The sequence below is a fragment of the Saccharopolyspora montiporae genome, assembly GCF_015209505.1.
In the GTDB taxonomy this organism is placed as follows: Bacteria; Actinomycetota; Actinomycetes; order Mycobacteriales; family Pseudonocardiaceae; genus Saccharopolyspora; species Saccharopolyspora montiporae.
In genome coordinates this window covers 112,915-170,585 of record NZ_JADEYC010000018.1, presented here as the reverse complement: position 1 = coordinate 170,585, position 57,671 = coordinate 112,915, and the positions used below count along the sequence as shown (strand labels likewise).

At 72.5% G+C, this 57,671-nt stretch carries 48 protein-coding genes (2 of these 48 only partly in view); 17 read left to right on the top strand and 31 right to left on the bottom strand.

What is annotated here, in order from left to right; translation table 11 throughout:
* The 7 genes from phnC to IQ251_RS11670 all read right to left on the bottom strand — a co-directional run.
* Positions 1-724, bottom strand: the 5' portion of a protein-coding gene (gene phnC, locus IQ251_RS11700) for a phosphonate ABC transporter ATP-binding protein (protein ID WP_370591340.1). It extends 47 nt beyond the left edge of the window; the window shows 724 of its 771 coding nt (coding positions 1-724); its start codon is at positions 722-724; its stop codon lies off the left edge, out of view.
* Positions 725-737: 13 nt separating this feature from the next.
* A complete protein-coding gene (locus IQ251_RS11695; RefSeq protein ID WP_193928540.1) occupies positions 738-1,457 on the bottom strand; it encodes a phosphonatase-like hydrolase in 720 nt (239 codons plus the stop codon).
* Entirely contained in the window at positions 1,454-2,563 is a 1,110-nt protein-coding gene (locus IQ251_RS11690) for a TIGR03364 family FAD-dependent oxidoreductase (protein WP_193928539.1), read from the bottom strand. The genes IQ251_RS11695 and IQ251_RS11690 overlap by 4 nt, the downstream gene beginning before the upstream one ends.
* Positions 2,564-2,688: 125 nt before the next feature.
* Positions 2,689-2,982, bottom strand: coding sequence for a DUF3017 domain-containing protein (locus tag IQ251_RS11685; RefSeq protein ID WP_193928538.1), 294 nt, complete (start codon positions 2,980-2,982; stop codon positions 2,689-2,691).
* A 30-nt stretch (positions 2,983-3,012) separates the two neighbouring features.
* Positions 3,013-3,867: a bifunctional methylenetetrahydrofolate dehydrogenase/methenyltetrahydrofolate cyclohydrolase gene (locus tag IQ251_RS11680; RefSeq protein WP_193928537.1), complete on the bottom strand. Its 855-nt coding sequence runs from the start codon at positions 3,865-3,867 to the stop codon at positions 3,013-3,015.
* Positions 3,868-3,872: 5 nt separating this feature from the next.
* Positions 3,873-4,859: a DMT family transporter gene (locus tag IQ251_RS11675; RefSeq protein ID WP_193928536.1), complete on the bottom strand. Its 987-nt coding sequence runs from the start codon at positions 4,857-4,859 to the stop codon at positions 3,873-3,875.
* On the bottom strand, positions 4,856-6,085 hold the full coding sequence (locus IQ251_RS11670; RefSeq protein WP_193928535.1) for an MFS transporter: 1,230 nt from the start codon (positions 6,083-6,085) through the stop codon (positions 4,856-4,858). Before IQ251_RS11670 ends, IQ251_RS11675 begins: the two co-directional genes overlap by 4 nt.
* A 331-nt stretch (positions 6,086-6,416) precedes the next feature.
* Between IQ251_RS11670 and IQ251_RS20110 the strand changes: the two genes are divergently transcribed.
* The gene (locus IQ251_RS20110) at positions 6,417-9,149 is read left to right on the top strand and encodes a glycohydrolase toxin TNT-related protein (protein WP_193928534.1); all 2,733 of its coding nucleotides are present in this window, start codon (positions 6,417-6,419) and stop codon (positions 9,147-9,149) included.
* Between the two features lie 148 nt (positions 9,150-9,297).
* Positions 9,298-10,002: an SAM-dependent methyltransferase gene (locus IQ251_RS11660; RefSeq protein ID WP_193928532.1), complete on the top strand. Its 705-nt coding sequence runs from the start codon at positions 9,298-9,300 to the stop codon at positions 10,000-10,002.
* A 64-nt stretch (positions 10,003-10,066) separates the two neighbouring features.
* On the opposite strand, the gene IQ251_RS11655 is transcribed toward IQ251_RS11660, so the two are convergent.
* Positions 10,067-10,528 carry a universal stress protein gene (locus IQ251_RS11655; protein ID WP_370591339.1) on the bottom strand — a complete coding sequence of 154 codons (462 nt, stop codon included), beginning with the start codon at positions 10,526-10,528 and terminating at the stop codon, positions 10,067-10,069.
* A 57-nt stretch (positions 10,529-10,585) separates the two neighbouring features.
* Between IQ251_RS11655 and IQ251_RS11650 the strand changes: the two genes are divergently transcribed.
* Both IQ251_RS11650 and IQ251_RS20280 read left to right on the top strand, forming a co-directional pair.
* Positions 10,586-11,863: an ArgE/DapE family deacylase gene (locus IQ251_RS11650; RefSeq protein ID WP_370591338.1), complete on the top strand. Its 1,278-nt coding sequence runs from the start codon at positions 10,586-10,588 to the stop codon at positions 11,861-11,863.
* Between the two features lie 150 nt (positions 11,864-12,013).
* Positions 12,014-12,820, top strand: coding sequence for a MerR family transcriptional regulator (locus IQ251_RS20280; RefSeq protein WP_370591337.1), 807 nt, complete (start codon positions 12,014-12,016; stop codon positions 12,818-12,820).
* A 455-nt stretch (positions 12,821-13,275) separates the two neighbouring features.
* Here IQ251_RS20280 and IQ251_RS11640 read toward each other — a convergent pair whose 3' ends face one another.
* From IQ251_RS11640 to IQ251_RS11615, 6 genes are all read right to left on the bottom strand, one after another.
* Positions 13,276-16,530, bottom strand: a complete 3,255-nt coding sequence (locus IQ251_RS11640) for an error-prone DNA polymerase (protein WP_193928528.1) — start codon at positions 16,528-16,530, stop codon at positions 13,276-13,278.
* A 75-nt stretch (positions 16,531-16,605) separates the two neighbouring features.
* Positions 16,606-18,213, bottom strand: coding sequence for a DNA polymerase Y family protein (locus tag IQ251_RS11635; RefSeq protein WP_193928527.1), 1,608 nt, complete (start codon positions 18,211-18,213; stop codon positions 16,606-16,608).
* Positions 18,210-18,974, bottom strand: a complete 765-nt coding sequence (gene imuA', locus IQ251_RS11630) for a DnaE2-dependent mutagenesis accessory factor ImuA' (protein ID WP_193928526.1) — start codon at positions 18,972-18,974, stop codon at positions 18,210-18,212. Before imuA' ends, IQ251_RS11635 begins: the two co-directional genes overlap by 4 nt.
* Before the next feature lie 299 nt (positions 18,975-19,273).
* Positions 19,274-20,839, bottom strand: coding sequence for a bifunctional phosphoribosylaminoimidazolecarboxamide formyltransferase/IMP cyclohydrolase (purH, locus tag IQ251_RS11625; RefSeq protein WP_193928525.1), 1,566 nt, complete (start codon positions 20,837-20,839; stop codon positions 19,274-19,276).
* Positions 20,836-21,417, bottom strand: a complete 582-nt coding sequence (gene purN / locus IQ251_RS11620) for a phosphoribosylglycinamide formyltransferase (RefSeq protein ID WP_370591336.1) — start codon at positions 21,415-21,417, stop codon at positions 20,836-20,838. Before purN ends, purH begins: the two co-directional genes overlap by 4 nt.
* Positions 21,418-21,633: 216 nt before the next feature.
* Positions 21,634-23,103 (bottom strand): cell division protein PerM, encoded by a 1,470-nt coding sequence (locus IQ251_RS11615; RefSeq protein ID WP_193928523.1) that lies wholly within the window; start codon positions 23,101-23,103, stop codon positions 21,634-21,636.
* A gap of 272 nt (positions 23,104-23,375) precedes the next feature.
* Here IQ251_RS11615 and IQ251_RS11610 point away from each other — a divergent pair, with 272 nt between their 5' ends.
* A complete protein-coding gene (locus IQ251_RS11610) occupies positions 23,376-24,122 on the top strand; it encodes an SAM-dependent methyltransferase (protein ID WP_193928522.1) in 747 nt (248 codons plus the stop codon).
* Positions 24,123-24,177: 55 nt separating this feature from the next.
* Here IQ251_RS11610 and IQ251_RS11605 read toward each other — a convergent pair whose 3' ends face one another.
* From IQ251_RS11605 to IQ251_RS11590, 4 genes are all read right to left on the bottom strand, one after another.
* On the bottom strand, positions 24,178-24,906 hold the full coding sequence (locus IQ251_RS11605) for a DUF5336 domain-containing protein (protein ID WP_193928521.1): 729 nt from the start codon (positions 24,904-24,906) through the stop codon (positions 24,178-24,180).
* Positions 24,907-25,192: 286 nt separating this feature from the next.
* Complete coding sequence (gene sucD / locus IQ251_RS11600; protein ID WP_193928520.1) at positions 25,193-26,077, bottom strand: succinate--CoA ligase subunit alpha; 885 nt, start codon at positions 26,075-26,077, stop codon at positions 25,193-25,195.
* A gap of 4 nt (positions 26,078-26,081) precedes the next feature.
* A complete protein-coding gene (gene sucC / locus IQ251_RS11595) occupies positions 26,082-27,248 on the bottom strand; it encodes an ADP-forming succinate--CoA ligase subunit beta (protein ID WP_193928519.1) in 1,167 nt (388 codons plus the stop codon).
* A gap of 253 nt (positions 27,249-27,501) precedes the next feature.
* Positions 27,502-29,211 (bottom strand): hypothetical protein, encoded by a 1,710-nt coding sequence (locus IQ251_RS11590; RefSeq protein ID WP_193928518.1) that lies wholly within the window; start codon positions 29,209-29,211, stop codon positions 27,502-27,504.
* Between the two features lie 588 nt (positions 29,212-29,799).
* On the opposite strand from IQ251_RS11590, the gene IQ251_RS11585 reads away from it, so the two are divergent.
* Positions 29,800-30,498, top strand: a complete 699-nt coding sequence (locus IQ251_RS11585) for a M23 family metallopeptidase (protein ID WP_370591335.1) — start codon at positions 29,800-29,802, stop codon at positions 30,496-30,498.
* Positions 30,499-30,549: 51 nt separating this feature from the next.
* On the opposite strand, the gene IQ251_RS11580 is transcribed toward IQ251_RS11585, so the two are convergent.
* Complete coding sequence (locus tag IQ251_RS11580; RefSeq protein ID WP_193928516.1) at positions 30,550-33,012, bottom strand: UvrD-helicase domain-containing protein; 2,463 nt, start codon at positions 33,010-33,012, stop codon at positions 30,550-30,552.
* 272 nt (positions 33,013-33,284) lie between these two features.
* On the opposite strand from IQ251_RS11580, the gene IQ251_RS11575 reads away from it, so the two are divergent.
* Positions 33,285-33,599: a chorismate mutase gene (locus IQ251_RS11575; protein ID WP_193928515.1), complete on the top strand. Its 315-nt coding sequence runs from the start codon at positions 33,285-33,287 to the stop codon at positions 33,597-33,599.
* A 17-nt stretch (positions 33,600-33,616) separates the two neighbouring features.
* On the opposite strand, the gene IQ251_RS11570 is transcribed toward IQ251_RS11575, so the two are convergent.
* Both IQ251_RS11570 and IQ251_RS11565 read right to left on the bottom strand, forming a co-directional pair.
* Positions 33,617-34,945, bottom strand: a complete 1,329-nt coding sequence (locus tag IQ251_RS11570; RefSeq protein ID WP_193928514.1) for an MFS transporter — start codon at positions 34,943-34,945, stop codon at positions 33,617-33,619.
* A gap of 38 nt (positions 34,946-34,983) precedes the next feature.
* Positions 34,984-35,772, bottom strand: a complete 789-nt coding sequence (locus IQ251_RS11565; RefSeq protein ID WP_193928513.1) for a 3-hydroxybutyrate dehydrogenase — start codon at positions 35,770-35,772, stop codon at positions 34,984-34,986.
* A 137-nt stretch (positions 35,773-35,909) separates the two neighbouring features.
* Here IQ251_RS11565 and IQ251_RS11560 point away from each other — a divergent pair, with 137 nt between their 5' ends.
* The 6 genes from IQ251_RS11560 to IQ251_RS11535 all read left to right on the top strand — a co-directional run bounded on the left by IQ251_RS11560 (position 35,910) and on the right by IQ251_RS11535 (position 42,602).
* The gene (locus tag IQ251_RS11560; protein ID WP_193928512.1) at positions 35,910-36,233 is read left to right on the top strand and encodes a hypothetical protein; all 324 of its coding nucleotides are present in this window, start codon (positions 35,910-35,912) and stop codon (positions 36,231-36,233) included.
* A 99-nt stretch (positions 36,234-36,332) separates the two neighbouring features.
* Positions 36,333-37,052 carry a PIG-L deacetylase family protein gene (locus tag IQ251_RS11555; RefSeq protein ID WP_193928511.1) on the top strand — a complete coding sequence of 240 codons (720 nt, stop codon included), beginning with the start codon at positions 36,333-36,335 and terminating at the stop codon, positions 37,050-37,052.
* Positions 37,053-37,111: 59 nt separating this feature from the next.
* The gene (locus tag IQ251_RS11550; RefSeq protein WP_193928510.1) at positions 37,112-37,945 is read left to right on the top strand and encodes a hypothetical protein; all 834 of its coding nucleotides are present in this window, start codon (positions 37,112-37,114) and stop codon (positions 37,943-37,945) included.
* A gap of 136 nt (positions 37,946-38,081) precedes the next feature.
* Positions 38,082-38,912 carry a hypothetical protein gene (locus tag IQ251_RS11545; protein ID WP_193928509.1) on the top strand — a complete coding sequence of 277 codons (831 nt, stop codon included), beginning with the start codon at positions 38,082-38,084 and terminating at the stop codon, positions 38,910-38,912.
* 490 nt (positions 38,913-39,402) lie between these two features.
* The gene (locus tag IQ251_RS11540) at positions 39,403-40,848 is read left to right on the top strand and encodes a serine/threonine-protein kinase (RefSeq protein WP_193928508.1); all 1,446 of its coding nucleotides are present in this window, start codon (positions 39,403-39,405) and stop codon (positions 40,846-40,848) included.
* A gap of 209 nt (positions 40,849-41,057) precedes the next feature.
* Positions 41,058-42,602 carry a serine/threonine-protein kinase gene (locus IQ251_RS11535; protein WP_193928507.1) on the top strand — a complete coding sequence of 515 codons (1,545 nt, stop codon included), beginning with the start codon at positions 41,058-41,060 and terminating at the stop codon, positions 42,600-42,602.
* On the opposite strand, the gene IQ251_RS11530 is transcribed toward IQ251_RS11535, so the two are convergent.
* On the bottom strand, positions 42,603-43,535 hold the full coding sequence (locus IQ251_RS11530; RefSeq protein WP_370591334.1) for a LysR family transcriptional regulator: 933 nt from the start codon (positions 43,533-43,535) through the stop codon (positions 42,603-42,605).
* Between the two features lie 112 nt (positions 43,536-43,647).
* On the opposite strand from IQ251_RS11530, the gene IQ251_RS11525 reads away from it, so the two are divergent.
* Positions 43,648-44,619 carry a DMT family transporter gene (locus IQ251_RS11525; RefSeq protein ID WP_193928506.1) on the top strand — a complete coding sequence of 324 codons (972 nt, stop codon included), beginning with the start codon at positions 43,648-43,650 and terminating at the stop codon, positions 44,617-44,619.
* 12 nt (positions 44,620-44,631) lie between these two features.
* On the opposite strand, the gene IQ251_RS11520 is transcribed toward IQ251_RS11525, so the two are convergent.
* Together IQ251_RS11520 and IQ251_RS11515 are read right to left on the bottom strand one after the other, a co-directional pair.
* Positions 44,632-45,339 (bottom strand): response regulator, encoded by a 708-nt coding sequence (locus tag IQ251_RS11520; protein WP_370591333.1) that lies wholly within the window; start codon positions 45,337-45,339, stop codon positions 44,632-44,634.
* A 25-nt stretch (positions 45,340-45,364) separates the two neighbouring features.
* Entirely contained in the window at positions 45,365-46,642 is a 1,278-nt protein-coding gene (locus IQ251_RS11515) for an ATP-binding protein (protein ID WP_370591332.1), read from the bottom strand.
* A 120-nt stretch (positions 46,643-46,762) separates the two neighbouring features.
* Here IQ251_RS11515 and IQ251_RS11510 point away from each other — a divergent pair, with 120 nt between their 5' ends.
* Together IQ251_RS11510 and IQ251_RS11505 are read left to right on the top strand one after the other, a co-directional pair.
* On the top strand, positions 46,763-47,959 hold the full coding sequence (locus IQ251_RS11510; protein ID WP_193928505.1) for a PspC domain-containing protein: 1,197 nt from the start codon (positions 46,763-46,765) through the stop codon (positions 47,957-47,959).
* Positions 47,952-48,146, top strand: a complete 195-nt coding sequence (locus IQ251_RS11505; protein WP_228046651.1) for a hypothetical protein — start codon at positions 47,952-47,954, stop codon at positions 48,144-48,146. Before IQ251_RS11510 ends, IQ251_RS11505 begins: the two co-directional genes overlap by 8 nt.
* Here the strand turns inward: IQ251_RS11505 and IQ251_RS11500 are convergent, their stop codons facing one another.
* The 5 genes from IQ251_RS11500 to guaB form a co-directional block, all read right to left on the bottom strand.
* Entirely contained in the window at positions 48,147-48,938 is a 792-nt protein-coding gene (locus IQ251_RS11500; RefSeq protein ID WP_193928503.1) for an E3 ubiquitin ligase family protein, read from the bottom strand.
* Positions 48,939-49,029: 91 nt separating this feature from the next.
* The gene (gene guaA, locus IQ251_RS11495; protein WP_193928502.1) at positions 49,030-50,607 is read right to left on the bottom strand and encodes a glutamine-hydrolyzing GMP synthase; all 1,578 of its coding nucleotides are present in this window, start codon (positions 50,605-50,607) and stop codon (positions 49,030-49,032) included.
* A 108-nt stretch (positions 50,608-50,715) separates the two neighbouring features.
* Positions 50,716-52,443, bottom strand: a complete 1,728-nt coding sequence (locus IQ251_RS11490) for a GMC family oxidoreductase N-terminal domain-containing protein (RefSeq protein ID WP_193928501.1) — start codon at positions 52,441-52,443, stop codon at positions 50,716-50,718.
* A 79-nt stretch (positions 52,444-52,522) separates the two neighbouring features.
* Positions 52,523-53,653 carry a GuaB3 family IMP dehydrogenase-related protein gene (locus tag IQ251_RS11485; protein ID WP_193928622.1) on the bottom strand — a complete coding sequence of 377 codons (1,131 nt, stop codon included), beginning with the start codon at positions 53,651-53,653 and terminating at the stop codon, positions 52,523-52,525.
* Positions 53,654-53,746: 93 nt separating this feature from the next.
* Positions 53,747-55,258, bottom strand: coding sequence for an IMP dehydrogenase (gene guaB, locus IQ251_RS11480; protein ID WP_193928500.1), 1,512 nt, complete (start codon positions 55,256-55,258; stop codon positions 53,747-53,749).
* Between the two features lie 276 nt (positions 55,259-55,534).
* Here guaB and IQ251_RS11475 point away from each other — a divergent pair, with 276 nt between their 5' ends.
* Complete coding sequence (locus tag IQ251_RS11475) at positions 55,535-55,906, top strand: DUF5319 domain-containing protein (RefSeq protein ID WP_193928621.1); 372 nt, start codon at positions 55,535-55,537, stop codon at positions 55,904-55,906.
* An 87-nt stretch (positions 55,907-55,993) separates the two neighbouring features.
* Here IQ251_RS11475 and IQ251_RS11470 read toward each other — a convergent pair whose 3' ends face one another.
* Both IQ251_RS11470 and IQ251_RS11465 read right to left on the bottom strand, forming a co-directional pair.
* Positions 55,994-57,115 carry an anti-sigma-D factor RsdA gene (locus IQ251_RS11470; protein ID WP_193928499.1) on the bottom strand — a complete coding sequence of 374 codons (1,122 nt, stop codon included), beginning with the start codon at positions 57,113-57,115 and terminating at the stop codon, positions 55,994-55,996.
* Positions 57,116-57,671: the 3' portion of a sigma-70 family RNA polymerase sigma factor gene (locus IQ251_RS11465; protein ID WP_193928620.1), read on the bottom strand. Its footprint extends 17 nt past the window's final position; the window shows 556 of its 573 coding nt (coding positions 18-573); its start codon lies beyond the right edge, outside the window; the stop codon is at positions 57,116-57,118.

Below are 57,671 nucleotides of genomic sequence, written 5' to 3'. Positions count from 1 at the left end.
CCATGGCCGATTCCCGGTTCAACGACTCCACCGGTTCGTCCAGCACCACGCCGCCCGAGCGCAGACCGACCACGCGGTGGCTCCAGTGCAACGCGACCTCGACCTGGTGCAGGCTGCACAGCACGGTCAGCCCGTCCTGCGCGCCGATCTCGGCGAGCAGATCCATCACCTGCGCGGCCGAATCCGGGTCCAGCGAGGCCACCGGCTCATCGGCCAGCAGCACCTCGGGACGTTGCAGCAGCGCCCGCGCCACCGCGACCCGCTGCTGCTGACCGCCGGACAACGTGTCCGCGCGCTGCAGCGCGCAGTCCGCGAGCCCGACCCGCTCCAGCTGGTCCAGCGCCGCGTGCCGCACCCGCTTGGGATAGCTGAGCAACCCCAGCCGCGCCCCCCGCAGACCGCCGAGCGCACCGGTGCACACGTTCTCCAGCGCGGTCAGCGAGCCGACCAGGTGGAACTGCTGGAACACGAACCCGATCCGGCGGCGCAACGCGCGCAGCGACCTGCCGCGGAGGCTGCCGACGTCCTGGCCGAGCACCTCGACCGTGCCGGAACTCGCCTGCTGCAGGCCGTCCACGTGCCGCAGCAGCGTCGACTTGCCGGAGCCGGAAAGGCCCAGCAGCGCGACGAACTCGCCCGCGGCCACCTCGAACCCGACATCGTCCAGGGCCCGCACATCACCGAAATCCTTGTGCACCGCGTCGAAGCGGATCGTGCTGGACACAGCTGGCCTCCCCTCACCGCGCCGCGCGCGGACCGGTTCCCGAAAAGTCCTGCCGGAGCTCGGTCGTGCCCAGCACGTGGGCCGGGAGCTCGCGGACGGAGCCGAGCACGTGCGTGGCGCCGGCTTCGCGCAACTGCTGCCTACCGTGCGCACCGGTGAGCACCCCGGCCGCGATGCCCGCGCCGGCGCGCACCGCGGAACGGATGTCTCCGGCGGTGTCCCCGGCCACCGCCACCTCCCGGACGTCGTCGACGCCCAACCGCAACAGGCTGGTCAGCACCAGGTCCGGGTACGGGCGCCCGCGCCCGGCCTGCGCGGGGGTCAGCGCGAGGTCCACCAGGTCCTGCCACCCGAGCCCGGTCAGCAGCTGCTGCTGGGTGGCCGCGGAGAAACCGGTGGTCAACGCGACCAGCACTCCCGCGTCGCGCAGCTGCTCGATGACCTCCCGAGCACCGTCGACCGGCCGGCAGCCGCCGTCGGCGATGCTGTCGCCGTAAGCGGTCTCGAACGCGGAATTGGCCCGCCGCGCGGCAGCTTCGTCGCCGAGCAGCTCCCGGAACACCGAGATCTTGGACTCGCCCATGGTGCGGCGCACCAGCGCCAGCATCCCGGGGAACCGCTCGTCGCTGCGGGCGACGCCGACCTCGCCGATCGCGCGGGTGAACGCCTGCTCGACCAGCCCGTCGTCGGCGACCGTCGTGCCCGCCATGTCCAGCACCACCAGGCGGATCATCCGTCCACCTCGCGGAAGGTGTCCTCGGCGATGGCCGGCGAGCAGGTCATGCCGCGACCGCCGGGACCGGTCACCAGCCACACGCCGGGCAGCACCTGCTCGCGGTGCACCACGTCCTCGGTGGCCTGCGCGTACACCCCCGCCCAGCGGCGCGCGATGCGCGGCAGCGGTCGGCCGAGCAGCTCGGCGGTGCGCGCGACCAGGTGGTCGTAGGGGTCCTCGTGCACATCGAACGAGAAAGGTTCGGCGTACTCGTGGGTGTCCCCGATGGTCAGGCCGCCGTCGGCCCGCTGGACGAGCAGCAGCTGCATCCCGTTGCGCGCGGCGACCGCGGGCTGCGGTTCGGTGCGGTTCAGCTCGTCGAGCTCGGCGCCGAGGTAGGCCGGGTAGTAGCGCATGCTGTCCCCGTCGGCCAGCGAGGTCGGGACGTGCTCGCCGAGGGGTTCGGTCTGCATCATCTGCAGCCGGACCCGGCGCACCGGCAATTCCGGGCGTAGCTCGCGCACCAGACCGCCCAGCGCAGCCCCCGGGCACAGCACCACCAGATCGGCCTCGTGCTGCTCGACCTCGTCGCGCACCCGGCCTTCGCCGAGGTCGCGGACCTCGCGTCCGGGCAGCCAGGTGTAGCGCCCGGACGCCGCCAGGTGTTCGCGCAGCGCGGGCTGGGCCGTGCGCGGTTCCACCGCCGCGTCCCGCGGGCACCACAGCGCGCCGAGCAGGTCGCCGCGCAGCGCCGGGTTCACCTCGCGGGCACCGGCGGCGCTGAGCAGCCGCACCCCGCGCTTCGAGGCGTCGGCGCGTTCCGCGAAGCCGCCGGCCGCCGCGAGCTCGGCATCGGTGCGCAGCGCGGTGAGCGACCCGTTGGCCCGGAAGCCGAGGCCCGGCACGTCAGCCGCGATCCGCTCCCAGTCGTCCCGGGCCCGCTGGGCCAGTTCCAGTTCGGTGCCCGGACGTCGGCCGCTGACCCACACCAGCCCGAAGTTGCGCACCGAAGCACCGCGCGCTTCGGGTTCCCGTTCCAGGTGCACCACCCGGTGCCCGCGTTCCAGGGCGCGCAGCGCATGCATGGTTCCCAGCACACCGCCGCCGACGATCAGCACTCGCACGGGATCCATCGTGCGCCGCGCCGCGGAACGCGCCGTGCAAGCCGAGCCAATCCCGGGTTAACGAGCGCCGAATCCCCGGACCACCGGTACGCACGCGTCCACCGTGGACGAACGCCCGCGCGGAGTCAGCCGAACGGACCGCCGCGGATGGTCATCGCGATGGCGATGATGACCAGGCCGAGCGCCCCGTACAGCAGCACGTCGACGACCCGGCTGCGGATCACCAGCAACCCGAGCCGCTCCTGCTGGACCAGGCCGCGCAACCCGGCGGCCAGCAGCAGCGCGCACCCCAGCAGCACCGATCCCTCGCGCCAGTGCTGACCGGCGATCCGCAGGAAGCCGACCAGCACCACCAGCAGGACCAGGGCGAACGGGGCGTGCACTGACAACCGCGCCCTGAGGTCGGGCCGTTCGCTCATCGCAGTCCCCTCCACCGGTGACCTCGCCGCTCAGGCAGCGGCGTCGCGCTCCGCGGCCTCCACCACGTTCTTGACCAGCATCGCCCGGGTCATCGGGCCGACCCCGCCCGGATTCGGCGAGCGGAACCCGGCCACCTCCGCGACGTCCGGGTGGATGTCCCCGGCGACACCGCCGTCGGTGCGCGTGACACCCACGTCCAGTACGGCAGCGCCCGGCTTGACCATGTCCGGCGTGATCAGGTTCGGCTTGCCCGCGGCGGCGATCACGATGTCCGCGCGGCCGACCTCCGCGGCCAGGTCCTTCGTCCCGGTGTGGCACAGGGTCACCGTCGCGTTCTCCGAGCGCCGGGTGAGCAGCAGGCCGATCGGGCGGCCGACCGTGATGCCACGGCCGACGACCGCGACGCGCGCCCCGTCGATCGGCACGTCGTAGCGGCGCAGCAGCTCCACGATGCCGCGCGGGGTGCACGGCAGCGGCGCCTGTTCGCCGAGCACCAGGCGTCCCAGGCTCGTCGGGTGCAGGCCGTCCGCGTCCTTGTCCGGGTCGATGCGTTCCAGCAGCGAACCCGCGTCGAGCTGCTGCGGCAGCGGGAGCTGGACGATGTAACCGGTGCAGGCGGGGTCCGCGTTGAGCTCGTCCAGGACCGCCTCGACCTCGGCCTGGCCGACGTCGGCGGGCAGGTCCCGGCGGATCGAGTTGATGCCGACCTTGGCGGAGTCGTTGTGCTTACCGCGCACGTAGGAGTGCGATCCCGGATCGTCGCCGACCAGCACCGTAGCCAGACCCGGCACCCGCCCCTGCTCGGCGAGCCGGGCGACCCGGGGCCGCAGCTCCTCGAAGATCGCGTCCTTGGTCGCCTTGCCGTCCAGAATCGTCGCGCTCACGGCGTTCATCGTGGCAGACCGGTCACCGGCCGACCGCGCCGGTCCGGCAGCGCGGCGATGGCGACCGCGATCAATGTCAGCAGCACGCCCAGCAGCGTGGAGCCCGCGATCCCGGCGCCGGTCGGCAGGAACACGTCCAGCAGTACGGCACCGATCAACTGGCCCGCGATCATGCCCAGGCTCAGCAGCAGCACCCCGGTCAACCGCACCAGAGCGACCGAACCGCCGATGACGAAGATGCCCAGGAAGCCGCCCAGGTACAGCCAGGGTTCCGCGGGCAGCGGGCCGGGCAGGCCGCGCACCAGCAGTTCCACCGCGAAGGCCAACGCCAGCGCCACCGTGCCGACCGCGAAGTTCAACGCGGCCGCGGTGATCGCGGATCCGGCCGTCTGCTTGACCCGCCCGTTGACCGCCGCCTGCCAGCCCAGGCCCACGCCGGCCAGGGCGGGCAGCAGCACGAGCCAACTGGCCCGCGAGCCGCCGAGCTGCGCCGACACCGCCACCAGCACGGCGAGCACCGCCAGCACGGCGCCGACCAGCCGGGTCGGGGTCACCCGCTGCGGGCCGGCCGGGCCCAGGCCGAACCTGTCCACCACCAGCCCGGTGCTGACCTGCCCGGCCACCACCGCCACGGTGAACATCGCAACGCCCAGCGCACCGGCCGCCATGCCCTGGGTGAACACCAGGTATCCGCCGCACACGCCGCCGAGGCACTGCCACGGGCGCAGTGCACCGGACCCGCGCACCCCGTGCACCAGCGCCCCGACGCCGCGCCGAGCGGTGGGCAGCGCGACCGTGGCCAGCAGCAGCACGACGAGTCCGAGGCCGAACGAGATCACCCCGGCCGCCAACGCGTCGTCCAGCCGGGCCCCGAGCGTGCCGTTGATCCTGGACTGGACGGCCAGCACCACTCCGGTCGAGCAGGCTCCCACCAGCCCGAAGGCGCGCTGCGCCGCCGCACTCCCGCCGACGCTCCCCGATGAAGCACTCACGTAACGGCAGTCTGGTCCGCCGCGGGTGCCGAGCGCGAGGACCGGGCGTTGTGATGTGCGACAAGACCGACCCCGATGAGCAACGCTCCGGCGGCCACCGCTGCCGCGCCCGCCGGTCCGGAGGTGTCCAGCAGCGCACCCGCCACCGGCGCGGCAAGGCCGCTGCCCAGCGTCGTCGCCGCCGCGAACCAGCCGAACGCCTCGCTGCGGGCGTGTTCCGGCGCCAGCTCGGCCACCCGGCCGTTGGCCGCGGCCAGTGTCGGGGCGATCGCCGCTCCGCCGGCGAACAGCACCGCGCCCGCCAGCGACACCGGCGCGTCCGCCACCGGTGGCAGCACCGGCACCAGCGCGCAGACCCCGAGCGCGGCCAGCACCGCACGGCGCAGCAGCCGCGGCCGCCCCGGGAGACCGCCCGCGAGCAGCCCGCCCACGAGCGAGCCCATGGCCCACACCGCGGCGAGCAGGCCCGCCAGCGCCGGCGCGCCCCGGTCGCGCGCCCAGCCGACGATCAGCAGGTCGACGACCGTCAACCCGCCCACCAGCAGCGCGGCGAATCCGAGCAATGCGGGGAATCCGCCCGCGCGCAGCAGTCCGGAACCGGTCCCCACCACCGGGCGTTCGGGGCCCGCGCCGACATCGGCCCGGTGCAGCGCCCAGGCGAACGCCGCCGGCCCGGCGGCGCTGAACACCGCGCAACCGAGCATCGCCACGACCGGGCCGAACAGCGCGATCGCCGACGCGGCCAGCAACGGCGCCAGCACGAAGAGCAGTTCCTGCAGCGTGGCTTCGACCGCGTAAGCCGCCTCCACCGCCCGGCCGCGGGCGATGCGCGGCCACACCGCCCGCCCGAGCTGGGCCACCGGTGGTGTGCACAACCCGGTGATCAGCCCGAGCGGCACCAACACCCACCACCAGGACGGATCGGCGGCCACGACGAGACCGACCAGCGCCAGCGAACCCAACGCGTAGGCCGCGCCGGTGACCAGCAGCAGCACGGGTGCGGAACCGCGGTCCGCTGCGCGCCCACGCAGCGGACCGGCCACGGCGTGCGCCAGCGTCGTGGCGGCGACAGCGAGCCCGCTGATCGCGTAGGACCCGGTCCAGTCCGCGACCAGGAAGGTCACCACCAGCGGAACCGCGGGCGTGTGCAACCTCCCGAGGAGAGCGAACGACATCAGGGCCGGGGCGTGCGGGACGCGGATCAGGACGCGGTACGGCTGCAGCACGCCGCCACGATGACCGTCGGCGCGCGTGCGTGGCGACCGGTTTTCCTGGGCGGCACTCCTGGCGCTGCGGGACAGGTGCGCGCTGCTGGAACGCACCCCGCCGAATCCCACCTGGTGGTGTGATGTTGTTCCGACTCCGCGGGAGGCAGGCTTTCGCAGCAGATCAGCGCACCGGAGCGCTTTCGGGTCCGATTCGATCATGGAACTACCCGGGTGCACTGGAGGAACGGCCCTGAACTCGCACACAGCGCACATGCCCGCAACCTCGTCGAGTAGCGTTTGGTGCGGGGTGGAGTCGGGATGCCTCGTCGAGAGGGGGAGGATGTCACCCATGTCGCGTCCTACTGCGATCAGTCCGGAAGAGCAGGAACAGATAGCGCGCCAGATCGGTGTCCTGCTGTTACAGGCCGCACCTGAGGACTGGCAGGAGATCACCGTGGAGTTCCGCGCCACCGGTGAGTACCACGACCTGCTCGGCGAGGTCGGCGCGCAGGACGGCAGCAGCCGCGCGTGGGAGCCGCCCGCCGAGCTGGAGGGCATCTTCGAACGGCTCCGGGACGGCATGTACCGGCCGGACGTCGGCACGTGGCTCAGCGCCCTCTACGTGGTGGAACGCCCGTCGAGCTACCGGATCGACATCAACTTCGATTCGGAGCCGCAGTGGCAGAACCCGCTGCCGCGCGCGGCCTACGCGGACGAGCTGCGGCGCTACCCACGCTCCGAGGAGAACGTCCCCGACTGGCTGCGCGAGCGGCTGGAGGGCACCTCCCCCGCGCAGCAGGACGAGACCCCGGCCGCCGCCGATCCGGAACCGGTCCTCCCCCCGGTCGCCGCCGGGGCGCAGCAGGAGTCGGCCGAGCAGGCGGACTTCCGCACTGCCGAGGTCTTCGACGACTACGACGAGCAGGGCCGACCGGTGGTCGCCGGGCGCCAGCCGGTCCCGGCCGACGAGGTCGACCCGCTGCGCCAGTACCTGGAGAACGCGCCGATCGTGCTCGCCTCCCGCGACGACGAGGAGGACCAACTCGATCCGGAGCGCGCGGTGGCCGTGCCGGGCACGTGGCACACCGACGGGACCTGGCTGTGGCAGGGCGCCGTGGCCTACTACCTGGCGCAGTACGGGGTTCCGCCGCAGGGCGAATTCCTGGACCACGCGCGCGAGCGCGGTTTCGCGCTGCACGAGGTCGACGACGCCACCCGGGACGCCGCGGTCAGCGCACTGCTGGACCACCCCGCCGGGGGTGCGGCTCCGGGCGGAGCGCAAGATTCCGCCGTCCCCGGTCCGGACGCGGACGACACCCCTGGGCTGGAGGACGCCGAACTGCCGCTCGGTGCCGCGGCACCCGGTCTCGGCGCTCCCGCGGCGGGTCCGGCGCCGGAGCGGGACGAGCCGGTCCCGGGCGGAAGTCCGCAGGAACCCGTCGAAACCGCTGCTGTCGCGCCGCCCCCGGGGACCGGTATCGCCGAAGCCGAACAGCGGGAAGTCGGCGCAGCCGCGGAGCCCGGTACGGCTTCGGCTCCCGGTGCTGCTGCGGAGCCCGACGCGGAGCCGGAACCGGAAGACGTGCTCGGACGGCTGCACGACCGGTTCGCCGAGTACGGGGTGGACAGCGCGGCCTACCGGGTCGGCAGCCACAGCCCGGATGCGCACTGCCTGCTGCAGGAAGGCCCGGACTGGGTGGTGACCGGCGAGCCCGCTGAAGGCGGCGACGTGCGGTTCTCCCGGATCGACCAGGCCGCGGCATACCTGCTGGGGCGCCTGCTGCTGCAGGGGTCTGCAGCTGCCGCACCGCAGTCCCGCGAACCGGAATCCGCGGTGGCCGCACCGGCGCCCGGACTCGATCCGCAGGACGGCCCGGCGGCCGGGCTTCCCGCCGAACCCGAGGCTCCCGCGGAATCGGTGGTCCCGGTCGATCGCACCGCCGACCCCGGTCCGATCGCCGAGCCCGACCCCATCGTCGACCCCGGTCCGATCGCCGAGCCCGGGCGCACCGCCGAGCCGGGTCCGGTCGGCGACCCCGGACTCATCGCCGAGTCGGGACTGCCCGAGCCGGGACTGCCCGGCGGACCGAGTCCCGTGGAGGCGGCGCTCGACGCTCCGGACGCGGATCCGGCGCGGTCGGCGCAGGTTCCGGGCCAGTCGGACCCGGCGCAGCCCGGCCCGGCGGAGCGGGCCGAACCCGCGGCCGAATCGGCGCCGGGCGGCGGGAATCCGCTGTTCATGGCCAACCAGGATTCATCCCAGTCGGTCGGGGCCCCGCCTGAGCCACCGGTTCAGCCGGAACCACCGGTCCAGCCGGAGGCGGCCCAGGGGCAGGACGAGGCGACCCGGTTCCACCAGGCGCCGCAGCCGGACCGGTCGGGGCCGCCGCCGTCGGCACCGCCGTCACCGCCGATGGGACAGCCCGCGCAGGCCCCGGCACCGGGACCGGCCCCCAACGGGAGCCCGGCCCCGCCTCCGCTGCCCAAGCGCCAGCCGCGCGCGAACAACGGGGAAAGCGGGCCCGGGGTTCCGCCGCCTCCCGGCGGTCCCGGGCAACAGCAGCGACCCGCGCCCGGAGCTCCGGGCGCGGCCGGACCGCCCAGGCAGGGTCCACCGCCCGGCGGACCACCGCGCAGGCCGGGGCCGGAGCAGGCCGGTCGTCCTGCGCAGCAGTCCGCACCGGGACAGCAGCCGGCTCCGGGGCAGCAGCCCGCGCAGCCGGGTGGTCAGCAGATCCAGCCGCTGAACGGCGAGCCGCCGCTCACGCTGTACCGCGACCGGCGGGTGGTGGTGCTGCAGCCGGGCACCGAGGTGGACCGGTTCGGCGAGCCCGCCGGGAACGTGACGTACTCCGCGCGCACGCCCTACACACAGCGGTCGTTGCCGCCGCAGTGGTCGAATCGCACCTACACCGTTTACCGGGTGCAGCGCCCGCTGCAGGCGCTGCGCGGTACCGCGGTCCCGTGGTTCGAGCAGCCGGGCGGCGGCACCGCGTTCGTGCTACCGGCAGCGATCAGCGATCTGCTGATGGACGGCACACTCGTCGAGTTGCCGGCGAACGAACGTCCGCCCATGGAGTGAGGCAATTCCGCATGCGGGGGCATCTGCGCTGCAGGTGCCCCCGCTGTCGTCTTTCCGGGGACGCCGCCCACCGGCCGACTCGGGACGTACGCGCCGCCGGGGCGAAATGCGGTGGCGTGCGGCCCGACCGCCTGCCACGCTGCGCGCCGTGGACCCCGCTGCACTCGCGCACCGCGAGCTGGATTTCAACGCCCCGCTCGCCGACCAGCGCGTGGACGACCTGATCACCGCACTGGAAGTCCCGCCGAACGGGCATGTCCTGGACCTCGGCTGCGGATGGGGCGAGTTCCTGCTGCGGCTGCTGCAGGCCGTTCCCTCTGCCACCGGGACGGGTGTGGACCTCGTCGAGGAGGAACTGCGCCGGGGGGAGCACAACGCTGCCGAGCGCGGGCTGCGGGACCGCGTTCGGTTCGTGCGGCAGAACGCGGCGGAATGCACCGACAGCGCCGACATCGCGATCTGCATCGCCTCCGACCACGCCTTCGGTGGCGTCGAGCAGACCGTGTCCTCGATCGGGCGCCTGCTGCGCCCGGGCGGGCGCCTGCTGCTCGGCACCGGGGTGCGCAACGCACCCGGCCCGGAAGTGCTGGGCGTGCACCGCACGGTGGCCGAACTGGTCGACCTGACCGAGCAGCACGGGATGCGTTCGCTGCGGTTGGCGACCGCGTCGACCGACGAGTGGGACAGCTTCGAATCCCGCTGGTGCGGCGCGTTGGAGAGATGGCTGCTGGAGCACCCGACCGCACCGGAGCACGCCGCGGTGCGCAGGAAGGTGGACGAGCACCGGCGCGCCTGGCTGCGCGAGTACCGGGACGCGATCGGCTTCGCCTACCTCGTGCTCACTCCGGGGTGATCGGGTCGCCGCGTCGACCGGCCGGTCGCGGTTCGGGGACGCGGTCGTTCGGAGATGCGGTGGTTCACGGCACGACGACGACGGGGCGGACCGCGTCGACGACCAGCGTCGCCGGCACCGTGCCGAGCAGCCCACCGCGGCGCCGGGACCGGCCGACCACGATGAGGTCGGCGCGGTATTGCTCGGCCACCTGTTCCAGCCCCACGGCGGGATCTCCGCGCTGGTGCACGAAATCCCAGCTGATGTCGACCCATTCCAGGTGGGCGACCACTTCCTTCTTCAGCTCCTCGACGAGGCTCTGGGCGGCTTCGCTCGCCACGGCCACGCCCATCGGCGACCAGTAGGCGACGCCGCCGACCGCCTCGATGTAGACCAGCACCAGACGAGCGCGTTCCCGCCGCGCGAGACCGGCCGCCCATGCCGCGGCGTGGAAGCTCGCGGGGCTGCCGTCCATGCCGACGACGATGCCGCCCAGCCCGTCCTTGCCGATTTCGAAACCCTGCTCGGTGCTGTCACCTCCGGCCACGCGGAGATGGTATTGGGCGCGCATCCGGGTCCGGCACACATGCGGCACACTCGGGCCGTGAGCGACCGACGAACACTGTCCGACCTCGAACGCCGCGTGGTGGACGCCATCGACCTGGACGGCATCGTGCGCGATCTCCGCGAGCTCGTGGCGATCCCCAGCGTCGGCGGCACCGACGGGGAACTGCGGTCCCAACAGTGGTGCGCCGACCGGCTGCGCTCCCTCGGCCACGAGGTGGACCACTGGCGCATCGACTTGGACGAGCTGACCGGACTGGACGGCTTTCCCGGGCAGGAGGCCGAACGCACCGCGGCGCACGGGTGCGTGGGGGTGAGCCGCGGTGGGGAGGAGCCCGCGCTGGTGTTCTGCGGGCACACCGACGTGGTCCCGCCGGGCGACCTCGACCGCTGGCCGGACCGGGACCCGTATGCGCTGCGCATCGCGGACGGGATCGCCGCGGGGCGCGGCACCTGCGATATGAAGGGCGGCCTCGCGGCGGTCTTCGGTGCACTGCAGGCCGTGCGGGCCTGTGGTGTGCGGCTGCGCGATCCGGTCGCGGTGCACGCCGTGGTCGGTGAGGAGGACGGCGGGCTGGGCGCGTTCGCCACGCTGCGGCGGGGACACCGAGGGAAGGCCTGCGTACTGGCCGAGCCCAGTTCGGACACGATCGTCGCCGCCAACGGCGGTTCGCTGACTTTCCGGCTGGAGGTGCCGGGCCGGGCCACGCACGGCTCCACCAGCTATCGGGGCGTGAGCGCGCTGGACAAGCTCGCCGAGTTGCTCCCGGCGCTGCGCGAGCTCGAAACGCGGCGCAACGCCGACCCCGATCCGCTGGTCGCGCACCTGGACGTCCCGTACCCGCTCTCGGTCGGTATGGCCCGGGCCGGTGACTGGGCGAGCAGCGTGCCGGACCTTGCGGTGGCCGAGGGCCGGTACGGGGTGCTGCTGGACGAACCGGTCGCGCGGGCCAAGGCCGAGTTCGAGGCCGCGGTGCAGCAGGCATGCGTGGCGGATCCCTGGCTGGCCGAACACCCGGTCCGGGTCAGCTGGCCCGGCGGGGTGTTCACCAGCGGACGGTTGCCGGACGGGCATCCACTGCTGGAGCAGACGCGGGATGCGGTCGCCGCCACCGGCGGAGCGGCACCGGCGGCGGTAGGCGCCCCGTACGGCACCGACCTGCGCCAGTACGCGGCCGCGGGTATTCCGACGCTGCAGTACGGGCCGGGAGACGTCAGCTATGCGCACGCGCACGACGAGCACGTCGGACTGGCGGACCTGCGCCGGGCCGCGGCGGCCTACGCCGTGCTGGTCCTGCGCCGCTGCGCGGCGGGCTGAGCCGGCGGGATCGCACCCGGGACACCGTCCCGACATTCGGTGACCTGGTATTTCCGGCGCACGCTTGAACCTGACGCGGCGTCGGGAAGCAGGATCGCGGGTGCCGCCCGACGAGCGGGTGGTTCCGACGAGAACGCGGAGGTGATCCCGGTGTGGAAGGTCGGTGAGATCGCCGAGCGGGCGGGGCTCACGGTGCGCGCGTTGCACCACTGGGACCGGATCGGCCTGGTACGCCCCTCGGCGCGGACCGGCTCCGGGCACCGGCTCTACGGCGACGCCGATGTGCGGCGGCTGTACGAGGTGGTGGCGTTGCGCGATCTCGGGCTGTCGCTGGACGCGATCGCCGACGTGCTGGGGTCCCGCGAACAGGACCCCGGCAAACAGGATCCCGGCAAACAGGGCTCCACCGAGCAGGGCTCCACCGAACCGGCTGCGGCGCACGGCAACCGGATGCTGGCAGGAGTGCTGTCCCGGCACCTGGCGCACGTCGACGCCCAGATCGCCGCGCAGCGGCGGTTGCGGGATCGGCTGGCGGCACTGCTGGGCGGACTGCGCACCGCTGCTCCGCTCCCGTCGGACCTGCTGGAGTTGGTCGAAGAGGTGACCAGGATGAACGAGAAGATCAACGCGTACTACACCGCGGAGCAGCTCGCCACGCTGCAGACCCGCCGGGAGCGCCTGGGCGAGGAAGCCATCGCGGCGGTGGAAGCCGAATGGCCGCAGCTGATCGCGCAGGTGCAGGCCGAGATGGACGCGGGCACGGACCCCACCGAGCCCCGAGTCCGCGCGCTGGCGGCCCGGTGGATGGAGCTGCTGGAGCAGTTCGACGGCGGTGACCCCGAAATCCGGGAGGCGAACCGCCGGATCGTCGTGGACAACCCGGCGGAGGTGCAGCAGCAAGGCGGCCCGCCCGAGAAGATGATCGAGTACATCACCCGGGCGGCCCAGGGTTCGTGATGCTGTTCCTGCCCGGCGTGCTCGGCCTGGCGGGGTCCGTCCGGCGGGTCCGCTCGGCGAGGTCTGTCCAGCGAGGTCTGTCCAGCGGGGTCTGCCCCGATGGGCGGCTCAAGCGGTCCAGCGGCGGTTCGGCTGGGACCGCCGCTGGGGAGGCCGGCCGGGTGCGCCGGACGCGGCGGATTCCTCCACCGCGTCCGGCGCGCGGCGCCCACGCGCGTGGCGATCGGCCCCGGGAGGGGTGGAGCCGTTCGCCACCGCGAACGCCGAGCTCAGGTCGCGTGGTTCGGTTATCAAGATTGCGCACCGCCGCGTGCCGTCCGCGACGGCGGGACCGCACCCGCACCGGGAGCCGAGGGCACGCGCACTCGGTGGACGTGGAGTTCCCAGTGGACCTGACGAGCCCGTTGTGCGTGACGAGCCCGGTGTGCGTGGGGAGCCCGGTGTGCGTGGGGAGCTCAGTGGAAGTCCCGAGACTCGGTCGGGATCCGCACGTCCAGGTGCTGCAGTCGGTCGGCCCTGATGTTGATCACCCCCTCCGCGGATTCCAGGACTCCACGGATGAGCAGGGCCGGGCTGCTCCGGGCGACCTTCCGGTAACGGGACCACAGGCCGGGTGAGCACATGACGTTCACCATCCCCGTTTCGTCCTCCAGGTTCAGGAACGTGATCCCGCCGGCCGTAGCGGGCCGTTGCCGGTGCGTGACGGCACCGCCGATCAGCACGCGAACACCGTCGTCCACAGTGGATAGATCGGCGAGCCGGACGGCCCCCACGCGATCGAGCTCGGGCCGGGCGAACTGGATCGGATAGCTGGTCGGCGAAACACCGGTAGCCCATACGTCCGCTGCGGCCAGCTCCACCTCGTCCATACCCGGTAGCGCCGGGGCCTCGGTCGAGACGGTGGTTCCCGGCAGCCGGTCGGGACGATCGCCGGCGGCCGCCGCCGCGTGCCAGAGCGCTTCGCGCCGGGACAGGCCGAAGCAGTCCAGTGCGCCTGCCGTGGCCAGCGCCTCCAGCTGGGCGGTCGTCAGCCGCACCCTTCGCGCCGCATCGCTCATGTCCGCATACGGCCCGTTCGCCCGGCGTTCCGCCACCAGCTCCTCGGTCACCTCCGCGCCGAGGTTGCGCACCTCGCTCAGCCCCAACCGGACGGCGTGGCCCTCCGTGCTGCCCTGGTCGGGTTCCAGGTCCGCGTGCACCCGGCTGGCGTTGATGTCCGGGCCGCGCACCAGGACCCCGTGCCGCCGCGCATCGGCCACCAGGGATTGCGGCGAGTAGAAGCCCATCGGTTGCGCTTTGAGCAGTGCGGCGCAGAACGACGCCGGGTAGTAGTACTTGAACCAGGCGCTGGCGAACACCAGCAGCGCGAAGCTCAAGGCGTGGCTCTCCGGGAAACCGTAGTTGGCGAAAGCGAGCAACCGAGTGTAGATGCTCTCGGCCAGCTCACCGGTGATGCCGTTGGCCGCCATCCCGTCGAACAACCTGTCCCGGAGCCGCGCCATGCGCTCCTCCGAGCGCTTGGCGCCCATCGCACGCCGCAGCTGGTCGGCCTCGGCCGCGGTGAACCCGGCGACATCGACGGCCAGCTGCATCAGCTGCTCTTGGAAGAGCGGCACCCCCAGAGTCCTGCCCAGGGCACCGGCCATCTGCGGATGCTCGAAATCCCACTCCTCCAAGCCGTTCCGCCTGCGGATGTAGGGATGCACCGAGCCTCCCTGGATCGGGCCGGGCCGGATCAGCGCCACTTCCACCACCAGGTCGTAGAACTCCCGGGGCTTGAGCCGGGGCAAGGTGGCCAGCTGGGCGCGGCTCTCCACCTGGAAGACCCCGACGGCATCCGCACGGCACAGCATCGCGTACACCTCGTCGTCGGCCAGGTCCAGCTCGCCGAGGTCCACCTCGACCCCGTGGTGCTCCTGCACCAGGTCGATCGCGTAACGCAGCACCGAGAGCATCCCCAGACCGAGCAGGTCGAACTTGACCAGACCGGTGGTGGCGCAGTCGTCCTTGTCCCACTGCAGGACGCTGCGTCCCGGCATGCGTGCCCATTCCACCGGGCAGACCTCGGTCACCGGGCGGTGGCAGATCACCATCCCCCCGGAGTGGATGCCGAGATGCCGCGGGAAGCCCATGAGCTCATCGGCCAGCTCCCGGACGGGCCCGGGGATCGCGGAATCCGCCGGGAGCGGGCCCCAGTGCTCGATCTCCTTGCTCCAAGCGTCCTGCCGGCCCGGCGAGTGACCGAGGGCGCGGGCGACGTCGCGGACCGCGGAACGCGGGCGGTAGCCGATCACATTGGCCACCTGGGCTGCGTGCAGTCGCCCGTACTTGTCGTAGACATGCTGGATGGCCTCCTCGCGGCGGTCCGATTCGATGTCCAGGTCGATGTCCGGCGGCCCGTCCCGCTCCGGGGCCAGGAAGCGCTCGAACAGCAACTGGTAGCGGACCGGATCCGCATTGGTGATCCGCAGGGCGAAGCAGACGGCGGAATTGGCCGCGGAACCGCGGCCCTGGCACAGGATCCGGTTCTGCGCACAGAACTCGACGATGTCGTGCACCACCAGGAAGTACCCCGGGAACCCCAGCTGCTCGATCAGGGACAGCTCGCGCTCGATCTGCCGGTACTCCGCCCGGTTCTGCTCCGGCGGCCCGTAACGCTCCAGCGCCCCGCGGTAGGTCAGCTCGCGCAGCCAGCTGGCTTCGGTGTGCCCGGCCGGCACGTCGAACGGCGGCAGTTGCGGAGCGACCAGTCGAAGATCGAAAGCGAGTTCCCGACCGAGATCGGCGGCCCGGCGCACCGCCGCGGGATGCCGGGAGAACAGCTCCGCCATCTCGTCGCCGGAACGCAGGTAACTGCCCGCCCACCCGGGTAACCAGCCGTCCATCTCGTCCAAGCTGCGTCGGGCGCGCACCGCCGCCAGCACCGAGGCCATGCGCGCTCGCTCCGGGGAAGCCAGGTGCGCGCCAGTGGTGGCCACAGTGGACACTCCAGCCCGGTGCGCCAGCTCGGCCAGGGCGTCGTTGCGGTCGGAATCCTCCGGCATCCCGTGCTCGGTGAGCTCCACCGCCACCCGGTCCCGCCCGAAGAGGCCGACCAGCCGGTCCAGTTCCCGCGCAGCACCGGAAGCACCCTCCCGGGCGAGCGCCGAGCGCACCGCACCCTTGCGGCAGCCGGTGAGCACCTGCCAGTGCCCGTCCGCGACCGCGGCCAACCGCTCCAGCTCGTACACCGGCCGCCCCTTCTCACCTCCCGCCAACTGGGCCTCGCTGATGGCCGAGGCGAGCTTCGCGTACCCGGTCGGCTCCCCGGCCAGCACCAGCAGGTGCCCGCCCTCCGGGTCCGGGACGCCGTTCTGCGGACCGGTCAGCCCCAGGCTCAGCTCCGCACCGAACACCGTGCGCACCCCGTGCTCGGCGGCGGCCTCGGCGAACCGGACCACCCCGTACAGACCGTCGTGGTCGGTGAGCGCCACTGCCTCCAACCCGAGCCTGGCGGCCTCCGCGGCGAGCTCCTCCGGATGACTGGCCCCATCCAGGAAGCTGAAGTTGGAGTGCGCGTGCAGTTCCGCGTACCCGGTCGCCGGAACAATCGGCTCTGGCGGCGAAACCGGCCGCACCGAAGCGCTTTCCGGAACATCCGCGCTCACAGCCCTTCCGGACAGCGCCTTTTCGAGGTTCGACCAGGTCTGCGGGGGGTTGAATCCACTCATGACCACATTGAACTCCAGTTCGAATCGACGAAGCCAGCGCATCAACCGGATACAACTCGAACGAGTGTTCCCCGATCACCGGTAGGTGCCCTGCACCCACCAGCTGCCGCACTCCGCGACCAGCAACAACGCCACTTCTCCCGCCGGGGAACCGGGAACGTCGGCCAGCACCACCTGCATCCGCACCGAACGCCGGGCATCCCCGGCACCGCCCCCGACTCCCAGCCACCAGCGCTCGACGTTCGGCCACGGCCCCGCCCAGCGGGAAACCGCGCGCGACCTGCCCCCTCCAAGCACCACCCGGCACGGCGCCCCGGTCAACAGGTTCCGGGGCGAGACCTCCACCGGGCGTTCGTCCGCATCCAGCACCGCCACCGACCACGGCTCGTCCGGCACCACCGACGGCGACGGCGGCGGCACCCGCCCGGGCCACGGCAGATCCGGCTGCAGCGCGGGAACCCGCTCATCGCCCCACGGGACCAACCGGATCCGGTCGCGCGGATCCCGCCCGCCGCCGAGCACCGCGGTGAGCACGCCATCCGGGCCGAGCATCCCCTGCACGCGGGTGAGCGCCCGGCCGGCGCGGGCATCGGCCGCACCGGTGGTGGCCTCCAGCAGGTCCAGCTGCAGGCTGCCGCTCGGCACTACCTCCTCCGGGGCGAGGACCAGGCGGTGCACGCCCGCCGTGGGACGCTGCGCAGCGCTGCGCCCGGTCAGCCAGCCGTCCAGCTGCCACCGCACCCGGTCGGCGGTGCCCGCCGGGGTCAGCGGTTCCGCGCAGCGCCACACCCGGTGCAACTCCTCGCCGTTGCCGGTATGCGCCGAGATGCCCAGCCGGGTGCAGGCGATCCCCTTCTCGCGCAGCTGCGCGTGCAACCGGTCGGCCATCGCCTTGGCGGCGAAAGCCGCCGCGTCCACCCGCTCGACCGGCGGGTCGAACTGCTCGGTGACCGCCAGATCCGGGGAGGGGCTGCGCCGCTGCACCGGGCGCTCTTCCACACCGCCGGCCGCGCGGTGCGCGGCGAGAGCAGCCGCGCCGAACCGGGTCGCCACATCCCCCGCGGGCAGGCCCGCGAACCGGCCCAACGTGGTGATGCCCAGCCTGCGCAGCAGAGCCACCAGGTCGCGCGCGGCGGACGGTTCCAGCAGTCGGTCCAGTTCCTCGACATCCCGCTCCGCCAGGAACCCGCCGCTGCCCCCGGGCTCGACCTGAACACCGCTGCGGGCCGCCAGGATCGCCGCGAACAGCCCGTCCGCCGCGCCGACCTGGCACTCCACCCCGGCCTGCGCGGCGACCTGGTCCACCAGCCGCTCGCCCGCGGCCTCCTCGGAACCGAAGTAGCGCGCGGGCCCGCGCGCCGGCACGGCAATCAGCCCGGGGCGCACGACCTCGACACCGGGCACGAGCGATTCCACCGCAGCAGCAACCGGTTCGAAGAACCTGGCTTCCCGGCCGGGATCGTGCTCGTGCACCAGCAGACCGGGGCAGCGGCCCTGGGCTTCCCGCCGACGCATCCCGCGGCCCACTCCGCTGCGCCGGGCGACCGCCGAGCACGCCACGACGCGGTTGGCGGTGAAGACCGCCGCCGGGGTGAGCGGATCGGCGCCGACCGCCCGCCCCGCGGCCACCACCGGCCAGTCCGGGCACCACACGACGAGGCGGCGGGGCTGCGCCGGACTCATCCCGCCACCGGCCGCAGCCGCGGGACGGGCCCGGGCATCCCGGCCGGTTCACCGGAGGAGTTCTCGCCGACATCGGCCTGTTCGTCGAAACCACCCGGGGCGCCGCCGCTGCCGGGCAGCAGCACCCGGCACGTGCGCGGCCGGGACGCGGCCCCGCGCCCGGTGGAGCGCAGCGCGACCGACCTCTCCCGCAGATGGCCGTGCCCGCTGCCGATGCCCCGCCACCGCGCATCGGTGCAGTCGAGCCGAACCTCCGCTCCCGGCCACTCCCCGAACGGCAGCAGCACCGAGCCCCGGTTCCGCGCCCGAGCGGACAGCCGTCGGGCGTCCTGCTCGGCCAGCCCCGCGGTGCCGCCCACCGCGACCAGGTCGAGCCCGTCCAGCAGTGCGGCGATCACCCCGGGCGGATCGGAGCCAGGGTCCGGCACCACGGCCAGCCGGGCGAGCTCCACCCCGGTTTCGGCAGCGGCGACCAGGCTGATCCCGGACAGGCCCACCACCGCGGCCCAGGAACCGCCCGCTGTCGCCTCCGCCAGCAGCGCGAACAGCAGGGACACCGAACCGTGCACCGCAACCGTGCTGCCGCGGCGCAGTCCCGGCCACGGCAGCACGGCCGCCAGTTCCGTCCGCGTGGGCAGCACCCGGCCCGCACCGGGCCCACCCGATCCGGCGGCCGGCACTCCCACGGACACCCCGTTGCCCGGTGGCATGCCGTCCAGCACCGCCGTCGACGTCACCGCGGACATCAGCTGCCTTCCCACATCGCGACCGCACCGAGCACCCGCCCCTCCGGCGAGCACCCTGCAAACCGCTGCGGGGAAGACAGCGATGAGCGCCGGCGGAGGTGCCTGCACCCGAGCACCCCGCCGACCGTTCCGGCAGCCGCCCCCGACCGCGGCCATCGGATTGATCGAACTTCAGTTCGAACATGTTCAGTAAACCGCGCCACCGGAGCGACGTCAAGGCAAAAGACGAACTCCAGTTCGAAAAACCTCGAACGGGTGAACGCAAGCGGGGCTCCCCACCCGGCAGACCGGACGAGGAGCCCCGACGAGCGCGATCAGTGCGCGAAGTGCCGCGTACCCGTGAGGTAGAGCGGAACCCCCGCCGCCTCGGCCGCCGCCGTGACCTCCGGATCCCGCACCGAACCACCCGGCTGCACCACCGCGCGCACCCCGGCGTCCAGCAGCACCTGCAGACCATCGGCGAACGGGAAGAACGCGTCCGACGCCGCGACCGCGCCCTTCGCCCGGTCCTCGGCGCGGGACACCGCCAGCCGGGCCGAATCGACCCGGTTCACCTGACCCATGCCGACACCGACGGTGGCTCCCGCATCGGCCAGCAGGATCGCGTTGGACTTGACCGCCCGGCAGGTCCGCCAGGCGAACACCAGGTCCGCCAACGTCTGCTCGTCCACCGGATCCCCGGTCGCCAAGGTCCAGTTCGCCGGGTCGTCGCCCTCGGCGTCGATCGCGTCCGCGCCCTGGGCGAGCATCCCGCCGGAGATCGCGCGCATCTCCACGCGCCCGCGCTCCGGCGGCTGCGCGGTCAGGATCCGGATGTTCTTCTTGCGCGACAGCACGTCCACCGCGCCCTCGGCGTAGCCCGGAGCCACCAGCACCTCGGTGAACACCTCGGCGACCTGCTCGGCCATCGCCACCGTGACCTCGCGGTTGGTGGCGATCACGCCGCCGAACGCGCTGACCGGATCGCACGCGTGCGCCTTGCGGTGCGCATCGGCGATGTCCTCGGCGACGGCGATCCCGCACGGGTTGGCGTGCTTGATGATCGCCACGCACGGCCGGTCGTGGTCGTGCGCCGAACGCCAGGCCGCGTCGGCGTCGACGTAGTTGTTGTAGGACATCTCCTTGCCGTGCAGCTGGGCCGCGGCGGCCAGCCCGGTCGCGGCACCGCCCGAGACGTACAGCGCGGCGGGCTGGTGCGGGTTCTCGCCGTAGCGCAACGCCGAGCGCCGCTGCCAGGTCTCGCCGAGCCAGCCCGGGAACGCCGCATCATCACCGGCAGGCACCTCGGTCATCCAGGACGCGACCGCCACGTCGTAGGACGCGGTGTGCCGGAAGGCCTCCGCAGCCAGTTCGGTGCGCTCGGACCTGGTGAACCCGCCGTCGCGCACCCGTTCCAGGGCCCAGTCGTAGCGGCTGGGGTCGACCACGACGGCGACGTTGGCGTGGTTCTTCGCCGACGCGCGCACCATGGCCGGGCCACCGATGTCGATGTTCTCCACCACGTCGTCCTGATCCGCACCGGAGGCCACCGTCTGCACGAACGGGTAGAGGTTGACCACCAGCAGGTCGAACGGCGGGATGTCCAGTTCGTCGAGCTGCTCGACGTGCTCGGGCTTGCGCAGGTCGGCCAGCAGACCGGCGTGCACCCGCGGGTGCAGTGTCTTGACCCGGCCGTCCAACGCCTCCGGGAACCCGGTGAGCTCCTCGACCGGGGTGACCGGAACACCGGCGGCGGCGATCGTGCGCGCGGTCCCGCCCGTGGACACGACCTCCACCCCGGCCGCGTGCAGACCGGTGGCCAGCTCCAACAGCCCGGACTTGTCCGAAACACCGATCAGCGCGCGGCGCACGGCACGCTGCTCCTGCGAGTTCGCGGTCACGGGATACTCACCTTCCGTCCCTGCACGGTCCAGCCGTGCAACGCCAGCTGTTCCAGGGTGCCGACCAGCAACCGCCGCTCGACCGCCTTGATGCGCTCGTGCAGGCTCGTCTCGTCGTCCGACGGCCGCACGTCGACCGCTTCCTGCGCGAGGATCGGTCCGGTGTCCACGCCCTCGTCCACCACGAACAGCGTGCACCCGGTGATCCGGACCCCGTAGTCCAGCGCGTCGCGCACCCCGTGCATACCGGGGAAGGACGGGAGCAGCGCGGGATGGCTGTTCAGGTAGCGCCCGGCGAAGCGTGCCAGGAACCGGGGACCGACCAGCTTCATGAATCCGGCCGACACGACCAGGTCCGGTTCGAACCGCGCGCAGGACTCGGCCAGCGCGCGGTCCCAGTCGTCCCGGTGCTCGTGATCGCGCAGCCGGTGCGCGAAGGTGGGCAGCCCAGCGTGTTCGGCGCGCGCCAGCCCCTGGGCATCGGGCCGGTCAGCGCCGACCGCCACGATCCGGACCGGGTAGTCGGCGGATGCGGTGGCGTCCAGCAGGGCCTGCAGCAGGCTGCCGGAACCGGACACCAGCACCACCACTCGCGCGGGGGTTTCGGTCGATCGCCGGTCAGCCGGTTCGGGAGCGGGCACCTCGGGCGTACTCGGATTCAGCGTGGGCTCCTGACATGCCTCGGCACGATCTCTGCGAGCAGCGTAAACGCCCGCAGCTCCGCGTTCGGCAGCAGGTCCCGGGCGAGTGGTGCAGCGCTCAGTCCGCTGCGGACCGGACCGGGCGAGAACCGGTCACCAGGAGTCGAACTCGGCGGGATCCGCCCCGGTCCGCTTACCGCGACCGCCGGGCTCCTCCGCGTCGGAACCGCCGTCGTCCGCGGCAAGTTCACCGCCGCGTTCCGAGTCGGTGTCCGCAGCGCCCGCGTCTGCAGCATCGTCGTCCGGAAAGTCTGCATCGGCCGCGACTTCGGTTCCGCCGGGACCGTCCGGGACGTCTTCGGGGGCACCCGGGTCCTGCCCGGCCGGGTCTTCCGACACCGGGTCTGCCGGCACCGGGTCCGCCGGCGCGGCACCCTCGGGCACGACGGACTCCGCCTCGGCGAGCGCGCTGTCGGCCTGCTCGGTGAACCAGACGACCGCGGCCGCGGGGACCGCCACCCAGCACAGCGTGGCCACGCCCAACGCACCGGGATGCAGGCTCACCGCACCGCTGCCCAGCGCGCCCCCGGACAGCGCCGCCACCAGCAGCGCGCCCAGCGCGGTGACCACGGCCGCCACCACCACGGCCAGCAGCCGGGCGGTCAACCCGCGCACCACCCGGCAGCCATTGCCCACCAGCAGTCCCACCACCGGCGGCAGCAGCAGCGCCGCGAACGACCACAACGCGGGTCCCTCGGCGGGCACGACCGCCAGCAGCGGCAGATCGGGCAGCAGACCGGGGGCGCCCGCCAGCGGGCCGATTTCGGCGCCGCCGACGGTGAACCCGGTGCCCGCGGCGAAGGTCCAGCCCGCGGCCACGGCGTTCGGCAGGTACAGCACCGTGAGCAGCACGGTGCCGAACGCATCCCCGGCACCGCCCGCCCGGTGCATCGAGTCGACCATCCCGCCCGCACCGGCGGCGATCGACACGAGCAGCACCGCGGCACCGGCGCCCACCAGCGCAGTGAACCCGATCAGACCCGCGCGCAGCCCGGACCAGACCTGGGCGTCCACCCTGCTCCACAGCAGGTAGACCAGCCCGCAGCGGTTCGCCAGACCCGCCGCGGCGGCCAGCCCGGCCGTCAGCCCGCAGCTGAGGAACGCGTCCACCGGCAACGCGGTGACCGGGCCGCGCAGCAGCAGGGCGATCGCGGTCCCCGCCGCGGCGTGCACCAGGGCCAGCGCGGCGATCACCGGCCACGCCTGGTCCGGCCTGCGCAGCCGGGACCGCCGGGCGAGCACGCCCGCGGCTTCCGCCGTGACGAGCACCGTGACGGCGGTGGGGAGCAGCGGCAGCACGCTCAGCGGGGCACCGAGAACGCTGATCGCGGTCTGGTGCACCACCAGCCAGCCGGGCAGGGCGGCCACGAGCAACTGCACCGGGTCGAACGGGGCGCCCGTGGCGGTGGCCGCCACGATGACGATGAGCAGGGCGGACAGCGAGTAGCTCAACGCCAGGGACGCGGTGATCAACCCGGCGCACAACCGCCACCGGACCCGCCTTCCGCTGCGCCCCGCAGCGGAGCGGTCGGCGTGCTGTTCAGCCGGGTCCAGCGTCGTCACGCCGCCGAATGTCGCACCGGCCGAACTCGCGAACGATCAGCACACGCCCCAGTATCCGCCCATCGAGCGATGGCTCCCCCGGTCGGCGATGAGCTGCGGCCCGGAGAAATCCGGTGGAGGCGTCCGCCCGGAACGTCTATATTCGCCACCGTCCACGCCCCGCGCGTTCCCGATGAGGTGCTTTTCGATGACGGTCCGAGCAGCAGCGGCCGACTCCGGTCGACCGTCCGCCACGCATGCCATGACGTCATCGGAACCGAGGAGCACCTCTCGTGGATCTCCCACGCATCTTCACCATTCGGGAAAGTAGCCACCGGCTGCACAACCCGTTCACCCCCGGCAAGCTCGCCGCCCTGGGCGAGGCGCTGCACCTGGCGCCCGGCACCCGCGTGCTCGATCTCGCCAGCGGTTCGGGCGAACTGCTGTGCACCTGGGCCCGGGACCACCGCGTCACCGGAACCGGGGTGGACATCAGCACGGTGTTCACCGAGCAGGCCCGCGCTCGCGCCGCCGAACTCGGTGTCGCCGAGCAGGTCGCCTTCGTGCACGGTGACGCCGCGGGTTACGTCGCCGACGAGCCGGTCGATCTCGCCGCGTGCGTCGGTGCGACCTGGATCGGGAACGGCGTGGCCGGCACCGTGGAGCTGCTGAGCCGCAGTCTGCGCCCCGGTGGCGTGCTGCTGATCGGCGAACCGTACTGGCGCCGGGACGTGCCCGATCAGAAGACCGCCGAGGGCTGCCTCGCCACCGCCAAGGACGACTTCCTGCTGCTGCCGGAGCTGATCGAGCGGTTCGGCGGGCTCGGCTACGACGTCGTGGAGATGGTGCTGGCCGATCAGGACAGCTGGGACCGGTACCAGGCGGCGCAGTGGCTCAACCTCCGCCGCTGGCTCGACGCGCATCCCGACGACGAGCTGGCGGCCGATGTGCGGGTCGAGCTCAGCACCGAGCCCGTCCGGTACGCGCGGTACCAGCGCGACTACCTCGGCTGGGGAGTCTTCGCGCTGATGGGCCGCTGACGGAGCGGGTCCGGGTGGCGCGCCGCCCGGACCCGCGGCGTTAGCCGGGCGTCGGCTACTTCTGCTCCGAGCCGGGGTGCGGCATCTGCTGCGTGCCCTGGGGTCCGCCCGACTGGGGTCCGCCCGGCTGCGGCGGGCCGGGCTGCGGTGCCGGAGCGGGTTGCCCACCGGGAGCGGGCGCCGGGGGAACGGCATTCCCGCCCGAGGACGGGTTCCAACCGCCGGGCTGCTGCCCACCGGTGGCCGGCACCCAACCGCCCTTGGGCGGACCGCCGGGCTGACCGAACGGCGGCTGCTGGCCGCCCCAGCCACCGGGCGGCCCCTGCTGCTGGAACTGGGCCGGTGGTGCGAACGGCGGTGCGGGCGGTTTCGGGCCGGACTTCCCACCCCCGATGATCCCGCCGTCCAGGAGCAGCACGCCGACCAGCGCGCCGGTCTGCACCAGCGCGAGGACCAGCAGCGCGATCACCGCGCCGTCGGCGGCGGACACGACGGTCTGCACCAGGGCCAGCAGCGCGTAGGCCGCGAGCGGGGCCGCGGCGAACAGGCAGTCCGGGGTGCGGGGCGCGAAGCGGAGTCCGGCGAGCGCCGCCGCGACGATCAGCGCGAACCCGACCGGGCTGCCGGTGAGCGAACCGGCCGCCTCGCCGAAGAAGCCGACCAGGTAGCCGACCAGACCGGCTCCTGCCGCGACCAGGGCCAGGACGTCCTTGTGACCGAGTCCGCTGCCGGAACCGCCCGGCGCGGCAGCCGGGCGCGCCGGCGGTGGATGAGGGGCGGACATGTTCAGACGAACTCCTAGAGCTTGCGCGCGTTTCGTGACCATCGCGTGATGATCGGGCGACCTCCACGGTACCGGAACGCGCCGCCGGGCCCGCCGCTGCTCGGCGACGAAATCCGCAGCGGCACAACGGGATCAGTGCCGGTAGCGTTCAACACCTGGGAAAATCCACATTCGCCGACCGCGGTGCGGTTCCGGAGGCGAATGCCACGACCACCCGGGAAACACCGCGGGGCTGGACACCGATCCGGCGTCCAGCCCCGCGAAAAAGCGTGCCGTCGGGCCTGGTTCAGCCCTTGACGATCCCGCGCATCAGGGTGGCGGTCTCGCTCGGCGTCTTGCCGACCTTCACACCGGCGGCCTCCAGCGCTTCCTTCTTGGCGGAAGCGGTACCGGAGGAACCGGACACGATGGCACCGGCGTGGCCCATCGTCTTGCCCTCCGGTGCGGTGAAGCCCGCCACGTAACCGACGACCGGCTTGGTGATGTTGGCCTTGATGTACTCCGCGGCCCGCTCCTCGGCGTCACCGCCGATCTCGCCGATCATCACGATCGCCTCGGTCTCCGGGTCGTCCTGGAACGCCTGGAGCGCGTCGATGTGCGTGGTGCCGATGATCGGGTCGCCGCCGATGCCGACGCTGGTGGAGAACCCGATGTCCCGCAGCTCGTACATCATCTGGTAGGTCAGCGTGCCCGACTTGGACACCAGGCCGATCTTGCCCGGGCCGGTGATGTCCGCCGGGATGATGCCGGCGTTGGACTTGCCGGGCGAGATGATGCCGGGGCAGTTCGGCCCGATGATCCGGGTCTTGTTGCCCGTCTTGCCCGCGTGCGCCCAGAAGTAAGCGGCGTCGTGCACCGGGATGCCCTCGGTGATGACCACGGCCAGCCCGATCTCGGCGTCGATGGCCTCGATCACGGCGTCCTTGGCGAACTTCGGCGGCACGAAGACGACCGAGACGTCGGCCCCGGTCTCCTTCATGGCCTCCTGCACGCTGCCGAAGACCGGGAGCTCCTGGCCCTCGATCTCGACCTGCTGGCCGGCCTTGCGGGCGTTGACGCCACCGACGATGTTCGTGCCGGAGCGCAGCATCCGCGCGGTGTGCTTGGTTCCTTCAGAGCCGGTGATGCCCTGAACGATGACCTTGCTGTTCTCGTTGAGGAAGATAGCCATCGCTTCATGCCCCCGCAGCCAGCTCGGCGGCCTTGTCGGCCGCACCGTCCATGGTGTCCACCACGGTGACCACCGGGTGGTTGGCCTCGGCGAGGATGCGGCGGCCTTCCTCGACGTTGTTCCCGTCGAGCCGGACGACCAGCGGCTTGGTGGCCTCGTCGCCCAGGATGCCCAGGGCCTGCACGATGCCGTTGGCGACCGCGTCGCACGCGGTGATGCCGCCGAAGACGTTCACGAAGACCGACTTGACGTCCGGGTCGCCGAGGATGACGTCCAGACCGGCTGCCATGACATCGGCGGAGGCGCCGCCGCCGATGTCCAGGAAGTTCGCCGGCTTGACGCCGTTGTGCGCTTCACCGGCGTAGGCCACGACGTCCAGGGTGGACATGACCAGCCCCGCGCCGTTGCCGATGATGCCGACCTCGCCGTCCAGCTTGACGTAGTTGAGGTCCTTGGCCTTGGCCTTGGCCTCCAGCGGGTCTTCGGCCGCGGTGTCGACCAGATCGGCCTGCTTGGCCTGGCGGAACGCGGCGTTCTCGTCCAGCGTGACCTTGCCGTCGAGCGCGAGCACCTTGCCCTGCGGGTCCTTGACCAGTGGGTTGATCTCGACGAGGGTGGCGTCCTCGGCGACGAAGGTGTCCCAGAGCTGGACGATGATGTCCACGACCTGGTCGGCGATCTCGGCCGGAAACTTCGCCGCGTCGACGATCTCGCGAGCCCTGGCCGCGTCGACACCGTCGATCGGGTCGATGGCGACCTTGGCGAGGGCCTCCGGCTTGGTGGCCGCGACCTCCTCGATCTCCATGCCGCCTTCGACCGAGGCCATCGCCAAGAAGTTGCGGTTGGCCCGGTCCAGCAGGATCGAGAAGTAGTACTCGTCGGCGATGTCGGACGCCGTCGTGACCAGCACCCTGCGGGTCACGTGGCCCTTGATGTCCAGTCCGAGGATCGCCTCGGCCTTGGTCTGCGCTTCGTCCGGGTTCTCGGCCAGCTTCACGCCGCCGGCCTTGCCGCGACCCCCGGTTTTGACCTGGGCCTTGACAACAACGGGCCCGCCGAGTTCATCGGCTGCTGCCTTGGCCCCTTGCGGATCGGTGGCCACGGTGCCTGGCAGCGTCGGCACTCCGTGGGAGGCGAAGATCTCCTTCGCCTGGTATTCGTACAGGTCCACTCGACTCTCCTGCGACGTCGGTGTCGGACTCGGGGAACCATATCGACCTGCGAGGACGATCGGTGCAGCGCATCCGGTGAACTGCCTCACGCGCACCGGCCCATCGGCGCTGGCGGACGCGGCGGCGGCGACTTTTCGCAGCGCGACAGCCCGCGGGCGGCGACGCCCCGTGACGAACGGAACAGCAGCTCGTGCGGCCTCCCGGCGCGCAGCGCGAGCGGAAAACCGGTCCTTTCGTCCTTTTCGGGCTCGATCAGTCCTCGCGAGAGGCGGCACCGGCGGCCGAACTGGCCAGCACCACCACGCAGGCGATCGCGAACCACAGGCCGAGGCCGGGCGCGGAATCGGCCACCCTGCCCTCGGTGAGCGGGTACTCCAGCGCGCGGACCGCCGCGACCGCGGCGGCACCCGCCAGCAGCGCACCCGCTCGGACCGGCCGGCACATCGGTGCCAGGACCGCGGCACCGACCACACCGAACAGCGCGATCAGCAGGCCCCACGAGGTGGTGGAGAACTCGCCGAACACCGCGGGCGGCGCGTATTCGGCCGAGGAGACGACGGGCACCGCGTAGGCACCGCCCGCGAGCAGCACGCCGAGCAGCGCCGGCACCAGCACCCGGCCGCGCATGGAGACCTCGGTCAGATCCACGTCATCGCGCTCGACACCTCCGGCGAGGGCGGCGGTCACCCCGGAGGCGCCGGAGAGCAGCACCGCCGCACCGGCGGTCCACATCCCCGGCCCCGCGGAAGCGCCGATGGCCTGCACCGCGGTCAGCACGGAATCGAACATCGCGGCCGCGGCGAACGGGACCACCACCCACACCACGGTCAGCACCGGGCGCACCTGCGACCGCACCGCGGGGAGCAGCACCGCGAGCCCGCTGCCCACCAGCACGACCCCGGCCGGCAGCAGCAGCCGGGACGGGTACGTGGACGGGTCGGTCACCCCCGGCGGCATCTCCAGCACGGGCAGCACCGCGGCGAGCAGGGCGAGCGCACCGCCCGCCGCGGCCAGCGCACCGGCCAGGCGCGCCAGCCGGTCGAACGGCGGCAGCCGCAGATCGCGGTCCTGCTCGGCGGCGGGCGCACCGCGCCCGGCGGGCACCGCCAACCCGGCGAGCACCAGCGCGGCCAGCACACCGAGGACCGGCCCCCACCCGAGGCGCAGCTGCCCGAGCGCGGCGACCGCGGCAAGCGGCGGGACGGCCACGGCGGCCAGGGCTGCGGCGAGCCCGAGCAGCCCCCCGCGAGCGAAGTCGGCGTCGTCCGAACCGGCCAGCACACCGCCGGCCGCGGGCACGCCGACCGCGAGCAGCAGAGCACCGACCAGCACCGCAGCCGGGGCGTCCGCGGCCGCGCGGGCCAGCAGATAGGGGTCGTCGGAGACGAACGGGGCCATCAGCATCCCGACACCGCCGATGATCCCGGTGCACAGCACGACCGCCAGCAGGCCCTGCCGGTGCGCCCCCGACTCGCCCCGCTCGCCGGTGCGCATCCCGCGCACCGCCAGCAGACCGGCCAGCAGACCGGCCAGGTGCCCGGTCAGCAGCAGCCAGCTGCCCGCGCCGGGCGAGGTCGGCGACAGCGTGGCCACGCGCAGCAGTTCGGGGCGGGCGGCGAGCCCGGCGTCCACGATCAGCTGCACGTCCAGCGCCGCACGGCCGGGTGCCAGCACCGCGGGGCCGACGAGCAGTGCGGCCGCAGTGGTGGGCGATCCGGTGCGCAGCAGCGCGGTCGCGGCAGCGGCCGGCAGCAGCGCCAGCACCAGCAGCAGCGGCCAGGCGGTGAATGCCGCGGATGCCCCGGGGCTGACCAGTCCGATGAGCGGGCCGAGGCCGGTGAGCAGCCCGCCAGCGGCGGAGACTCCGATCGCCGCGGGCAGGAGCGCGGGGCGGGCGGGGGCGGGCTGCTGGAGCGCCGCACCCGGGTTCGCACCGGGGGTGAGGTCAGACCGGGCAGTCACCGTGCAGACGCTAGCAACTCGGCCCGCCTCCGCAGCGCCCCCCGAGAGCGGGGCGTCCCGCGCCGGGGCGCTGGGCCGGACGGATCAACGGACCTGGCGACAAGCCGCCCTCCTAGTGTGACGTGACACACTGTTGATTACCCGCCGCACGCTGAATCGAGCCACAGACCGCCCTCGCTTCCCCCGTCCGTGGTTGACACCGGGACGATCAAAGATGCAGGAAGAACGCGGAAAAGCCGCACTCGCAAGCCAAATCCACCGCAGCGCACCCCGACGAACGGACACGCACCGTGTTCGGTCCTGCACAGATCGGGATTTGCCCCTAGGGGATCAGCTTGGTTACGGTCCCCCGGTCCGTTGTCACGGTCTGATCACGAAAAGCGCCATCACCGGTTCCCCGACCGGTGAGCCGGCCCCCGCCCGGCGCGGTGATCGGACTCCCCGGAGACGGAAGGGCAAGCATTGTCTCAGCACCGCTCCCCCGGCGGCGAGCAGTTCTCACCTGCGCGAACGGAGACGGAGGAGTCCCCCGACGACCCCTCAGGCAGCAGACCAGGGAACCGGGTTCCCTCCGCGTGGCGCGGCCGCGTGGTCGTCGCCGCCGTCGCCGCGGGCGCCTTCGCAGCGGCGGGCCAATCCCTGGCCGCGGGCGAGGGCAACGCCTCCCCCGAGCACGACGAGTTCAACCCGGCCGACGGCGCGGCGACGTTCAGCAGCGCGGCGGGCGAATCCGAGCACGACGGCAAGGGCGGCAGCGCTCCGGCACCGGACATCCTGCCGGTGGCCAACACCTCGGACGCCGACCCCAGCGAAGAAGTCGAGAAGCTCACCAAGAGCGCGCGGATCACCGAAGAGCGCGAAGCAGCGCGCATCGCCGCCGAGGAGGAGGCCCGCAAACCGGACTTCACGCCACCGGCGGACGGCTGGTTCACCTCCGGATTCGGCGGCCGCTGGGGCACCACCCACTACGGCATCGACATCGCCAACGCCGAGGGGACCCCGATCAACTCGGTCGCCGACGGCGTCATCATCGAAGCCGGCTCGGCCAGCGGTTTCGGCATGTGGGTCCGGGTGCAGCACGAGGACGGCACGATCACCGTGTACGGCCACGTCAACACCATCACCGTCAACGAGGGCGACTCCGTCGAAGCCGGCGAGCAGATCGCGACCATGGGCAACCGCGGCTTCTCCACCGGAACCCACCTGCACTTCGAGGTGTGGGACACCGACGGCAAGAAGATCAACCCGCTGCCCTGGATGCAGGAGCGCGACATCTCGCCGGTGTGATCCGCCCGCTCGCGTCCGGCCCGTGCACGGGCCGGACGCCGGGGCGGCCGCTCAGAGCTTGGTGAGCGGCACGCTGCCCAGCAGCATCAGCCGCACCGTCCCGTTGGTGCCGAAGTCGATCGTCGCGGTCGCCCGCGGCCCCTCGCCCTCGGTGGACAGCACCGTGCCCAGGCCGTACTTGTCGTGCGTGACCCGGTCGCCCGCGGCGAGCTTGATCGCGACGGTGTCCTTCCACCCCTGCGCACCGGTGCTGCGCAGCCCGCGCTCGGCCACGGCGGCCTGCGCGGAATCGCCGCCGCCGCGATCCGAACCGCCGCGACCGCCCCAGGTGCTGCGCACTTGCGGCGCGGAGCGCTCCGGCTCCACCCGCCGCCACTCGATCAGCTCCTCCGGGATCTCGCCGAGGAACCGCGACGCCGGGTTGCTCGTCGGCTGCCCCCACGCCGACCTGGTCAGCGCGCGGGAGAGGTAGAGCCGCTCGCGGGCGCGGGTGATGCCGACGTAGGCCAGCCGCCGCTCCTCGGCCAGTTCGGCCGGATCGCCGAGCGTGCGCATGTGCGGGAAGATCCCGTCCTCCCAGCCGGTCGCGAACACCACCGGGAACTCCAGTCCCTTGGCGGTGTGCAGCGTCATCAGCGTCACCACTCCGTCGCCGGACTCGGGCAGCGAGTCGGCGTCGGCGACCAGGGAGACCCGTTCCAGGAACGCCGCCAGCGAATCGTCCTGCGGCACACCGAGTTCCTGCTCCTGCTCGTCCTCTGCGGCGGGCTCGGCAGCGGACACCACGGCCTCCGCCGACGCATCGGCGCTCTCGCCCGGGGACTCCTCACCGCCGGATTCCGCTGCGCCGGAACGGGTTTCGATGAACTCACGGGCCACGGTCACCAGCTCGGTGAGGTTGTCCACGCGGGTGGCGTCCTGCGGGTCCTCGCTGGCGTCCAGCTCCGCGCGGTACCCGGTGCGCTCCAGCACCGCCTCCAGCGTCTCGGCCACGTCCGTCTCCGCGGCCACCCGCTGCAGGTCGTCGAGCAGGTCGACGAAACCCGAGACCGCCCGCCGCGCACGGGTGTTCAGTGCCTCGACGTCGCCGTCGGCAGCCCGGCGCAGCGCGGCGCCGAACGAGATCCGCTCCTGCTCGGCGAACGCGGCGACCACGGACTCCGCCCGATCACCGATCCCGCGCTTGGGCACGTTGAGGATCCGGCGCAGGCTCACCGTGTCGTCCGGGTTGTCCAGCACCCGCAGGTAGGCCAGCGCATCGCGCACCTCGCGGCGCTCGTAGAAGCGGACTCCGCCGATCACCCGGTACGGCAGCCCGAGGCGGATGAACACTTCCTCGAACACGCGAGACTGGTTGTTGGTCCGGTAGAAGACCGCGATGTCGTTGAACGTGGCCGCACCCTCGTCGACCAGCCGGTCGATCTCGCTCGCCACGAACGCGGCCTCGTCGTGCTCGTTGTCGCCGACGTAGGCCACGATCGGCTCGCCGTCACCGGATTCGCTCCACAGCCGCTTGTCCCTGCGGTTGGGATTGCGCTGGATGACCGCGTTGGCGGCGGTGAGCACGGTCTGCGTGGAGCGGTAGTTCTGCTCTAGCAGGATCGTGCGCGCCTGCGGGTAGTCGCGCTCGAACTCCTCGATGTTGCGGATCGTGGCGCCGCGGAACGCGTAGATCGACTGGTCGGCGTCGCCCACCACGCACAGCTCGGCCGGTTCGGTCCCGTCCGGGGTCGTCCCGGTGCCGACGAGCTCGCGCACCAGGGCGTACTGCGCGTGGTTGGTGTCCTGGTACTCGTCGACGAGCACGTGCCGGAACCGCCGCCGGTAGTGCTCGGCGACCGCGGGGTGCTCGCGCAGCAGTTGCACGGTGCGCATGATCAGGTCGTCGAAGTCCAGCGCGTTCGAATCGGCAAGGCGCTGCTGGTAGGCGGCGTAGACCTGGGCGACCTTGCGCTCCATGTCGTTGCCCACCTGCTCGGCGGCGAGCTCCGGACCGGTGAGGTCGTTCTTCAGGTTGGAGATGTGCCCGGCCAGGGTGCGGACCGGGTAGCGCTTGGCATCGAGTTCGAGATCGCGGGCCACCATCGTGATCAGCCGCCGCGAGTCGTCCGCGTCGTAGATGGAGAAGTTCGACGACAGCCCGAGGACCTTCGCCTCGCGGCGCAGCACGCGCACGCACATGGAGTGGAAGGTGGACACCCACATCGCGTTCGCGCGCCGCCCGACCAGCTCGGCCACCCGCTCCTTCATCTCGGCGGCGGCCTTGTTGGTGAACGTGATCGCCATGATCTGGCCCGGGTGCACGCCGGTGGCCAGCAGGTGCGCGATGCGGTTGGTGAGCACCCGCGTCTTGCCCGACCCGGCGCCGGCGATGACCAGCAGCGGCGAACCGGTGTGCAGCACGGCGTCCCGCTGCTGCGGGTTGAGACCTTCCAGCAGCGCATCCGGGCCGGTGGTCGCGGAACTGCCGCGCGGGGAACCGCCGTCGGGCGGGAGATCGAAGAGGGCGCTCATCGCCCTTCCACGTTACCGGCAGCCCCCGACACCCCGGACGACGAGGCACCGGTGCGGAGGTGAGCGCCGCCGCAGCCGATGGCCCCGCGGTCCCCGGCTGTGGCAGACTGGCTCCGTGCTCGCGCAGACGTACGCCTTTTTCTACGGGCCCCGGACTCCGGCGCCCGTGGTCGCGTGAGCGACAGAACCACGACGACGCCCCGGAGTCCGCGGACCCGGGGCGTTCTCGCGTCCGGGGCCGGGACCGGGCCGCAGATCCGGAGGAACGGACGATGAACGCCACCGCGGACGGTGACCAGCACCCCGAGACGCCCGCTGCGCAGGAAGCGGCCGGCACTCCCGCCGAACCGGCCATCACCGGCTTCCGCGAGGAGATCGACCAGCTGGACGCGGAGATCCTCCGCCTGGTCAAGCGGCGTGCCGAGGTCTCCCGCCAGGTCGGCGAGGCGCGGATGGCCTCCGGCGGCCCGCGGATCGTCTACAACCGCGAGATGGACGTGCTCGCCCGGTACCGCGAACTCGGCCCGGAAGGCCGCGAGCTGGCCATGATCCTGCTGCGGCTCGGCCGCGGCCAGCTCGGCCGGTGATCCGGCGACCGGACGGGCTAGACACCGTGGTCGGCGGCCAGGTCGCGGTGCCTGGTCTCCGGTGAGCGGAGGACAGCCCAGATGGTGACCACCGAACAGAGCGCGACGTAGATCGCGATCGGGGTGGCCGAGCCGAACCCGCGCAGCAGCGCGGTGGCGATGATCGGCGCCAACGAACCCGCCACGATCGAGGACAGCTGGTAGCCGATCGACGCGCCCGAGTACCGCACCTTGGTGCCGAACAGCTCGGCGAAGTACGCGGCCTGCGGGCCGTACATCGCACCGTGCAGCACGAGCCCGACCGTCGTGGCGGCGGTGATCTCGAAGAACGACCGGGTGTCCAGGAGCACGAAGAACGGGAACGCCCAGATGCCGGTGCCGATCGCGCCGAACAGGTAGACCGGCCGCCGCCCCACCCGGTCGGACAGCGCACCCCACAACGGGATGCTGATGAAGTGCACGGTCGCGGCGATCAGCGAGGCGTTCAGCGCCACCGACCGCGGCAGCTCCAGGTACACGGCCACGTAGGTGAGCACGAACGAGGTCAGCACGTAGTAGACGACGTTCTCCGCGAACCGCGCGCCCATCGCGGTGAGCACCTCGCCGCGGTACCGGCGCAGCACTTCGACCAGCGGACGCCGGGGTTCGGTACCGGCCTGCCGGCTCTGCCGGGTCGCCTCGACGAACAGCGGCGATTCGGCCACCGCCAACCGGACCCACAGCCCGACCAGCACCAGCACCCCGGACAGCAGGAACGCCACCCGCCAGCCCCAGGCCAGGAACGCCTCCTCGGACTGCACCGCGGCCAGCACGGCGAGCACCGCCGTGCCCAGGAGGTTCCCCAGCGGGACGCCCGCTTGCGGCCAGGACGCCCAGAACCCGCGGTGCCCGCCGGAACGGTGCTCGGAGACCATGAGCACCGCGGCGCCCCACTCACCACCGATGGCGAAACCCTGCACGAGCCGCAGCGCGGTCAGCAGCAGCGGCGCGAGCACGCCGACCGCCTGGTAGGTGGGCAGCAGACCGATGGCGAAGGTCGCCCCGCCCATCATGAGCAGACTGACCACCAGCAGCTTCTTCCGGCCGATCCGGTCCCCGTAGTGCCCGAAGACGACACCGCCCAACGGCCGGGCCACGAAGCCGACCGCGTAGGTGATGAACGCCAGCAGGGTGCCCATGAGCGGATCGCCCGCGGGGAAGAACAGCCGGTTGAAGACCAGGGCCGCAGCCGACCCGTAGAGGAAGAAGTCGTACCACTCGACGGTCGTGCCGACGAGGCTCGCACCGACCACGCGGGCCGTCGAACTCCCGTGGGAGGTGCCGGTGGATTCGGATTCGGTCGTCATCGCGCAGTCCTCCTGTCGGTCGGCCCGTGCGGGCCGGATCAGTGAGCCGTCCAACCTCCGTCCATCGGGAACGAGGACCCGGTGACCGACGCCGATCCGGGGCCGCACAACCACAGCGCGAGCCGGGCCACCTCGGCGGGCTCCACGAGCCGCTTGACCGGGGTGCGCTCCAGCAGCACGTCCTCGATGACCTGCGACTCGGCGACCCGGTGCAGTTCGGCCTGCTCGGCGATCTGCCGCTGCACCAACGGGGTGCGGACGAACCCCGGGCAGATGCAGTTGCTGGTCACGCCGTGGGTGGCGCCCTCGACGGCGATCGTCTTGGACAGCCCTTCCAGGCCGTGCTTGGCGGTCACGTAGGCGCTCTTGTACGGCGAGGCGCGCAGACCGTGCACCGAGGAGATGTTGACGATCCGGCCCCACTCGGCCGCGTACATGGCGGGCAGCGCCGCGCGAGCGATGCGGAACGGCGCCTCGACCATCACGCGGAGCATCTCGCCGAACATCTCCGGCGGGAACCGGTGGACGGGTGACACGTGCTGCCAGCCCGCGTTGTTGATGACGATGTCGGCACCCTCGCCGAGCTCGGCGGCCGCGTCGAGATCGGCGAGATCGGTCACCCGCGCCTCGACCCGGCCTCCGAGGTGCCCGGCCGCGGCGAGGTCGTCCGCGGTCGCGCGCACCGACTCGTCCCGGTCGGCCAGCAGCACGTCGGCGTCGGCTCCGGCCAGTTCGCGCGCCACCGCGGCGCCGATCCCGCTGGCGGCTCCGGTGACCACCGCGCGCTTGCCCGCGAGGCCCGGCGCATCACCCGAACGATCATCCATAGCCGGACAACCTACGAGCGACGCGCGTCGCAATCCAGGGTCTGGCCGGAACCTCTTCGGGACCGCTGACCCCGCCGCCACGGACATCAGGGATATCACCCATACCGGGCGCTCGGCCGACAAGGCAGACTGTGGGCATGGTGAGCGCAGTAGTGGGTCTCGTGGCCTTGGTCGTCACACTGGTCGCCCTGGTGGCAGGCGCCGGGCACGCCGGTTATCTCGGGATGCTGATGTCGGCCGCGAAGAAGCGGGCCGGCGGGCAGCCCGCCATCGACTTCGCCCGCAAGCGGTTGCCCGCGGCCGGGGTCGGCGCGGGAGTCGCCCTGCTGGCGCTGCTGATCTCCACCGGCGAGAGCGTTCCCGGGGACATCTTCGCGATCCTGCTCGGCGGCGGCGCGGGCGCGTACTCGGTGAAGGCCCTGCAGTCCACCCAGCAGAAGTTCCGCGGCGGCCAGTACTGACCTCCGCCCGGTGGTGGTCGCCGTCCGCGGCGATCACTACCGGGTGTTGTCCGGCGGACCCGTAGCGGAGCCGCCGGGGGCCCGGCCTAGAGTGTGACCATGGCCACTCCGTCGACCGCCCCGGCACCGCAGCGGGCGCTGGCGGTGGTCGCGCACCCGGACGACGTCGATTTCGGGGCGGCGGGCACCGTCGCCGGCTGGACGGCGGCCGGCACCGCGGTGACCTACTGCATCTGCACCTCCGGCCAGGCGGGCGCCCCCGCCGATGCGGACCGCACCCGTGTCGCCGAGCTGCGCCGCGCCGAGCAGCGCGCCGCTGCCGCCGCGGTCGGCGTCTCCGACGTGCGGTTCCTCGACCACGAGGACGGGCGAGTCGTCGCCGATCTGCAGCTGCGCAGGGACATCACCGAGGTGATCCGCACTGTACGCCCGGAGGTCGTGCTCACCCACTCGCCCGAGATCAACTGGTCGCACATCGCGATCTCGCACCCGGACCACCGGGCCGTCGGCGAGGCGACGCTCGCCGCCGTGTACCCGGACGCGCGCAACGAGTTCGCCCACCCCGAGCTCTCCGGGCTCGCCCCGTGGACGGTCCGCGCGCTGTGGTTGTCCGAATCGACCGAGGAGCGGATCAACCGCGCGGTCGACGTCACCGGGCACTTCGACGCCAAGCTCGCGGCGCTGGCCGCGCACCGCTCGCAGGTCGAGCGGTTCGACGACCTCCGCGAGACGATCCGCCACCACCTCGAACGCAATGCCGCCGAGCACGGCATGCCCGGTGAGCTGGCGGAGGTCTTCCAGGTCGTCGACACGTCGTGACCCGCGCACCAGCTGCGAACCGTCGTGGAACCTTGCCGAACAGCGGAAGAGCGAGACCGATGCACAGCGGCACAGAGCCGGATGAGCGCGCACCGCAGGACCCGCCCGGACACCCCGGTCACCGGCGGCGGATCGTCGCGGGAGACCCGCACAGCAGTGCGTGCGCCCCGCAACCGGATCCGCTCACCGACACCTTCCCGGCGGGCGGGCTGCACAAGTTCGACCTCGGCATGGTCCCCGCTTCGGTGACGCCGCCCCGGACCTGGCGGCACGCGGCCTGGTTCGCGATCACCACCTCGGCGGCGGCGCTGGGCGGGCTGGTGCTGGCCGGCTCGCTGCTGGTGAACTCGCCGGTCCGGCTGGACGGGCAGCAGCTGCCCAGCATGCCGCGCGGCCGGGACTACCCGCCGGTTCCGCAGCCGCTGCTCCCGCCGTCGCAGGACCACGGCGCCGAATCCGCGCCCCCGCAACACCTGTTCAGCGCGGTGCGGCCCACCGCGCCGCCGGTCGACGAGACGCAGCAGGCACCGCTGAGCACCGGGTCCGCACCGCAACCGACCCCGCCTCCCGAGGCCGCGGCCCCCGCACCCGCGGAGCCCCCCGCACCCGCAGCGGAGCCCCCCGCACCCGCGGAGCCACCCGCGGGCTTCCCCGAACAACCCGCGCTGTTCGACGACCCGGCCCCGGCGCTGTCCGCCGAGGAGCAGCACCGCCCGCTGTTCAGCGGAGAGCTGCCCGCCCTATCCATCCCGTCCCCGCAGGCGCCGTTCGCCGAATGCGCGGGGACAGGCGGGGTGCAGGTGCCCGGGTCCGACCTGCCCGCTGCCGGCGGAACCGCGCCGGACGCCGGCATTCCCGATCCCGAAGCGCTGCGGCGCTGCTTCGCGGACTGAACCGCGCCCGTTCTCGCGGTGCTGCTCCATCCGGGCAACGCGCACGGCCCTTTCCGGTGAACCCGGGCGCTGAGGGCTCCCGGTGCCCCCGGTGCGGGCGGTACCGGTATTCCGGGCACACACGCGCGGGAGACGGATGTTGCGGGATTTACCGGACCAGGACGGCGGGAGCGCTCCGCCGGGGATCTCCGGCACCAGTGCCGGAGATCCCGGGCGGGCGCAGCGACCGACCGCTACGCGCGACGCCGCGCACGCGCATCCGAGCGGCGCGCTGTCCGCCTCCGTGGCGCACCGGCTGCTCGCAGGCACCCGGGCCACCGCCGAAGAGCGGTTCCCGCGGCGGCACCGGGTGCTGTTCGCCGGCACCGCCGCGGTGTTCGCCCTGGTGAGCTGCATGGCGCTGGGTTCGGTCACCGGCGGTGGGCCGGATCCGGCGCCACGGGTGACCGCCGCACCGATCAGCGGATCCGCGGCGCTGCTGCCGGACGTGGTCGCGGAGCGGGAGTGGCCGTTCACCGGAGACCGCCCGCCCGGACCCGTGCGGGCCGCCGAGCCCGGTTCCGCCAGCCCCGGCCTGTCCGCCGCGCGGATCATGCCGTTCGAAGGTCCGCCGCCGGAGCCCCCGGACGCCGTGAACCCGGCGGCCGGCAGCGATGCCTCCGCGGTGCGGGTCGCCGAGGAGTTCTGCCGCCGGCTGGCCGAGTCTCCGCACACCGCACCCGAGCTGCTCACGCCCGGGCTGCGCGGCGGGGACGCCGGCGCACTGGTGCGCGCCTGGTCCGCGGTGGACGAGGTCCGGCACCGGGTGCGAGGTGAGCCGGAGCACCGGGCGACGGTGCGACTGGAGGCGGTCTACCCGGACGGTCGGCGGGTGGCGCTGCACCAGCTGCTCACCGTCGAACCGGGCAGCCATCCGCGGATCCGGGAGGCGGTCCTGCTCAACGGACGGCACACCCCCCTTCCGTGATCCACATCACTGTCCTGCACCATCGGGATCGGACAACGATGCGGCAACGACGAGTGGCCCCGGCCACTCGGACCGGGCCGTCGCTGACCGCCCGCCGCAGTCGTGCGGACGATTCCGCAGCGCATCCGGCCGGTGCCGCGATGTGGCGGGCAATTCCGAAAGAAGGGACACCACCTGCGGAAACGGATGTGAGACGCCCCTCGGTGACGGTTCGCGCGGGCATCATCGCGTAGCGTCGAATCCGGTTGCACGGATCTTTTCGACTTCGGGCCTACGCCGATGCCGCGTCGGCTAGGCTTCCGTATCGCGCCTCGGTGCGCCTTGCCCGGTTTCCATCCGGAAGGGGCAACGCGAGGCGCTGGAGCAAGGTGTACATGTCGGGGGCCGCAAACGGCCCGCCAAATCCGCGGATGATCCGCGGGCGCCGCCGACCCGGACCACGGGACGTCGAGCCGTTCGCGGGCATCGATAGCAGTACGGGGAGACGTCGGTGAGCGACGAAGGTCGCCTGGTCGCCGGACGCTACCGAGTGCAGCGACGCATCGGCAGTGGCGCGATGGGCGTGGTGTGGGAGTGCATTGACGAACGCCTGCACCGCACGGTCGCGGTCAAGCAGTTGTTGCTGCAGCCCGGATTGGATCCGGGTGAGGCCGAGGAAGCGCGGCAGCGGGCAATGCGGGAGGGCCGGATCGCGGCCCGCCTCCAGCACCCGAACGCCATCTCGGTCTACGACGTGGCAGAGGACGAGGGCCAACCCGTCCTGGTGATGGAGTACCTGCCCTCGACGAGCCTGTCGTCGATGATGTCGGAGCACGGTCCGCTGCCGCCGCGCGAAGTCGCCCGGATCGGTACGCAAGCGGCCGCCGCGCTGGGCGCAGCGCACTCCGCGGGAGTGGTGCACCGGGACATCAAGCCGGGCAACATCCTGCTCGGCGACGACGGCACGGTGAAGATCACCGACTTCGGGATCTCCCGCGCGCAGGGCGACGTCCAGGTCACCAAGACCGGGATGCTGGCCGGTACGCCCGCGTACCTGTCGCCGGACGTGGCGATGGGCCAGGAGCCGACCGGTGCTTCGGACGTGTTCTCCCTCGGGGCGACGCTCTACGCCGCCATCGAGGGGCGCCCGCCGTTCGGGCTCAACGAGAACACGCTGGCGCTGCTGCACGCGGTGGCCGCGGGGCGCATCGATCCGCCGCAGCAGGCCGGGCCGATGGGCGAGCCGTTGATGGCGATGATGAATGCGCGCGTCGCGGACCGCCCGGACATGGCGCAGGTGCGCGAGATGCTGCAGGCGGTCGCCGACGGCAACCAGGTCACCTCGGTGCCCACCACCGCGGCACCGATCGCGCCCGCGCTGATGCCCGAGGGCGCCACGCGCAGCCAACCGGACATGGCGCCGACCGGCGTCCTCTCCCAGGACGGCACGTCCTACTACGAGGAGGACCCGTACTCCGAGCAGCCCTACGAGGACGCGACCTCGTACATGGGCTCGGACGACCGCAGCGACGCGGCGCTGGACGAGCGTCCCCGCAAGAGCAAGCGACCGGTCGTGCTGTCGGTGCTGGGCCTGGTCGCGGTGGCCGTGGCCGCCGTGCTGGTGACCACGGCGCTGATGTCCGGCCCGGACGGACCGGAGAACGCGGGCAACAACCAGCCGACCGGCGAGAACCAGCCCGCGGTGCCGCCTCCGGAGACCACGTCGTCGACCACCGAGCAGCAGACCACCGAGCAGCAGGTGCCGACGACCACGTACGAGGAGCCGACGACCACCACCGAACAGCCGACGACGACCACGCAGGAACCGACGTCGACGACGCAGCAGGAGCCGACGTCGACGACCGAGGAGCAGACGACGACCTCGGAGGCCGAGCAGCCCACGACCACCACGGACGCGGGAGCCACCGACACCGGCGCTGCGGAGAGCGGGTCGTAATCGGGCGGTTCCGGGCAGTTCGGACACCAGGGCCGGGGCGGGCACCGCAGCGTGCGCGCCCCGGCCCGACGTGTTCGGCAGGCAGCACCGCCCCGGGGTTCGGGGCGGTTCGGCACGCCCAGTAACGTTGCACTCCGTCGAGTGAAAGCTGGCCACGGGGGTCCGGTCAGTACTGTCCAGATAGGCACAGCCAGTACCAGGAGACACCGGTGAGCGCCGAAGGTCGTTTGATCGCGGACCGGTACCGCTTGCAGCAACAGATCGGCAGCGGCGCCATGGGAGTGGTGTGGCGCGCCGTCGACGAGCGCCTGCACCGGACCGTCGCCGTCAAGCAGTTGCTGCTGCAACCCGGCTACACCCCCGAGGAGACCGAAGAGGCCCGCCAGCGGACCCTCCGCGAAGGGCGCATCGCCGCCCGGCTCCAGCACCAGAACGCGATCGTCGTATTCGACACGGCCGAGGACGAGGGCCATCCGGTCCTGGTGATGGAGTACCTGCCCTCGAAGAGCCTGGCCTCGGTGATCAGCGAGCAGGGCCTGCTCAACCCGATGCAGGTCGCGCAGATCGGCGTGCAGGTGGCGGGTGCGCTGGCCACCGCGCACATGGCCGGGATCGTGCACCGCGACCTCAAGCCGGGCAACATCCTGCTCGGCGACGACGGCACCGCCAAGATCACCGACTTCGGGATCTCCCGGGCCATCGGGGACGTCGCGGTCACCAAGAGCGGCATCCTGGCCGGGACACCCGCCTACCTGGCCCCGGAGGTCGCGCTCGGCCGCGACCCAGCCCCGGCCTCGGACGTGTTCTCGCTGGGTTCGACGCTGTACGCGGCGATCGAGGGCGAACCCCCGTTCGGCGTGGACGACAACGCGATCAGCCTGCTGCACCGGGTGGCCCGCGGCGAGGTGGAGCAGCCCCGCCAGGCCGGGCCGATGGCCCCGGCGCTGATGCAGATGCTGCGCGCCGACCCGGTGGAACGCCCGACCATGGCGCAGACGCGCGATCTGCTGCAGGCGGTCGTAGACGGCAGGCCCATCCCGACCGCGAGCCCGAACGCGCGCTGGCAGTACCCGGCCGCGGCGCAGCAGCCGCAGCAGCAGGCGACCCGGGTGGGCGGCCCCGCGGCGACCCCGCCGCCCCACGCCGGCCCACCCACCCGCGTCGGCACCGGCTCCGCGGCGAGCGGTTCCCGGGGCAGCAGCCGCGGCAAGCACATCCTGCTGTGGGCGCTGGCGATCATCGCCGCGGTGCTGGTGGGCGTGCTCGCGGCCAACGCGTTCGGGCAGGACACCTCGCAGAGCCAGCAGAGTCCGCCGCCCGCCCAGCAGCAGGAGCGGCCTGCACCGCCTCCGGCGACCACCGCACCCGCGACGACGAGCTCGGCGGCGACCTCCTCGGCGGCACCCACGACCAGTTCGGCGCCGCCGACCAGCTCCGCGACCCCGGCCCAGCCTTCCGAGCAGGACCTGGTCGCGGTGGTCCAGCAGTATTACCAGCTGGTACCCGGGGATACCGATGACGCGTGGCAGCTGCTCGGACCGGACCTGCAGGCGCAGGGCGAAGACAGCTACGAGCAGTTCTGGGACAGCGTCGACGACGTGCAGATCGTCGACGGCCCGGCGGCCTCCGGCGGCAACGTCGTGGTCACCCTGCAGTTCACCAAGGACGGCCAGCAGAGCAACGAGCGGCACGTGCTGGGCATGGTCGTCGACGAATCCGGTCAGCCGCTGATCAACACCGACCAGATCGGCTGATCACGGCTCCGCTCCCGCCGACTGCGGGGCTACCGGCCCTGGGGCGGCAGCCCCGGTCAGCGCGGCCAGCAGCTGCTCGGTGGCCGGACGGTCGGCCACGGTTTCCCGGACCGCGGCGAAGATCCGCCGCACCGGCTCGATCGAACCGAGCGGCCGCACCACGACGTCCGGGTGCACGGCCTCCAGCCCCAGCTGCGGCACCAGCGCGACGCCGAGCCCGGCGGCGACGAACCCCTGCGCGCTGTGGCTGCCGTCGACCTCCAGCACCGCGCGCGGGCTGATCCCCGCGCAGGCATAGGCGTCCTGCAGCGCCTCGGCGCACGGCCCGGCGGTCGTGGGCACGCTGCTGATCCAGGACTCGGCGGCCAGTTCCGCCAGTTCCACCCGCTGCTGCCCGGCCATGCCGTGCCCTCCGGGCAGCACGATCCGGTACGGGTCGTCGACCAGGTGCACCATCTGGACGCCCTTGGGCTGCGGCACATCGCGCCCGGCGACGATGACGGCGACATCGCACTCCCCGGCGGATACGGCCTCCAGCAGTCCGTCCTCCTGCATGCGCAGGTCCAGCTGCACGTCCGGGTGCCCGGTCCGGAACGCGGCGACCGCGGGCGGGATGAGCCCGACGCTGGCGGTGTGGAAGAACCGCACGCGCAGCAGCCCGGTGCGCCCGGCCCGGATGTCGGCGAGTTCCGCTTCGATCCCGCCGAGCAGTTCGGCCAGCGCGCCCGCGCGTTCGGCCAGCAGCGCGCCCGCCGGGGTCGGGCGCAGGCCGCGGCCGACCTTCTCCAGCAACCGGGTGCCCGCCTCGCGTTCCAGCACGCCGATCTGCTGGCTGATCGCCGAGGGCGTGTACCCGAGCGCCGCCGCGGCACCGCTGACCGAGCCGTTGGCGACCACGGCCCGGAGGACCTGCATCCGTCGTACGTCCAGCACAGCTCAGACAATACAGCTTTGCTTCATGGTTCGTGCAGAACAATTCGCTTGTCCTTATCCGAGAGGGCATCGCACATTCGGAGGCGACACCGGCGCGACCCCGGGAGAGGACATGAACAACCCGGCGAACTACCTCCGGCTCGGCGCGCTCGCCCTGCTGTGGGGATCGAGCTTCCTGCTCATCAAGATCGGCCTGCAGGCGATGGATCCCGCGCAGGTGGCCTTCACCCGCATCGTGCTCGGCGCGCTCGCGCTGCTGGCGCTGTGCGCGGTGCGCGGCCTGCGCCTGGGTACCGGATGGGCGCTGTGGCGCGACATCTCGGTCGCGGCGCTGTTCGCCAGCGCGCTGCCCTGGCTGCTGTTCGGCTTCGCCGAGCAAGACGTCGATTCCGGACTCGCCGGGGCGCTCAACGCGAGCACTCCGCTGTGGACAGTCCTGTTCGGCGTGCTGTTCGCCCGGGAGACCGCGCACCCCTCCCGAATGAGCGGTCTGCTCATCGGGTTCGGCGGCGTGCTGCTGATCTTCGCACCCTGGCAGAGCTCGGGGCTGCTGGAGCCGGGCGTGCTCGCCTGCCTGGCCGCCGCGGCCAGCTACGGGATCGGCTACGTCTACATCGGACGCCGACTCACCGGCCGGTACGCGCTGGCTCCGCAGGCGATGGCCGGGATGCAGCTGGTCGCGGCGTCCGGGATCGCCGCGCTGGCGCTGCCGGTGGGCGGACCGCACCCCGTCGCACTCGATCCGGTCCCGCTGCTGGCCGTGGGCGTGCTCGGCGTGTTCGGCACCGGTGCCGCGTTCGCACTCAACTACCGGATCATCGCCGAGGAAGGCCCGACCACGGCCTCCACCGTCACGTACCTGATGCCGATCGTCTCGGTGCTGCTCGGCGGGCTCGTGCTCGGCGAGGAGTTCGGTGCCCGGGTCGTGCTCGGCGTGCTGGTGGTGCTGCTCGGCGTCGGGCTCACCCGCCGCAGCGCACCGCGGGCGGCGAGCGAGCGGACTCCGGCGGCCCCGGCCGAGGAGCCCGGGCCGGTGATGCGGGCGATGGGCCGCTACGCGCAGCTCGCCGACCCGATGAAGTGACCCGCCCGCACCTCAGACCAGCCTGCGATCCGAGGCCCAGCGGGACAGTTCATAGCGGTTGGACAGCTGGGTCTTGCGCAGCACGCTGGACACGTGCGTCTCCACGGTCTTGACCGAGATGAACAGCTCCCCGGCGATCTCCTTGTAGGCATAACCGCGGGCCAGCAGGCGGAGCACATCGCGTTCCCGCGGGGTGAGCAGGTCGAGCTCGGGATCGCCCACCGGCGCCGAACCCGGCCGGTCGGAGAACGCGTCGAGCACGAAACCCGCCAGCCGCGGGGAGAACACCGCATCCCCGGCCGAGACCCGGCGGATCGCGCCGGCCAGCTCGCGGCCGGAGATCGTCTTGGTGACGTAACCGCGCGCACCGCCCCGGATCACCGCGATGACGTCCTCGGCCGCATCGGAGACGGACAGCGCCAGGAACACCACCGCGGTGTCCTGCGCGCGGACCCGCCGCAGCACTTCGGCACCACCGCCGTCCGGCATGTGCACGTCCAGCAGCACCACTTCCGGCCGGAGGTGGGCGATCCCGGCCACCGCCTCACCCACCGAACCCGCCTCGCCGACCACCTCGACCTCGTCCGGCGCCGCGGCCAGCTCGGCGCGCACGCCGCTGCGGAACAGCGCGTGGTCGTCCACCAGGTACACCCGCACCGGCGCACCCTCCACCGCGGCGCCGCCGGTCACCGCGCCTTCCGTCACCGAATCCTCCGTCACCGCGAACCTCCACCTCTCCTGCTGCTCATCCGCCCGTACCGCCGGACGGCGCCGTCCGCGGTACCTGCATCTGCACCTCGGTCCCCTCGCCCGGCGCGGTGCGCACCCGCACGGTGCCGCCGTGCCGCTCCACCCGGCCGCGGATCGAGTCGGCCAGCCCGTGCCGGTCCGCGGGAACCTGGTCCGGATCGAACCCGGTGCCGCGGTCTCGGACGTAGATCGACACGCGCTCGGGTTCGACCTCCGCGTACACGCTCACCTCGGCGACCCCGGCGTGCTTGGCCGCGTTGACCACCGCTTCCCGCGTGGCGGCCAGCTGCGCGGCGAGCGGATCGCCCATCGCGCAGTCCCCCACCACGACCTGTCCGACCCCGATCGCGAAATCGTCCTCGACCTCGCCGCACACCCTCGCCAGCTCCGTGGACAGCGAGCTGCGCTCGCCTGCCCCCGCGGAACCCCCGTACCCGCCGGGGCCGTACAGCCAGGTCCGCAGCTCGCGCTCCTGACTGCGGGCGAGCCTGCGCACCTCGCGCCCGGACGAGTCCGCCTGCTTCTGGATCAGCGCCAGCGTCTGCAGCACCGAATCGTGCAGGTGCGCTGCGATCTCGGCGCGCTCCTGGGAGCGGATCCGGCTGGCCCGCTCCACGTGCAGGTCGCGCACCATGCGCTGCCACCAGGGCACGGTCAGCACGGCCGCCCCGATCAGCGCCGCCGCTACCGCGAGCAGCACGATGCGCACATCGGCCAGCGGGACGCTGGCACCGAGGAACATCACCAGGCCGGCCACGACGAGCAGCGATCCGGCCCCGATCCGGATGGTGGCGGCCCGGCCGCCGGCACCGCTGAGCGCGCCGGCCACACCGGACCGCGCGCCCTGCCGCCAGCGGCGCCGCTGCGCGTCATCGGCCTCCCGCCACACCAGGACCGCACCGAGCAGGGCCACCAGCAGCGGACCGCTGAACCACGCGGGCAGCGACACCAGATGCGCCAAGCCGACGACCACGCCGGCGGCCAGCAGGATCAGCCCGACGCCCTGCCTGCGCTCCCGCCCGGACACCGGTGGCGCGTCGCCCGGGTGCTGCGGGACGAACATCCAGAACAGCGCGTACGCGGCGATGCCGAATCCGCCGAAGGCCGCCAGCAGTGTGAAACCGACGCGCACCGCCAGCACCGGCAGACCCAGGTGCGCGGCGATCCCGGCGGCGACCCCGCCGACCAGCCGCCCCTCGCGCAACCGCCACAGCCGGGCCGGCGCATCGGCCGCCGGGCCGCGGACCTGGTCACCTGCGTTCTGGGCTGTCACACAACCGATGGTCACACGGTTCCGCGCGGGTAGGCATCGGGGGAACGCGGGCGACGAGTGCGGGCACGGTCAGGGGCAACCCTGATGCCGGGCGCCGCGTCCGGGCGCGATAGTCGGGCCATGAGCGAGCACGCGGGCGGCCTGGCCCGCTTCGAGGCGACGCTGCGCGATTTCTGGGCGACCCGGCCGGTGCGCCCGCGCAGCGGGGGGAAGCTGGCCGGTGTCTCAGCCGGGATCGGCAACCGGTACGGCATCGACCCGATCCTGGTGCGGGTCGGGTTCGCGCTGCTGACGTTCTACGGCGGTTCGGGACTGGTGCTCTACCTGCTGGGCTGGCTGCTGCTGCCCAAGGAAGTCGACCGGGGCGATTCCCCGGCCCGGGAGTCCACCCCGGCTCCGGTGGCCGCAGTGCTGGTGCTGCTCCTGATGCCGGTGATGATCTTCTGGGTCCAGTCGTTCGCCGGGCTGGTCGGACTGCTGGCCGGGTTCGGCGCGCTCTACCTGCTGCACCGGCACTACGCCGACCGCGGGAGCGCGGCGCTCGGGTCGCCCGGAACGGGCACCGCGGCACCGGCCGATACCGCGAACACGTGGGTCTACCCGGGCAGCACCGAACAGCGCCACCCGCCGGAGTGGGATCCGCTGGGCGCGGCGCAGTTCGCGTGGGACTTGCCGGAACCGCCCGCGCAGGAACCCGAACCGGAACCGGAACCGCCCGCGCGGCGGTGGATCGGCTTCGGCACCCTGCTGCTCGCGGTCGCCGCCGCGGGACTGGCCCTGCTGGCCGGGTACGGCCCCGCTGCCACCTGCGCGGCCGCGCTGGCCGTGGTCGGGGCGGGCATGATCACCGGGTCGTTCCTGGGCTCCGGCCGCGGGCTGATCGGCGTGGCGATCCCGCTCGGCGCGGTCGCCCTGCTGCTGTCCGCGCTCGGCCCGCTGCACGTCGACCCGTCCGCCGAGACCCGGCACATCCGGCCGAGCAGCACCGCGGAGCTGGAACCGTCCTACGAATCGGCCGCGGGCGGTGTCGAGCTGGACCTGACCGACCTGCCCGCCGACGAGGGGCGACAGGCCCGGACGAAGGTGTCCTCGGGTGCGGGTGACGTGGTGGTGCGGGTCCCCGACGACGCCGAGGTGACCGCCAGCTGCAGCACCCGGGTGGGCAGCGTGGACTGCCTGGGCCGGGTCGGCGCCTCGGGTGGACCCGGCAGCACCACGCGCACGGCGCAGGACCCCGGCGAGGACGGATCGGACGGCGCGCGGATCGCGGTGGAACTGAGCGCCGACGTGGGCGATGTGGAGGTGCGGCGTGACTGAGCGCAGCGGCGGAACCGGTTCGTCCCCGGACGTGCCGACGTTGGTGGTCGGGGTGTTCGCGCTCGTCGTGGCGGCCGCGGTGGCGTTCGGCTGGGCGAGCGACCTGCAGTGGGTGCTGGCGGCAGCGGCGGTCGCGGTGGGTGTGCTGATGCTGGTCAGCTCGACCCGCGGGCGCTCGAAGCGCTGATCAGGCCAGGAAACCCAGACCGATCAGCACCAGCCCGGCGAGCGCGGAGCCCAGCACCGCGTAGGACAGCGTGCGGTGCCGCTTGCGGCGGCCTTCCCGGACCTCCTGCTCGGAGCGGGTGGAGACGATGAAGTGCCCGCCGCCGAGCGGCCTGCTGATCATCAGCGTCCCCGCCCGGTCATTCGCCTCGCCGAGCACGTAGAGCCTGCGGCCCTGCGGCACGATCCATTCCTGGTACGAGTACCCGGTGGTGCCATCGTGGCCGCCGAAAGCGTTCGGCAGTTGGACGCCGAACATCGTCGGGCCACCGCTCGGCCCGTGCGGTTCGAACTGATCGATCACCTTCTGCGGTTCGTCGACCGCGGAACCGCCCGGATCGAGGCCGATCAGCTGCCCGTGGTCGTCGCGCACCCCGAAGCTCTCCCACGAGTTGGTCTCGGCGAGGGTTTCGGTGCGCCGGCGCACGTTCCGCGAACCGTTGGACGAGCGCGTCACCTGCTCGTAGTGCCGCATGACCACGAAGCGGTACCAGACGCAGGGGCTGCCGCTGAGCTCGGACTGCAACGGCCCTTCCGGCCGCGCCTCGGCGGTGCCCACGACCTCGCACGTATGCCGGAATTCGCCCGCGGGCACGACTTCCCGGGACGCCGACCGGCGGACTTCGAGATCGGACACGGGCAGCGTCTGCGTACCGATCATGGCGTGCAGCTCGCTGCGCGCGTGGCGCATCGAGCCGAACGCGACGATCGCGACCAGCAGGAACACGGCACCGAAGATGAAGAAGACAATCATGAACGAGGGGCCTTCCGACGTGGGGTCCGCCGGAAACCCTAATTCCCGCCGGACGGCTCCCGTGCCCAGATCGCGGCGAACGGCTCCGACGTCACTCCCACTCGATGGTGCCCGGCGGCTTGGACGTCACGTCCAGCGTCACCCGGTTCACCTCGGAGACCTCGTTGGTGATCCGGGTGGAGATCCGCTCCAGCACGTCGTAGGGCAGCCGGGTCCAGTCCGCGGTCATCGCATCCTCGCTGGACACCGGGCGCAGCACGACCGGGTGGCCGTAGGTGCGGCCGTCGCCCTGCACGCCCACCGAGCGCACGTCGGCCAGCAGCACCACGGGGCACTGCCAGATCTCGCGGTCCAGCCCGGCGGCGCCCAGTTCCTCGCGGGCGATCGCATCCGCCGCGCGCAGCGTCTCCAGCCGGTCCGCGGTCACCGCGCCGATGATCCGGATGGCCAGGCCGGGACCGGGGAACGGCTGGCGGTACACGATCGTCTCCGGCAGCCCGAGCTCCAGTCCGACGCGGCGCACCTCGTCCTTGAACAGCGCGCGCAGCGGCTCCACCAGGCTGAATTGCAGATCGTCCGGCAGGCCGCCGACGTTGTGGTGGCTCTTGATGTTCGCGGCACCGGAACCGCCACCGGATTCCACGACGTCCGGGTAGAGCGTGCCCTGGACCAGGAAGTCCACATCGCCGTCGCCGCGGTTCACCAGGTCCCGAGCGGTGCGCTCGAAGGTCCGGATGAACTCCCGGCCGATGATCTTGCGCTTCTCCTCCGGATCGGCGACGCCTTCCAGCGCGCCGACGAACTGCTCGGTCGCGTCCACCGTCACCAGGTTGACGCCGGTGGCGGCGACGAAATCGCGCTCGACCTGCGCGCGTTCCCCCGCGCGCAGCAACCCGTGGTCGACGAAGACGCAGGTCAGCTGGTCCCCGATCGCCCGCTGCACCAATGCGGCGGCCACCGCGGAATCCACCCCGCCGGACAGCGCACAGATGGCCCGCCGGTCGCCGACCCGGTCCCGGATCGCCTGCACGGTCTCGTCCACGATGGACGAGGTGGTCCACCGCGGGCGGACCCCGGCGATCTCGTGCAGGAAGCGGCGCAGCACCTCCTGGCCGTGCGGCGAGTGCGCGACCTCCGGGTGGTACTGCACACCGGCCAGCCGCCGGTCCACGTCCTCGTACGCGGCGACCGGGGTGTCCGCGGTCCCGGCGGTGACGGCGAAGCCTTCGGGCGCCTTACTCACCGAGTCCCCGTGGCTCATCCACACCGGGTGATGGCCGGGCAGCTCGTTGTGCAACCTGCCCCCGTCCCCGGACACGGTCAGGTCGGTGCGCCCGTACTCGCGGGTCCCGGTGTGTTCGACGGTTCCGCCCAGCGCGGAGGTCATCGCCTGGAACCCGTAGCAGATCCCGAACACCGGCACCCCGGAGCGGAACAGCTCCGGATCGACCTGCGGGGCGCCGTCCGCGTAGACGCTGGACGGACCGCCGGAGAGCACGATGGCCGCGGGGTCCCGGGCGACGATCTCGGACACCGGCGTGTCGAACGGGACGACCTCGGAGTAGACCTGCGCCTCGCGCACCCGCCGCGCGATCAGCTGCGCGTACTGGGCGCCGTAGTCGATGACGAGGACTGGCCCCTGATCACGGCTTTCAGCGGAACCGGACACTTCGAACGAGACCTCCCTGGAGAACCGGTGCTGACACCATCATCCCAGGTAACCCCCAGCACAGCCGCCCGGCCCCCGCGACCGGGGACCGGGTCGCGCGGCGCGTGGTCAGACCAGCGGGAGCTGCAGCGCCGCCGGAGCTTCCGGCGGCACGGCCGGCGCCTTCGGCGGCACCGGCGCCACCCGCCGGTAGCCGTCCTGCTGGGCCGGGCGCGGATCGGTCTCGCCCTTGTTCGGCCAGGCCGCGAAGGCGCGCTCCGCTTGGGCGGTGATGGTCAGCGACGGGTTGACGCCGAGGTTGGCGCTGATCGCCGACCCGTCCACGACCGACAGCGTCGGGTGGCCGAACGCCCGGTGGTACGGGTCGATCACCCCGTGCTCGGCGTCCGCGGCGATCGGGCACCCACCGATGAAGTGCGCGGTCATCGGGATGTCGAACAGCTCGCCCCAGGTCCCGCCGGCCAGCCCGTCGATCTTCTCGGCCACCCGGTCGTTGGCCTCCTCGCCTGCCGGGATGAACGTCGGGTTCGGCGCCCCGTGGCCCTGCTGCGAGGTCAGCAGCCGCTTGCCGAACACCCGCTTGATCCGCGTGCTCAGCGAGTTGTCCAGGCTCTGCATCACCAGCAGGATCACGGTCCGCTCACTCCAGTTGCGCACCCAGAACATCCGCACGGACAGGACCGGGTGGCGCAGCAGGAACTTCACCCACTGCCGCCAGCGCGGGGTGGACGAGCTGCCCTTCGTGGGCAGCGTCTGCAGCAGGCCCATCGCGTTCGCACCGCGGGTGTAGCGCACGGGTTCGATGTGCGTGTCCTCGTCCGGGTGGAACGAGGAGGTGATCGCCACCCCGGTGGAGAAGTCCCGATCCGGATCGGTCGAGCTCATCTGCGCGCCGATGATGGCCTCGGAGTTGGTGCGGGTGAGCCTGCCGAGCTTGGTCGAGAGCCGGGGCAGCTCCCCGCGGTCCCGGCAGCGGTGCAGCAGGTTCTGCGTGCCCCAGGTCCCGGCCGCGACGACCACCTGGTCGGCGGTGAACACCCGCGGGTCGCGCACCGTCTTCCCACCGGTTCGCTTGGTGCCGATGCGCCAGCGGCCGTCCCGGCCCTCGTGCATCCGGGTCACCGTGGTCAGCGGGAAGACCTCGGCCCCGTTCGCCTCCGCGAGGTAGAGGTAGTTCTTGACCAGCGTGTTCTTCGCCCCGACCCGGCAGCCGGTCATACACGCCCCGCACTCGGTGCATCCGGTGCGCTGCGGTCCGGCCCCGCCGAAGTAGGGGTCGCCGGTGGTCTGCCCGCGTTCGCCGAAGTACACGCCGACCGGGGTGTGGTGGTAGCTCCCATCCACCCCCATCTCGGTGGCGACTTCCTTCATGATCCGGTCGGACGGGGTCTCGGTGGGGTTGGTGACCACGCCGAGCATCTTGGTGGCCTGGTCGTAGTGCGGGGCGAGCTCGGTCTCCCAGTCGGTGATGTCCGCCCACTGCGGGTCTTCGTAGAACGCGCGCAGCGGCCGGTAGAGCGTGTTCGCGTAGTTCAGCGAACCGCCGCCGACGCCGGCCCCGGCCAGGATCAGGCAGTTGCGCAGCAGGTGGATCCGCTGGATCCCGTAGCAGCCGAGCTGCGGGGCCCAGAGGAACTTGCGCAGGTCCCAGGAGGTCTTCGGCAACTCGTCGTCGGCGAATCGGCGGCCGGCCTCCAGCACGGCGACCCGGTAACCCTTCTCGGTGAGCCGCAACGCCGCGACGCTGCCGCCGAATCCGGACCCGATCACGACCACGTCGAAGTCGCGCTGGTCGAAGTCTTGCTTGTTGCGCTGCGCACCGTTGCTCACCGACATGCGGCTCAGGCTAAACGAAACTACTCGTCAGTAGCTAGATCTTGACAACTCGTCAACAAGCCCGCAGCGGCGCCGGGGATCAGCTGCGCAGCATCAGACCGACCTTCTGGAACTCCTTGAGGTCGCGGTAGCCGGTCTTGGCCATCGCGCGGCGCAGCCCGCCGAACAGGTTGAGCGTCCCGTACGCGTCGCTGCTCGGGCCGTAGAGCACCGTCTCCAGGTCGGCCCCGGACCCGGCGAACCCGGCGATCTCGCTGCGCGGCAGGTTCGGGTGCGCGGCCGCGGACGTCCAGTAGTAGCCCTGTCCCGGCGCCTCGGCCGCTTCGGTCAGCGCCTCGCCGAGCATCACCGCGTCGGCTCCGCACCCGATCGCCTTGGCGATGTCCCCGGAGTAGGACAGCGAGCCGTCCGCGATGACGTGCACGTACCGGCCGCCGGTCTCGTCGAGGTAGTCCCGGCGCGCGGCGGCCGCGTCGGCGATCGCCGTGGCCATCGGCACCCCGATGCCCAGCACCTGGGTCGTGGTCGCCGCGCGCGACTGGCCGAAACCGACGACCACACCGGCCGCACCGGTGCGCATCAGGTGCATCGCGGTGCGGTAGTCGCCGACACCGCCGGCCACCACCGGCACGTCCAGGTCCCCGATGAAGCGCTTGAGGTTGAGCGGCTCACCATCCCGGGCCACGTGCTCGGCCGAGATGATCGTGCCCTGCACGACCAGCACCTCGACCCCGGCCGCCAGCAGATCGGGGGTGAGCTCCTCGGCGCGCTGCGGGCTGACCCGCGCCGCCACGGTCACCCCGGAGTCCTTGATCTGCTGCAGCGCGGCGGAGACCAGGTCCAACCGGACCGGTGCCGCGTGCAGCTCCTGCAGCTTGCGGATCGCGGCCGCGGGATCTCCCTGCTCCTCCGCGGCCCGCACCACGTCGAACAGCTTGTCCTCGACGTTCTCGTGCCGCGCCCACAGGCCTTCGGCGTTGAGCACGCCCAGCCCGCCGAGCTCGCCGACCTGCACCGCGGTGGCCGGGGAAACCGTGGCATCCGTGGGATGGGTGACCAGCGGGATATCGAACCGGTACGCATCGATCTGCCAGGACAGCGACACGTCCTGGGACGAGCGGGTGCGCCGGGACGGCACGATCTCCACGTCGTCCAAGTCGTAGCCACGCATGGCCGTCCGGCCCATGCCGATCTCAACCTGATCCCGCACGGTCATCCCTTCTCCGCGGCAGCGTCTTCCGCCGGCAGCATTCTCCTTGGTGCATCCGGGTGAACACCCGCGGGGGCGCCGCAGGTGCGGAGATCACCGCGCGTTGTAATTCGGCGCCTCGGCGGTCATCGTGATGTCGTGCGGGTGGCTCTCCTTGAGCCCGGCAGCGGTGATGCGCACCAGGTTCGCGTTCTGCAGCTGCTCGATGGTGTGCGCCCCGGTGTAACCCATGCCGGAGCGGAGCCCGCCGACCAGCTGATCGACCACCTGCTGCAGCGGGCCGCGGAACGGGACCCGGCCCTCGATGCCCTCCGGTACCAGCTTGTCCTCGGAGAGCACGTCGTCCTGGAAGTAGCGGTCCTTGGAGTACGACTTGCCCTGGCCGCGGGACTGCATCGCGCCCAGCGATCCCATGCCGCGGTAGACCTTGAACTGCTTGCCGTTGACCAGCACCAGCTCGCCGGGCGCCTCCGCGGTCCCGGCCAGCAGGCTGCCCAGCATCACGCTGCTGGCGCCGGACGCGATCGCCTTCGGGATGTCCCCGGAGAATTGGATGCCACCATCGGCGATCAGCGGCACACCGGCCGAGCGGCACGCCTGGCTCGTCTCGTAGATCGCGCTGATCTGCGGCACGCCCACCCCGGCCACGACCCGGGTGGTGCAGATCGAGCCCGGTCCGACCCCGACCTTCACCCCGTCGGCACCGGCGTCGATGAGCCCCTGCGCACCGTTGCGGGTGGCGACGTTCCCGCCGATCACGTCGACCGAGTTGCCCAGCTCCTTCTTCAGCGTGGCCACGGTGTCGATCACCGAACGGGAGTGCCCGTGCGCGGTGTCCACGATGAGCACGTCCACCCCGGCGTCGACCAGGGCCATCGCGCGCTCGTGCGAGTCGGTGCCCACGCCCACGGCGGCACCGGAGAGCAACCGGCCGTCCGGGTCCTTGGTGGCATCCGGGTACTGCTCGGTCTTGACGAAGTCCTTGACCGTGATCAGCCCGCGCAGCTTGTCCGCGCCGTCCACGATGGGCAGTTTCTCGATCTTGTTCCGGCGCAGCAGGCCGAGCGCGGCGTCGGCGGTCACCCCGACCTGCGCGGTCACCAGCGGAGCCGGCGTCATCACCTCGCGGACGCGCTTGGTGTAGTCCACCTCGAACCGCATGTCCCGGTTGGTGATGATGCCGACGAGCGTCCCGTCCGGATCGGCGACCGGGACACCGGAGATGCGGAACCGCGCGCACAGCGCGTCGACCTCGGCCAGGGTGTCCTCCGGCGAGCAGGTCACCGGGTCGGTCACCATCCCCGCCTCGGAGCGCTTGACCACTTCGACCTGGGCGGCCTGCTCCTCCACGGACAGGTTGCGCTGCAGGATGCCCACCCCGCCCTGCCGGGCCATGGCGATGGCCATCCGCGCCTCGGTGACGGTGTCCATCGCCGCGGACAGCAGCGGAACCCGCAGCCGGATGTTGCGCGACAGCTGGGTCGAGGTGTCGACGCCGCTCGGGATGACGTCCGACTCGTCCGGGAGCAGGAGCACGTCATCGAAGGTGAGACCCAGGGTCGCGAACTTCGAGGGGAATCCGGGAGCGGTGAGTTCGCTGCTCATGCGAGGGATGCGCCTTCCTTCACGCGATGGACCACAACCCGAGGGGTGTGCGGGCGGGTGGGCTGCCGGGACGTCGGTCGCGGGCTGCGGCGCGGTCGCGGCATCGGGGATTCCCCCATGATAGAGACCGCTGGTCAGTGACCTTCAGGCCCGGCATCGAGCATGGTCCGGAACCACCTCCGCAGCGCGTCCGCGCCCGGCGCGGCGCGACCCCGCACCCGACGGGCCGACCGCTCGGACGCGGCCGGTACCGTTCGGGCCGTGCCGCACGATCCGATGCCACCAGACCCGTTCGCGGGTGACCCGGATGATCCGAGCATGGCACTCGGTGATCAAGACACCGAGCACGGACCACCACTCGGGGACGAGGAACGGGCCGAACTGCTCGCAGACCTCACCGATCTGGCCGTGTACCAAGCACTGCTGGAACCCCGGGGCGTCCGCGGGATCGTCGTCGACTGCGCCGACTGCGGTGAGTCGCACTTCCACGACTGGGAGTTGCTGCGCGCCAGCCTCGGCCAGCTGCTGCACGACGGGCGGATGCGCCCGCACGAACCCGCCTACGACCCGAACCCCGGTTCGTACGTGACCTGGGAATACTGCCGCGGCTACGCGGACGGGGTCACCGAGAACGAGAGCACCCGCTGATCCCGGGCTGACCCGGATCACCGGTATCCGACGACGAAACAGCCCGCGGGGACATTCCGCGGGCTGTTTCGCGTTCGACCGGTCGGCCTAGCGGTGCTCCCCGCTGGAGGGGAACAGCTCGGAGTCCAGGCCTTCCGACGGGTGCTCCTGCGAGCTCCCGCTGGTCTCACTGGGCGAGGTGGTCGACTCGCTGGTCTCGCTGGACGTGGGCGGCGCCGTGGAGCTGTCGGTCGGCTCGGTGGGCCGCGGCGGCTCGGTGGGCGCCGGTTCCTGGGTACCGGTCGGCGGGACCACCTCGGTCTCCGAGGTCGTTTCCGAGGTCGTCTCCTGTTCCTGGCCCGACTGCCCCATCCGCGCGGTCAGCGAGGAGTGCGCAGCGCGCAGTTCGCGCAGGCCGTGGTCCTGGTCGACGTCCTGGATCTCCTGCTGAGCCGAACGCAGCGCCGCCTCCGCGGAGGACCGGTCGCCGTCGACGAGCGCGCCCTCGGCGTTGTCCAGCTCCTCGCGGGCGACCGTGGCGGCCTGCACCGCGCGGGTGTGGTCCGAGTACAGGACCTGGGCGACGCCCCAGAGCATGTCGCCGGGCTGCGCGTCCCGAGCCGCGAGACCGAACCCGGTCCCGGTGATCATCAGGACGGCCGCGGCCGAGGCGACGGGCACCAGGTGCCAGCGCTTGAGGTGCTTGCGGCGCGGCCGGCGCGCCTGGGCGATCGTGGCCGCCGCGGTATCGATGTCGACGAGATCCTCGATCGGTGCCGCATCGACGTCCTGCCGCCACGCCACCAGCAGCTCGTCCACGCTGGGGCCGGTGCCCGGCGCCTCGGGGAGCACCGGGTTCGGGCCGCCGAGCGCGTCGAGCAGCTCGTCGTCGGCCTGCAGCGCGGCGAGGTCCACCGGATCCTCGACGTCGTCGAGATCGACGTCGTCGAGATCGTCCTCGTCCGCCGGGTCGCCCTCGCCGCCGGAATCCCGCTCATCTCCGGAGTGCCGGAAAGGGAGCACCGCCGCGTCGTCGTCACCGGACGTGCTGGGTCGCGTGGGTTCGGACTCCGTGGAGCCGGATTCCCGGTCGTTGTCGCTCAGTTCCGTTCCCTCGTCCGCGGACACCGGCTCCCGCTCGTCCGCGCCGCTGGAACGGTCATCCTGCTGGCCGGACCCGCCCGGGTCGTGTCCTGAAGGTTCTCCCTCCGGCCCTTTCCGCTCAGCCATTCAGACCACCTCCTCCGCGGACAGCGTCTTTCGCAACCGGGCGAGCGCGCGGTGTTGCGCGACCCGCACCGCACCCGGTGTCGAACCAACCGCTTCGGCGGTCTCCTCAGCGGACAACCCCACTACCACCCGCAGCAGCAGAATCTCCCGCTGCTTGGCGGGCAGCACCCGAAGCAGTTGCGCCATCCTGCCCGAAAGCTCACCCTGCATCGCCCGCTGTTCCGGACCGGCCTCGCCCTCCGGGGCTTCCGGGAGGTCGGCGACCGGCTCCGATCGGTTGCGGGCCAATGCACGATGCGCATCAGCCACCTTGTGCGCGGCGATGCCGTACACGAACGCCAGGAACGGCCGACCCTGGTCCTTGTAAGTGGGCAGCGCGGTGAGCACCGCGAGGCACACTTCCTGGGCCACGTCGTCCGCGGAAGCGAACGAACGCTCGCTTCGGCCGACCCTGGCGCGGCAGTACCGCACCACCAAGGGACGGATTTCGGCCAGCAAGCGCTCGATCGACTGGCGATCGCCGTCGACGGCGGCACTTACAAGAGCGTCCAGCCCG

Excerpts from the sequence above, each read along its gene's own strand:
- IQ251_RS11575 (WP_193928515.1), top strand. The coding sequence starts at position 33,285 with ATGAACGCCACCGCGGACGGTGACCAGCACCCCGAGACGCCCGCTGCG.
- IQ251_RS20110 (WP_193928534.1), top strand. The coding sequence starts at position 6,417 with ATGTCGCGTCCTACTGCGATCAGTCCGGAAGAGCAGGAACAGATAGCG.
- IQ251_RS11640 (WP_193928528.1), bottom strand. The coding sequence starts at position 16,530 with ATGAGTGGATTCAACCCCCCGCAGACCTGGTCGAACCTCGAAAAGGCG.
- IQ251_RS11490 (WP_193928501.1), bottom strand. The coding sequence starts at position 52,443 with ATGTCGGTGAGCAACGGTGCGCAGCGCAACAAGCAAGACTTCGACCAG.
- sucD (WP_193928520.1), bottom strand. The coding sequence starts at position 26,077 with ATGGCTATCTTCCTCAACGAGAACAGCAAGGTCATCGTTCAGGGCATC.
- IQ251_RS11695 (WP_193928540.1), bottom strand. The coding sequence starts at position 1,457 with ATGATCCGCCTGGTGGTGCTGGACATGGCGGGCACGACGGTCGCCGAC.
- IQ251_RS11570 (WP_193928514.1), bottom strand. The coding sequence starts at position 34,945 with ATGACGACCGAATCCGAATCCACCGGCACCTCCCACGGGAGTTCGACG.
- IQ251_RS11545 (WP_193928509.1), top strand. The coding sequence starts at position 38,082 with ATGTTGCGGGATTTACCGGACCAGGACGGCGGGAGCGCTCCGCCGGGG.
- IQ251_RS11510 (WP_193928505.1), top strand. The coding sequence starts at position 46,763 with ATGAGCGAGCACGCGGGCGGCCTGGCCCGCTTCGAGGCGACGCTGCGC.
- IQ251_RS11550 (WP_193928510.1), top strand. The coding sequence starts at position 37,112 with ATGCACAGCGGCACAGAGCCGGATGAGCGCGCACCGCAGGACCCGCCC.
- IQ251_RS11605 (WP_193928521.1), bottom strand. The coding sequence starts at position 24,906 with ATGTCCGCCCCTCATCCACCGCCGGCGCGCCCGGCTGCCGCGCCGGGC.
- IQ251_RS11555 (WP_193928511.1), top strand. The coding sequence starts at position 36,333 with ATGGCCACTCCGTCGACCGCCCCGGCACCGCAGCGGGCGCTGGCGGTG.
- IQ251_RS11580 (WP_193928516.1), bottom strand. The coding sequence starts at position 33,012 with ATGAGCGCCCTCTTCGATCTCCCGCCCGACGGCGGTTCCCCGCGCGGC.
- IQ251_RS11685 (WP_193928538.1), bottom strand. The coding sequence starts at position 2,982 with ATGAGCGAACGGCCCGACCTCAGGGCGCGGTTGTCAGTGCACGCCCCG.
- guaB (WP_193928500.1), bottom strand. The coding sequence starts at position 55,258 with ATGAGCAGCGAACTCACCGCTCCCGGATTCCCCTCGAAGTTCGCGACC.
- IQ251_RS11470 (WP_193928499.1), bottom strand. The coding sequence starts at position 57,115 with ATGGCTGAGCGGAAAGGGCCGGAGGGAGAACCTTCAGGACACGACCCG.
- IQ251_RS11525 (WP_193928506.1), top strand. The coding sequence starts at position 43,648 with ATGAACAACCCGGCGAACTACCTCCGGCTCGGCGCGCTCGCCCTGCTG.
- IQ251_RS11500 (WP_193928503.1), bottom strand. The coding sequence starts at position 48,938 with ATGATTGTCTTCTTCATCTTCGGTGCCGTGTTCCTGCTGGTCGCGATC.
- IQ251_RS11565 (WP_193928513.1), bottom strand. The coding sequence starts at position 35,772 with ATGGATGATCGTTCGGGTGATGCGCCGGGCCTCGCGGGCAAGCGCGCG.
- IQ251_RS11475 (WP_193928621.1), top strand. The coding sequence starts at position 55,535 with ATGCCACCAGACCCGTTCGCGGGTGACCCGGATGATCCGAGCATGGCA.
- IQ251_RS11635 (WP_193928527.1), bottom strand. The coding sequence starts at position 18,213 with ATGAGTCCGGCGCAGCCCCGCCGCCTCGTCGTGTGGTGCCCGGACTGG.
- IQ251_RS11560 (WP_193928512.1), top strand. The coding sequence starts at position 35,910 with ATGGTGAGCGCAGTAGTGGGTCTCGTGGCCTTGGTCGTCACACTGGTC.